The organism is Microcoleus sp. S36a_B3 (assembly GCF_036700745.1).
Lineage (GTDB): Bacteria > Cyanobacteriota > Cyanobacteriia > Cyanobacteriales > Microcoleaceae > Microcoleus.
The window spans coordinates 1-57,671 of record NZ_JAUBPN010000025.1; the positions used below are offsets into that span (position 1 = coordinate 1).

At 46.1% G+C, this 57,671-nt stretch carries 43 protein-coding genes (1 of these 43 running past the window's edge); 26 read left to right on the forward strand and 17 right to left on the reverse strand.

The genetic code is table 11. The features are described 5' to 3' along the window. Positions 1-389: 389 nt before the first annotated feature. The 8 genes from QUA01_RS21745 to grpE form a co-directional block, all read right to left on the reverse strand. Positions 390-587, reverse strand: a complete 198-nt coding sequence (locus tag QUA01_RS21745) for an NblA/ycf18 family protein (protein WP_006635253.1) — start codon at positions 585-587, stop codon at positions 390-392. Positions 588-1,507: 920 nt separating this feature from the next. Then, positions 1,508-2,233, reverse strand: a complete 726-nt coding sequence (locus QUA01_RS21750) for an ExbD/TolR family protein (RefSeq protein ID WP_333092714.1) — start codon at positions 2,231-2,233, stop codon at positions 1,508-1,510. Between the two features lie 15 nt (positions 2,234-2,248). Then, positions 2,249-3,034 (reverse strand): MotA/TolQ/ExbB proton channel family protein, encoded by a 786-nt coding sequence (locus tag QUA01_RS21755; RefSeq protein ID WP_333092713.1) that lies wholly within the window; start codon positions 3,032-3,034, stop codon positions 2,249-2,251. Positions 3,035-3,421: 387 nt separating this feature from the next. After that, positions 3,422-4,672, reverse strand: coding sequence for a ribosome small subunit-dependent GTPase A (gene rsgA / locus QUA01_RS21760; protein ID WP_333092712.1), 1,251 nt, complete (start codon positions 4,670-4,672; stop codon positions 3,422-3,424). After that, positions 4,669-4,959 carry a sulfurtransferase TusA family protein gene (locus QUA01_RS21765; protein ID WP_194009429.1) on the reverse strand — a complete coding sequence of 97 codons (291 nt, stop codon included), beginning with the start codon at positions 4,957-4,959 and terminating at the stop codon, positions 4,669-4,671. The genes rsgA and QUA01_RS21765 overlap by 4 nt, the downstream gene beginning before the upstream one ends. Positions 4,960-5,226: 267 nt before the next feature. Beyond that, positions 5,227-6,354: a molecular chaperone DnaJ gene (dnaJ, locus tag QUA01_RS21770; RefSeq protein ID WP_333092711.1), complete on the reverse strand. Its 1,128-nt coding sequence runs from the start codon at positions 6,352-6,354 to the stop codon at positions 5,227-5,229. A gap of 139 nt (positions 6,355-6,493) precedes the next feature. Continuing rightward, positions 6,494-8,623, reverse strand: a complete 2,130-nt coding sequence (gene dnaK / locus QUA01_RS21775) for a molecular chaperone DnaK (protein WP_333092710.1) — start codon at positions 8,621-8,623, stop codon at positions 6,494-6,496. Between the two features lie 511 nt (positions 8,624-9,134). Then, on the reverse strand, positions 9,135-9,926 hold the full coding sequence (gene grpE / locus QUA01_RS21780) for a nucleotide exchange factor GrpE (protein WP_333092709.1): 792 nt from the start codon (positions 9,924-9,926) through the stop codon (positions 9,135-9,137). A 1,930-nt stretch (positions 9,927-11,856) separates the two neighbouring features. Here grpE and QUA01_RS21785 point away from each other — a divergent pair. The 9 genes from QUA01_RS21785 (at position 11,857) to QUA01_RS21825 (ending at position 23,364) form a co-directional block, all read left to right on the forward strand. Then, on the forward strand, positions 11,857-13,866 hold the full coding sequence (locus QUA01_RS21785; protein WP_333092708.1) for a GspE/PulE family protein: 2,010 nt from the start codon (positions 11,857-11,859) through the stop codon (positions 13,864-13,866). A gap of 217 nt (positions 13,867-14,083) precedes the next feature. Further along, the gene (locus tag QUA01_RS21790) at positions 14,084-15,181 is read left to right on the forward strand and encodes a type IV pilus twitching motility protein PilT (RefSeq protein WP_333092707.1); all 1,098 of its coding nucleotides are present in this window, start codon (positions 14,084-14,086) and stop codon (positions 15,179-15,181) included. A gap of 147 nt (positions 15,182-15,328) precedes the next feature. Beyond that, positions 15,329-16,456: a type II secretion system F family protein gene (locus QUA01_RS21795; RefSeq protein WP_333092706.1), complete on the forward strand. Its 1,128-nt coding sequence runs from the start codon at positions 15,329-15,331 to the stop codon at positions 16,454-16,456. A 96-nt stretch (positions 16,457-16,552) separates the two neighbouring features. After that, entirely contained in the window at positions 16,553-17,167 is a 615-nt protein-coding gene (locus QUA01_RS21800; protein ID WP_333092705.1) for a hypothetical protein, read from the forward strand. Positions 17,168-17,281: 114 nt separating this feature from the next. Beyond that, a complete protein-coding gene (locus tag QUA01_RS21805) occupies positions 17,282-18,172 on the forward strand; it encodes an AraC family transcriptional regulator (RefSeq protein WP_333092704.1) in 891 nt (296 codons plus the stop codon). Between the two features lie 235 nt (positions 18,173-18,407). After that, entirely contained in the window at positions 18,408-19,358 is a 951-nt protein-coding gene (locus QUA01_RS21810) for an alpha/beta hydrolase (protein ID WP_333092703.1), read from the forward strand. Positions 19,359-19,400: 42 nt separating this feature from the next. Further along, a complete protein-coding gene (locus QUA01_RS21815; RefSeq protein WP_333092702.1) occupies positions 19,401-20,051 on the forward strand; it encodes an NAD(P)-dependent oxidoreductase in 651 nt (216 codons plus the stop codon). A 405-nt stretch (positions 20,052-20,456) separates the two neighbouring features. Next, positions 20,457-22,115 (forward strand): ABC transporter substrate-binding protein, encoded by a 1,659-nt coding sequence (locus QUA01_RS21820; protein ID WP_333092701.1) that lies wholly within the window; start codon positions 20,457-20,459, stop codon positions 22,113-22,115. A 238-nt stretch (positions 22,116-22,353) separates the two neighbouring features. Beyond that, positions 22,354-23,364, forward strand: a complete 1,011-nt coding sequence (locus QUA01_RS21825) for an ABC transporter permease (RefSeq protein ID WP_333092700.1) — start codon at positions 22,354-22,356, stop codon at positions 23,362-23,364. A gap of 106 nt (positions 23,365-23,470) precedes the next feature. On the opposite strand, the gene QUA01_RS21830 is transcribed toward QUA01_RS21825, so the two are convergent. Both QUA01_RS21830 and QUA01_RS21835 read right to left on the reverse strand, forming a co-directional pair. Next, complete coding sequence (locus QUA01_RS21830; RefSeq protein WP_333092699.1) at positions 23,471-23,899, reverse strand: hypothetical protein; 429 nt, start codon at positions 23,897-23,899, stop codon at positions 23,471-23,473. A 142-nt stretch (positions 23,900-24,041) separates the two neighbouring features. Beyond that, the gene (locus QUA01_RS21835) at positions 24,042-24,179 is read right to left on the reverse strand and encodes a hypothetical protein (RefSeq protein ID WP_333092698.1); all 138 of its coding nucleotides are present in this window, start codon (positions 24,177-24,179) and stop codon (positions 24,042-24,044) included. 158 nt (positions 24,180-24,337) lie between these two features. On the opposite strand from QUA01_RS21835, the gene QUA01_RS21840 reads away from it, so the two are divergent. The 4 genes from QUA01_RS21840 to QUA01_RS21855 all read left to right on the forward strand — a co-directional run bounded on the left by QUA01_RS21840 (position 24,338) and on the right by QUA01_RS21855 (position 31,341). Next, a complete protein-coding gene (locus QUA01_RS21840; protein WP_333092697.1) occupies positions 24,338-26,206 on the forward strand; it encodes an efflux RND transporter periplasmic adaptor subunit in 1,869 nt (622 codons plus the stop codon). Between the two features lie 332 nt (positions 26,207-26,538). Continuing rightward, the gene (locus QUA01_RS21845) at positions 26,539-27,756 is read left to right on the forward strand and encodes an ABC transporter permease (RefSeq protein ID WP_333092696.1); all 1,218 of its coding nucleotides are present in this window, start codon (positions 26,539-26,541) and stop codon (positions 27,754-27,756) included. Positions 27,757-28,058: 302 nt separating this feature from the next. Beyond that, positions 28,059-29,279: an ABC transporter permease gene (locus QUA01_RS21850; RefSeq protein WP_333092695.1), complete on the forward strand. Its 1,221-nt coding sequence runs from the start codon at positions 28,059-28,061 to the stop codon at positions 29,277-29,279. 334 nt (positions 29,280-29,613) lie between these two features. Next, on the forward strand, positions 29,614-31,341 hold the full coding sequence (locus QUA01_RS21855) for a chemotaxis protein CheB (RefSeq protein ID WP_333092694.1): 1,728 nt from the start codon (positions 29,614-29,616) through the stop codon (positions 31,339-31,341). Positions 31,342-31,509: 168 nt separating this feature from the next. On the opposite strand, the gene QUA01_RS21860 is transcribed toward QUA01_RS21855, so the two are convergent. After that, positions 31,510-34,623 (reverse strand): glycerol-3-phosphate acyltransferase, encoded by a 3,114-nt coding sequence (locus QUA01_RS21860; RefSeq protein ID WP_333092693.1) that lies wholly within the window; start codon positions 34,621-34,623, stop codon positions 31,510-31,512. 135 nt (positions 34,624-34,758) lie between these two features. Between QUA01_RS21860 and psb35 the strand changes: the two genes are divergently transcribed. Further along, the gene (psb35, locus tag QUA01_RS21865; protein ID WP_333092692.1) at positions 34,759-34,953 is read left to right on the forward strand and encodes a photosystem II assembly protein Psb35; all 195 of its coding nucleotides are present in this window, start codon (positions 34,759-34,761) and stop codon (positions 34,951-34,953) included. A 471-nt stretch (positions 34,954-35,424) separates the two neighbouring features. Here the strand turns inward: psb35 and QUA01_RS21870 are convergent, their stop codons facing one another. Continuing rightward, positions 35,425-36,165, reverse strand: coding sequence for an LmeA family phospholipid-binding protein (locus QUA01_RS21870; RefSeq protein WP_333092691.1), 741 nt, complete (start codon positions 36,163-36,165; stop codon positions 35,425-35,427). A gap of 347 nt (positions 36,166-36,512) precedes the next feature. Here QUA01_RS21870 and QUA01_RS21875 point away from each other — a divergent pair, with 347 nt between their 5' ends. The 5 genes from QUA01_RS21875 to QUA01_RS21895 all read left to right on the forward strand — a co-directional run bounded on the left by QUA01_RS21875 (position 36,513) and on the right by QUA01_RS21895 (position 40,931). Then, positions 36,513-37,925: an HD domain-containing phosphohydrolase gene (locus QUA01_RS21875; RefSeq protein WP_333092690.1), complete on the forward strand. Its 1,413-nt coding sequence runs from the start codon at positions 36,513-36,515 to the stop codon at positions 37,923-37,925. Between the two features lie 230 nt (positions 37,926-38,155). Next, the gene (locus QUA01_RS21880; protein WP_194070490.1) at positions 38,156-38,749 is read left to right on the forward strand and encodes a pentapeptide repeat-containing protein; all 594 of its coding nucleotides are present in this window, start codon (positions 38,156-38,158) and stop codon (positions 38,747-38,749) included. 127 nt (positions 38,750-38,876) lie between these two features. Further along, positions 38,877-39,632, forward strand: coding sequence for an LmeA family phospholipid-binding protein (locus tag QUA01_RS21885; RefSeq protein WP_194070489.1), 756 nt, complete (start codon positions 38,877-38,879; stop codon positions 39,630-39,632). Between the two features lie 471 nt (positions 39,633-40,103). Further along, complete coding sequence (locus QUA01_RS21890) at positions 40,104-40,394, forward strand: DUF1816 domain-containing protein (RefSeq protein WP_333092689.1); 291 nt, start codon at positions 40,104-40,106, stop codon at positions 40,392-40,394. A 264-nt stretch (positions 40,395-40,658) separates the two neighbouring features. Next, positions 40,659-40,931, forward strand: coding sequence for a DUF1816 domain-containing protein (locus QUA01_RS21895; RefSeq protein ID WP_333092688.1), 273 nt, complete (start codon positions 40,659-40,661; stop codon positions 40,929-40,931). 165 nt (positions 40,932-41,096) lie between these two features. Here the strand turns inward: QUA01_RS21895 and QUA01_RS21900 are convergent, their stop codons facing one another. The 3 genes from QUA01_RS21900 to QUA01_RS21910 all read right to left on the reverse strand — a co-directional run bounded on the left by QUA01_RS21900 (position 41,097) and on the right by QUA01_RS21910 (position 44,994). Next, positions 41,097-42,107 carry a DnaJ C-terminal domain-containing protein gene (locus QUA01_RS21900; protein ID WP_333092687.1) on the reverse strand — a complete coding sequence of 337 codons (1,011 nt, stop codon included), beginning with the start codon at positions 42,105-42,107 and terminating at the stop codon, positions 41,097-41,099. A gap of 140 nt (positions 42,108-42,247) precedes the next feature. Next, entirely contained in the window at positions 42,248-42,532 is a 285-nt protein-coding gene (locus QUA01_RS21905) for a hypothetical protein (protein WP_333092686.1), read from the reverse strand. Between the two features lie 1,172 nt (positions 42,533-43,704). After that, positions 43,705-44,994, reverse strand: a complete 1,290-nt coding sequence (locus tag QUA01_RS21910) for a glucose-1-phosphate adenylyltransferase (RefSeq protein ID WP_333092685.1) — start codon at positions 44,992-44,994, stop codon at positions 43,705-43,707. A 967-nt stretch (positions 44,995-45,961) separates the two neighbouring features. On the opposite strand from QUA01_RS21910, the gene QUA01_RS21915 reads away from it, so the two are divergent. The 6 genes from QUA01_RS21915 to QUA01_RS21940 all read left to right on the forward strand — a co-directional run bounded on the left by QUA01_RS21915 (position 45,962) and on the right by QUA01_RS21940 (position 56,417). Next, positions 45,962-47,428 (forward strand): glycoside hydrolase family 13 protein, encoded by a 1,467-nt coding sequence (locus tag QUA01_RS21915; protein WP_333092684.1) that lies wholly within the window; start codon positions 45,962-45,964, stop codon positions 47,426-47,428. 493 nt (positions 47,429-47,921) lie between these two features. After that, entirely contained in the window at positions 47,922-49,742 is a 1,821-nt protein-coding gene (locus QUA01_RS21920) for a DUF389 domain-containing protein (RefSeq protein WP_333092683.1), read from the forward strand. A 110-nt stretch (positions 49,743-49,852) separates the two neighbouring features. Continuing rightward, positions 49,853-51,406: a cation:proton antiporter gene (locus QUA01_RS21925; protein ID WP_333092682.1), complete on the forward strand. Its 1,554-nt coding sequence runs from the start codon at positions 49,853-49,855 to the stop codon at positions 51,404-51,406. Positions 51,407-51,877: 471 nt separating this feature from the next. Next, complete coding sequence (locus QUA01_RS21930) at positions 51,878-53,491, forward strand: mechanosensitive ion channel family protein (protein ID WP_333092681.1); 1,614 nt, start codon at positions 51,878-51,880, stop codon at positions 53,489-53,491. Between the two features lie 153 nt (positions 53,492-53,644). Beyond that, positions 53,645-54,757 (forward strand): mechanosensitive ion channel family protein, encoded by a 1,113-nt coding sequence (locus QUA01_RS21935; protein WP_333092680.1) that lies wholly within the window; start codon positions 53,645-53,647, stop codon positions 54,755-54,757. 7 nt (positions 54,758-54,764) lie between these two features. Further along, positions 54,765-56,417, forward strand: a complete 1,653-nt coding sequence (locus QUA01_RS21940; RefSeq protein ID WP_333092679.1) for a mechanosensitive ion channel family protein — start codon at positions 54,765-54,767, stop codon at positions 56,415-56,417. On the opposite strand, the gene QUA01_RS21945 is transcribed toward QUA01_RS21940, so the two are convergent. Then, positions 56,410-56,832, reverse strand: a complete 423-nt coding sequence (locus QUA01_RS21945; protein WP_194011001.1) for a DUF2358 domain-containing protein — start codon at positions 56,830-56,832, stop codon at positions 56,410-56,412. The genes QUA01_RS21940 and QUA01_RS21945 overlap by 8 nt on opposite strands. A gap of 162 nt (positions 56,833-56,994) precedes the next feature. Here QUA01_RS21945 and QUA01_RS21950 point away from each other — a divergent pair, with 162 nt between their 5' ends. Next, positions 56,995-57,459: a hypothetical protein gene (locus QUA01_RS21950; RefSeq protein WP_333133224.1), complete on the forward strand. Its 465-nt coding sequence runs from the start codon at positions 56,995-56,997 to the stop codon at positions 57,457-57,459. A 48-nt stretch (positions 57,460-57,507) separates the two neighbouring features. Here QUA01_RS21950 and QUA01_RS21955 read toward each other — a convergent pair whose 3' ends face one another. Continuing rightward, positions 57,508-57,671 carry the end of a histidinol-phosphate transaminase gene (locus tag QUA01_RS21955; protein ID WP_333092677.1) on the reverse strand. Its footprint extends 1,072 nt past the window's final position, so only the last 164 of its 1,236 coding nucleotides appear in the window; the start codon falls outside the window, past its right edge — the gene reads right to left on this strand; its stop codon occupies positions 57,508-57,510.

Below are 57,671 nucleotides of genomic sequence, written 5' to 3' on the forward strand. Positions count from 1 at the left end.
TTGCACTAAACTCTCGATCGCGCGATCGTATAACCGCGCCGTGTAACCTTTCTGCACTTATCCAGCAAGCCCTAATTGGTTAAATTTTTGAAGGGGTTAAAACATTAACGCTGGATTATTAACCATCAACTTTTCTAGTCCAAACGCAATCAATTATTTTTGCGCGATCGTGTAATGTCGATCGATAGATTGCTCGGATCGACTCCCCAAATTGATGGGAATCAAAAAATAAACAGTGAAATTTTCCCGATCGACCTTGAGTCTGTGCAGATACTTTCTGCATAGGCCCGGTTTCTACATTCTGCTCAAAGAGTGACGCCCCATCACCCCCAACTCCTTTCCATCTGAGGGAACAGAGTAAGAGACGGAGGTCGCCTACTGCGACTGTGCTACTCAACACCAGGGTTAGGTTCTAAACCCCAATGGTGTTTGAGAAAATGACGGTACATAGTTTCCCGCAACATCATTTGCTCGTAAAGCTTGACCAAAAACTCCTGAGCTTGTTCGCGACTCATGTCACTTACCTGTGTTTTGAAGGAACACAGGCTAAATTGTTGTTCCAAAGACAATTCTGCTGGCTGGCTCATGGTGAAAGACTCCTCTGTAAGTAAAGGTGACTTGAAAGTAAAAACCTGGATCGACCCAATTTGTAACTTTTTCAGCGATCGACCGTTGGTTTCAGGATGCCCTCCGGGCTCATCTCATTTTAGTATATATTACAAAAGGTAACAATTGTTTGACAAAATTACCCTCTATCCCAAGAAATAACTTAGCAATAGAGAACGCGAAATGCCTGCAAAAGTTCCTTCTGCAGGCATATATAGCCTTTCTGTGCTCTGGTATGAGGTACTATCCGGGATAGGGCATAGGGCATAGGGCATAGGGCATAGGGCATAGGGCATAGGGCTATCCTCACTTTTGTGAGAACCGCTATATAACTCTATCTACTTACAAAGAGAAAAAAGGCTCAGTACGAACCAAAATAATTGAAGCGCTTTATACCAAATCGGGCGAAGCTTCTGTCCGGGAGAGTTTGGGAGAGGGGGAGAGGGGGAGATTGGGAGAGGGGGAGATTGGGAGAGGGGGAGATTGGGAGAATTTCTATTTATAGCCTTTCTCAAAAAGGCGAGGAGTTGAGATTTTAGATTTTAGATACTTCGGCTTGCTTCGGCTACGCCAGCGGACAAGTCGCGAGCATACAAGTTTTAGACTTGAGATTGGGGAATTGGGAGATTGAGGAATTGAGGGATTGAGGGATTGAGGGATCAATACCTCATCGAGAGTGAGAACTGCTATATCTCTTTTTTCTTCTTCGTTCTTTTTGCCCGATCGCGAAGCCGTTATAGCCCTCTTCCTTCTTCTTTCTTCCTCTTCCTGATGACCAATGACTAATGACTAGCCTTCGACTTCGCGAGCAGCTAAAATGACCAATGACTAATGACCAATGACTAATGACCAATGACTAATGACTAATGACTAATGACCAATGACCAATAAGACTAAATGACTAATTCGAGGGCCCGACATTCTGCGGTGGAGTGGCGACTCCAGGCCTGGAATTGGGAGCAGTGGGTGCAGGCGAAACAGGAGGAATGCCCAGATTTGCGCCAGAGTCGCTAGGCTGCTGTGGAGCTGGCAGAGGGGATTGAAACTGATTGGGATTGAACTGCTGCTGCCCCGGAGCTGGCAGAGGGGATTGAAACTGATTGGGATTGAACTGCTGCTGCCCCGGAGCCACAGGAGACGGCAGCGGTTGACCGATATTGCCCGAAGGTGCCGCAGGAATGCCAGAATTGGGAAACGACGGATTTGGCTGCGGGGAAGCAGCCGAACTAGGAAGAGTTGCCAGGGCAACTCGATCGCCCCCTACCTCTCGCAATTTGTCTAAAACCTCTACGACTTTGGCATATCTAGCATTTTGAGGGGCGTACAAAACCGTCAATCCCGTAGGATTTGTGGTGTGGAAACTCTTTAAAACTCGATCGAGCTGTTGGTAATTAACAGGCAATTGGTCTATATAAGTTTGCCCCAAATCGTCAATGCTGACAATCAGCATCTCTCGCATCTGCGTTTGTCCCGTCTTCGCCTTCGGCAAATCGACATTAATCGCTTGCTGGCGAGTCAGTTGCAAAGCCGCCAGCAGAAAAAACGTCAGAATGCAAAATATCACATCAATTAAAGGCACCAGTTCAATCCGAGCCTCTTCAGCAGGAGTATCTAAGTTAATCTTCATTAGTTCTCCATCGTTCTAATTATTAGAAGTAGAATCAACATCCGGATCGGAACCTTTTAATTTAGGCTCCCGGTTCCGTTCTCCCGATTCTTGAGAATTGAGAGAACGCCTGTTCAAACCATCCGAACCAAAAGAAGAATTACTGTATTCCCCACCGGGCGATCGACCTTTAGCATTAGCCACCGGCCAGTATTGCCTGTAAAGCAATTCCAGTTCATTTCCGGCTCGGCGAAATATTTTTGCCTGGTTGAACAAAAAAGCTTGAAATATCCGATAAAACACCAAGGTAAAAATTGCTACTACCATCCCAGAAGCAGTAGTGATCAGCGCCTCGCCAATCCCCAAAGTGACACCACTCGTGGCCGCCGTACCGATGTCGCCCAGACGGATGGAACTGAGCGAGTTAATCAAGCCCAAAACTGTTCCGAGCAAGCCCAGCAAAGGAGCTATAGCGATCGTAGCTTCTAAAATTTTGTCGCCGCGGCGCATCGAAGCCAACTCTTCATCCGCCGCGGCTTCGAGTGCGAGTCGAAATAAGTCGGGTTCAGGATTGTACAGGCGCAGGGGTGCAGATAGAAAGCGCCCGATCGGCTGTCGGTTAGCTTGTCTGGCCATCTCGTTAGCCGCCCCCCAATCGCTGCGGGCCGCTTCAAGAATGCGGTTAACTATCTGCTTTTCTTTGCTCAGGAGGCTCGCCCAGAACCACAAACGTTCGATAATTGTACTCAAAGATAAAATCGATAACACCAACAGGGGCCACATGGCGGGGCCGCCTTTTTGAAAAAGTTCTTGAATAGTCACAATCTTGTTGCTCCTGCAGTACCCGCTAATTTTTGCTTCTGTTCTAATTTTTTTAACAAATTCTCGGCCATTTAATTTTAGCTATTAATGTACTCAGGGACTTACCCTCTCGCGATTAAAGAAACCGAGTCTTGCTAGCGAGGTGTTGGGCCACAAAGAATTATCTTATCTCGTGTCCGGTCGATTGACCCATCTCGCAATTGGTTCGTAGTGCGGACTTTAGTCAGCTCCAAGTTGCGGATTAAAGTCCGCACTACGGACGATGTTGGTTGATGTTGGTTATGGTAGTCGATCGCCCGCGATCTTGCTCTATCAAATCGGGTTGCTGGGTAAGTCTTGGTACTATTTGGGGCTTTTTTAGCAGGCGATGAGAGAGCCGCTACCTCCTCAGAATTCCTCTAAATCTTCTTGACACATCTCTTGCAGCGACTGGTGTTGCAGGCGGCGCGAAGAGCGGCGATATCTTTTAGTTAGCAGTTTCGGTTCGTACTGCTGCGTACCATCCGACTTGGTTTGCTGCTTCAAACTCGATTCGGCGCTGCTGGAGTTTTGCAAAGCTTGTTGGCGGACGATCGCCTCTTCCAGAAAACTCAAGTAATACTGGTAGCGTTCCCAAGATCCCCGCACCACACAGTTAGGCTCGTCTCGGTGCGAACAGTCGCTAAACTGACAGCTACCCACAGCCAGCCTCTGACGCGCTTCTGGGAAATATTCAGCTAACTCCGACGGATCGCATTCTAGAGCCGGCTGATTAAAGCCCGGAGTATCCGCCAACAGTCCGCCACCAGGGAGTTCAAATAGTTCGACGTGGCGAGTCGTGTGGCGTCCGCGGCCGAGTTTGCCAGAAACAGCGTTCACTCGCAGGTTAAGCGCCGGAATTAGTTGGTTGATCAAGCTGGACTTGCCCACTCCAGAAGGGCCGCAAATTATCGTTATTTTGTCTGAGGTGCGGCTCTCAAGCAAATTCGGCAACGGATTTTGTACGGAACTTAACGCATTTAACGGATCAATAGAATTTACCTGTAGGGAGTTATCCTCAAAAGGCAACCTACAACTATCTATATTGTCCGATAAAGGCTGAAAAACTATTTGTTTGACATAAATTGTATTTTGTAAATTAGCCACAGCTTCCTGGACTCCTAATCCGCTGCGAACACTAATAAACATGGGTTCGTAGCCCCAGCTGGAAAGCCGATCGCGCCACTGTTCCAACTCTTGGGGCGAAATTAAATCGCATTTGTTCAAACACAAATTCACCTCTAAACCTGTAGATTCTGCCTTGACTAAAAACCGAGTTAATGATGCGGGGTCTAAATTCGGTTCGGCGAGGGCAAAAACTAGGAGAATGCGATCGGCATTAGCTACAGGCGGGCGGTTGAGTTCTGTTTGGCGCGGGAAGACTTCAGAAATTGCACCCCGGCGGTCAGTCCAGTCGGGTTCGTCTACCACCACGCGATCGCCCACCATCACCTGTTGATTAATTTTTTTCAGTCGAGTGCGGCGAGTACACAGCAGAATTGGAGCATCCGCCAGGGCTATATTTTCGTGAATCCCAGCGGCTGGATCTAACCTGACTCGGTAAAAGTTAGCCTGAACAGCCACTACAGTACCGACGATCGAGGAGGAATTCAGAATCATCCTGCTTCCTGGTTTTCTGGGCGTTGCACCTTCATCGCAAAAAAGCCCGCATCTGGCTCATCCGCGACAAACTGCGTTTCTAGAATTTGGTAGCCTTCCATTTTCAGACTGTCGGGCACTTGTTCGATCGGCTCCCCAGCATCCAGCCACACCTCCAAAACAGCACCCGGAGCCATTTGCTCCAAGCGCAGTTTAGTGCGGACAAAGTTCAAAGGACACGGAGTCCCCCGCAGATCGATTTTGGCATCTGGGGATTTGGGATTTTCAATTTTCGAGGTTGAATTCATCATGTGTTTTCTATTTTCAAATTTCCCATCTCAAATCCTGAAACCCTTAGTTTTTCGTGAAGCAATTGTCTGCCATTATTCTTCTCGGAGAAAATGAGATTAATTGGACACAAATTTTTGAGAGAGAATTAAACCAATTGTCGGCGAATTATTCTTCTTGGGCAAATTGTGTCCAATTGGATACAATTTTTTGAGAGAGAATTTTAAAAATTGCCACGGAATCATCAAAAAAGAAAATTTGACACCCATTGGGTGTCAAATATTTGCTTATTTCTGAAACAAATTGCCTAGAAATCCTTCCAAGCCACCTTTACCAGTACGATCGCCCTTCAGCTTAGCAAGCTGCATCAACAACTCGCGCTCCTCAGCCGTCACCTTAGTCGGAATATCAATAGACACCGCAATCAAATGGTCGCCGCGACTGACAGGATTTCCCAACTTCGGCACCCCTTTTTTCTCCAGAGTCAGAACAGTACCAGGCTGAGTTCCCGTAGGAATCAACAATTCCGTCGGCCCATCTACAGTTTCCACTTCCAAGCGACAGCCTAAAATTGCTTGCAAGTAACTAATTTTCACTTCCGAATTAACATTAATGCCTTCCCGCTTAAATAGCGGGTCTTCATTCACCGCCAAGAACACGTAAAGATCCCCCGGCGGCCCGCCCAGTTTTCCCGCATCCCCTTCATTGGAGACACGCAAGCGAGTACCGTTGTCAACCCCAGGGGGAATAGTGATTTTCAGCTTTTTCATCACTTCTTTCTGGCCCCGACCGCCACAAGTTTCGCACTTGTCTTCAATCACTTGCCCGGTGCCGTTGCAACTGGGGCAAACTGAAACTTGAGTAAAGCTACCGAAAGGAGTGCGAGTAGCGCGGCGGACTTGCCCGCTACCGCTACAAGTCGAACAGGTTTGAGGTCTGGTTCCCGGTTTTGCACCAGTCCCGGTGCAAGTTTCGCAGGTTTCTAGGTGTTTGATGCGGAGTTCTTTGTCCCCACCAAACACTGCTTCGCGGAAATCCAGCCGCAAATCCAGTCGCAAATCGTCGCCGCGCACCGGGCCGCTGCGTCTGCGACCTTGTTGTTGGCCGCCCGCACCCGTGGAAAACCCCTGGAAGAAGCTTTCAAAGATGTCAGCAAAGCTGTCGCCGAAGTCTTGGAACCCAGGTGCGCCTGCACCGGTCACGCCTGCTTCGCCGAAACGGTCGAAACGGGCGCGGGTTTCCGGTTCCGAGAGTACCTCGTAAGCGCGGTTAATTTCTTTGAACCGCTCTTCGGCGCCAGATTCTTTGTTGACATCTGGATGGAACTTGCGAGCTAGGCGGCGGTAAGCACGCTTAATTTCTTCTTTGTCTGCGCTGCGAGAAACGCCTAATATTTCATAGTAATCACCGGCCATAAAGCTGCTTGCCTGGAGGTAAATAACAAAAAGTGTACGAAAAAAAAACGGGCAACCTTTCCTGAAATTACCAATTAAAAGTTAAAAATCAAGAATTAACAATGAGAATTTTTAACTTTTAATTTTTAGCTTTTCATCTCTAAAGGAAAGGATTCATCTCATCAACTTCAGGTTCTGGAACCTGTGTTGTTGGTTCTGACTTTGGTTCCGGCTGTCGTTCCGGTTGTCGCTTTGACTTTGGTTCCGGCTGTCGTTCCGGTTGTCGCTTTGACTTTGGTTCCGGCTGTCGTTCCGGTTGTCGTTCCGGTTTGGGTTCCGGTGGCGGTGGAGCTTCCGGCGGAGCTTGGAGCGCCACCAGCAGATCCGGGGTCAGCGAAATGCTGTCGTCGGTAGCTGCAACCTCTATTGGTTGTGAAATCGTCTCGCTTTCAACCTTTACTCCTGACGGGGCTGCGCTGCGAGCTTGCTCGTAGACTGCTGTCCCGAGCGAGTATAGCAGTTGCTTGAAAGCTTCGATTTGCTCGGCTAGTTGCTCGGTTGTGATGTCGGGGTTAGCCATCCCGGCCTTCAAAGTTGTTGCTGCTGTTTCGGCTGCGACTTTGAGGTCGTCGCCGAGCAATTGCGCGTTGGTTTTTAAAGTGACACCACAATTATAGACCAGCGTGTCAGCTTGATTTTTGAGTTCGGCGAGTTGAACGCGCTTGATGTCCTCCTCAGCGTAGAGTTCGGCTTCTTGGCGCATCCGCTCGACTTCGGTTTCGCTCAATCCTCCTGTATTGGAGATTTGGATGCTTTGTTCTTTTCCGGTTCCCTTGTCTTCTGCGGCCACTTTGAGAATGCCGTTGGCATCGATTTCAAAGGTAACTTCGATTTGAGGTACGCCACGGGGGGCTGCGGGAATGCCTTTGAGCAGGAATTTGCCTAGACTTTTATTGTCTTTAACCAATGCGCGTTCGCCTTGGAGTACGTGAATTTCTACCGAAGTTTGCCCGTCCGCCGCCGTGCTGTACATTTGCGATCGACTGGTGGGGATAGTTGTATTGCGCTCGATTACTTTGGTGAACACCCCGCCGAGGGTTTCGAGTCCCAGGGAGAGGGGTGTCACGTCTAGCAGCAGCAAATCTTTGACTTCGCCGCCCAACACTCCGGCTTGAATTGCCGCGCCTACAGCTACAGCTTCGTCGGGATTCACGGATCTATCAGGAGAAGCGCCACCAAAATACTTGCTAATTGCTTCTTGAACTGCCGGAATTCGGGTTGAGCCTCCGACTAAAATAATCCTGTCTATATCTTTGGGGGTCAGACTTGCGTCTTTGAGGGCTTGAGTCACCGGCTCGATCGTCGCTTGTACCAAATGACCCACCAGTTTTTCAAACTGAGATTTAGAAAGATCCATTTCTAAATGTTTCGGCCCTTTTTCATCAGAGGAGATGAAGGGTAAATTAATGGAGGTGGATTGCGAGAGAGAGAGTTCAATTTTCGCTTTTTCTGCAGCTTCTCTGAGGCGCTGTAAGGCCATTTTGTCTTTTGAGAGGTCGCTGCCTTCTTGAGTGCGGAAAGTTTCTACCAGCCACTGAACTATGCAGTCATCAAAGTCATCTCCGCCGAGATGGTTGTTACCTGCGGTGGCGTTGACTTCAAAAATTCCGTCTCCCAGTTGCAGGATCGAAACGTCGAAAGTACCGCCACCGAGGTCAAATACCAAGATTTTTTGTTCGATATTTTGCTTGTCGAGTCCGTAGGAAAGGGCGGCCGCCGTCGGTTCGTTGACGATCCGCAGGACTTCTAAACCCGCGATCGTACCGGCGTCTTTAGTAGCTTGCCGCTGAGCGTCTGTGAAGTAAGCTGGCACTGTAATCACGGCTTTGGTAACAGGTTGTCCCAAATAAGCTTCAGCATCTTGCTTCAGCTTTTGAAGTACCATTGCAGAGATTTCTTGGGGGGTGTGAACCTTGTTCCGAATTTGGACGTTAACGGTGTCGTCTTTGCCTTTGATGCAGGTATAGGGAGTGCGGGCTCTTTCTTCTTCCGTGTCGTCCCACCTGCGTCCGATAAATCGTTTGATGCTGTACACAGTATTTACAGCATTTGTTACAGCTTGCCGTTTGGCTAGTTGACCGACCAGGCGATCGCCCCCTTTACCAAATCCTACGATGCTCGGAGTTGTGCGGCCGCCCTCCGAATTGGCGATCACGACGGGTTTACCGCCCTCTAACACAGCTACGCAACTGTTAGTCGTGCCTAAGTCAATTCCAATAATTTTTACCATAGCGCCTCATAAAACTTTGTAGGATGTTTGCAAACGTCCAACTACAAGTTGGGGGATGAAAAACGACTCAGCTTGTTTTAACAAGCACCACCCGACCGGATTTGTAGGAAATAAACTTGATGTCCTAGGGCCAGATATAAAGACCGATCGATTTTATATTTTAGATTGAAGAATTGACTCCACAGATTCATGTGGGATCTCGCACAAAAGTCTAAAATTTGGGAATCGATGCTACACATACCTGTTCCCAGAAAAAATTCAAATATCGGCCTTGGTTCCAAATTTTTATGAGGTCAGTCATTCCCTATCACAAATCACCAATCGAAAATGGTATGAGTCGGGGGGAAGGTACCCGTTTTTGGACGGGTTCAAACATTTTTCCGAATTTGTTGAAAAAGCGCCAATCCGCTTTTAGTCCAGAGTTAAGAAGTTAGTGAGACTGCCACCTTCACGCCCCCGAATTCTCTTCGGGGGTTAGTGACTTCGAGGAATGCAGTAGGTTGTATCCCGATTAACTTTCCGAACTATCGGGATTTTCATCTGAGGCTACCACAGATATCCCAGGCGCTGCAACCTTTACTTTGGCGTGTCGCAAGACGCGATCGCCCAGAATGTAACCGCGTTCTAGTTCTTGGATAATTGTTCCTTCTTCGTGTTCGTCACTTGGCTCGCTCAGTAGAGCTTCGTGGAAGTTGGGGTCAAACTGTTCGCCTTCGGGGCGCATCGGAGAAACCCCGATTTGCTTGAGGCTATCTACCATATGCTTGTAAACGCTTTGGTAGCTTTTGTGAATGTTCATTTCACCGTCAGTTTGGGGCTTGATGTGCGATCGAGCGCGCTCGAAATTGTCGATTACCGGTAACATGGTTTTAATCGTGCCACATCTTGCCTGTAAATCTAACTCTTCTTTTTCCTTTTGGGTGCGCCTGCGGAAGTTTTCAAAATCTGCTGCTAGGCGGAGACTTTGATTTTTTAGCTCTTCTACTTGAGCGGATGCGGCTTGCACTTGAGTTTTCAAAGCCTCTTTTTCATCTCTCGCCTCGGCCAGTTCCCTCTTCCAAGACTCAGCCCCATCATTTACAGTCGGACTGTTGGTGGAACCGCCCGTGAGAGCATCCCCGGAGGCGTTTGGCTTCGAGTCAGCCTGAGCACTTTGATAAGCTCGAGCAAGTTCGAGTTCCCAATCGGCAGATTCGTTCGAGTTTGCTGGTGCTGGCGGAGTTTCGCTTGCCATTGGCGAACCCTCTGGGGTTTCCCCAGTTGAGCCAGGATCTAGATCTTGCTGTTTTTCCTCTTCAATCATAATAGCTGCGCGACAGAACCCTATCAATTCTAGCAGATACACTTAACCCGGTAAATCGAGAGAACTAGAATTTACTCTGTATGTGCCCTCTAATTTATAGGATATTTCGCGCCTTTGTCGAAACATCCGTCCAAGCTTTCAATAAAATCTTGAAAGTGTTGTTTATATCTCTACCGATCGCAGGAGCCAGTAACAAACCTTTTGTTAGAGCCTTGTTTGGGATTAATGCGATCGCATTTAAATCTTTTTTTAGAGTATCAGTGTCAGTCTAAATTTATACTATTCCTGGCAATTTCACCTCGCTAGCAGACCGAGTTTAGCCTGTCTCAGCGCCCTTCAAACTATTGATTGTGCAATGTGTCTCTCTGCTGCGATGAAAGTTGGCACAGCGCGAACTTGTATGTTTTAATAAGATTAGAAAATTTCTTAATAATAGCTTTTGCTATTACAGTTTATCGCTTTTTTGGGGAAAATATAGATTCAAAATTTGCTTAAAAATACAGTTAAATTAAGTCACTTAATCTAATTATTCTAGGCAAAATTTGAAGTAAGTTATTGGGTTGAAAAACAAAAAATATTTCTCCATTGGTAAAAAGCCTTCTTAAAAAAGTGCTATTCCCGCGATTGGATTATAATATCTGGTTTGCTGGTTATAATTCGAGTCTAATTATAAAATAAGAGTTGTAAAATATTAATGCTACGCCATCAATACTTGCAATTTGAGGTTGTCTAGAGAGTTTTGACAATATAATTAACCACTATTTTTATATAAAATAGTAGTTAATTCTCTTTAACGAATCAAATACATTGTTAGTCTTGATAAGATGATAAAAATTCAACAGGTTAGGATGAATTAATATAATAAAAGTTTTTTTTCAAAAGTTATGTTTTGCTATTGAGCGATTTCTGGGAATCCGTTACCTATCATAAAAATGCTGTAACTGCTGGTTCAAACTGTTTTGTGTTGCTGATATTTAAGCTTTTAAAATTTGAAATATTTGGAAATGAAAATCATAAAAATTATATCTTGATATCTAGATTAGCAATCTGTAAATACGAAGAATATCTAATTAGGTGATTGCCAGGATTTATGAATCATCAAGTTTGAGTGACAAAGGTGGGATATCAAGGTATAGCGTTTCTCTAAAAAGTGACGTACAGGTTAAGATTTTGGATACTTCGGTTTGCTTCGACTAGGCTGGCTCACAAATCACGAGCGTACCAGTTTTAGATTTGAGATACTTCGACTTGCTTCGGCTTCGCTGGCTCACAAATCGCTGGCTCACACATCGCGAGCGTACAAGTTTGAGATTTGAGATTTGAGATTGAGGGAGCGAAACCTCATCGAAAGTGAGAACTGCTATATAATTAAAGTAATATTTGGCGACCCAAAACTAGAGCTGCTCAAAGTAGGCGCGATCGGACTCCGATCGGGCGATCGCAGATAATTAATCAAAATATATCTCAAAAGATCGATCGACCCCTTAGTCAAAGCTATCATCATTAACAAGCACATAGCCGAGCTTGAACCTAGTACAGACGCACCGCGCCTGCGAGGGCCCGGTCATTTGACCAAACAATTTGCGAATATAAAACGATCGCACAAAAGCGACACACCCCAGGGCAAATCCCCAAGTGATGTGTCACGAGGCTATAACCAGAGTATCTCGCGGGTTCATCCGGTAACTAAACAAAGTCGGCACTCCACGAACAATATCTGATGGCAAGCATCGGCAACCCCCTCCAAACTCTCGTCAATTTGTAGACCAAAGTTAGAGCGGACTACGAGCTTACACTTGACATATACGGATTGAGCCATCAAATCACAATAGCTCATCCACAAGCAAAGCATACGAGGGTTAAAAGCCCGCGTTGGTTTTCCTCTCAGCACTCTTTGTGACTGAGTTTCCCACCTATTGAGTGTTTTTCTATGACTAACGCATCCCAGGGGCTTCGCTCCACATCGATAGTTGCTCTGAGCCCTTTTACTCCGGCTCTCAACAAGATGATTCAGTCGGGTTACGTCAACATCGACCAACTGAAGCAAGCTCAAATTGATAGCCGGAACTCGGGCAAACGGTTGACGGAGGTATTAGAAGCACTTACCGGGCAGCCATTGCCACCAGAATTGCTGCGGCTTTATAAAAAGCAGCAGATGTTTGAAAGGAAGATAGTCTACGGTGTTGAGGCATTTGACCCGGAGATGAGCGCCCTGTCTAACGAGCAACTCGGAGTTATGCTTGAGGGCTTGAAGATTTCGATCGATATTTGTCACCAAGGCCGATTTTTACCCGTAGCCAAAACGGAAACTGAGCCTCCGGCGGTTGTAGTGGCAATGGTCGATCCCGACAACCTCAACGCTCAAGAAGATTTGCGGCGGATTTTGAAGCCTCACGGCTTGAGTTTTCAGCGCTTGGTGATTACCCCAGACGACTATCAGGATATAACTTCCGCCTATCAAGACGACCAAGTTAAAGTAGCAGCCAAAATAGCAGAAGCCGAAAAGCAGAGAAAGCTCGAATTAGGGGAGGGAGATTTTGGCGAACTCTCGCTCGAAGAGGAGAGTGCGGATCAAGAAGACCTAGCTAACACCTTAGACGATGCTGAAGCAGCTCCGGTAATTAAAGCCGTGAATATCATTTTGGCTAAAGCTTTGTCGGAAAAGGTGTCTGACATCCACGTAGAACCTCAAGAAGAGTTCATGCGGATACGGATGCGGAAAGACGGGGTGCTGCAAGAGTATTTCCGGTTTCCCAAGCAGGTAGTCCAAGCGATTACGGCTCGTTTCAAGATTATTGCCAACCTAGACATTGCCGAACGCCGACAAGCTCAAGACGGCCGCATCCGCCGGGTGTTCGAGGGACGGACGGTGGATTTCCGGGTGAACAGCTTGCCTTCGCGGTACGGCGAAAAAATTGTGCTGCGGATTTTGGACAGTTCCAGCACTCAGTTGGGTTTGGGTTTGTTAATCTCCGACGAGGAAACTTTGGCTTTAGTCCGAGAGTCTGCTAGCCGTCCGTTCGGGCTAATTTTGGTGACGGGGCCGACGGGTTCGGGCAAGTCAACTACTCTGTACTCGATTCTGGCGGAACGGAACGATCCGGGGGTTAATATCAGTACGGCGGAAGACCCGATCGAATATGCTTTGCCCGGAATTACCCAATGTCAAGTAATTCGGGAAAAAGACTTGACTTTTTCCAACATTCTGCGGGCATTTTTGCGGCAAGACCCTGACGTGATGCTGGTCGGGGAAACGCGGGACAGGGAAACAGCAAAAACTGCTCTGGAAGCTGCTTTGACGGGACACTTGGTGCTGACGACGCTGCACACCAACGACGCAGCCGGGGCAGTCGCGCGCTTGGCCGAAATGGGCGTAGAACCGTTCATGGTTTCGGCCGCTCTGTTGGGCGTGTTGGCTCAGCGTCTGATGCGGCGCGTTTGCGACAAATGCTGCATTCCTTACCAGCCTACTGCCGCAGAACTCGGTAAGTACGGTCTGTCGGCTTCTCAAGAAATTGATCTGACTGTTTACAAAGCCAACACTGTACCCGTCGAAGAAAGGAAGGAACTGGCAGAACGCGAGCAACTTTGTCGCAAGTGTGGCGGCCTAGGTTACAAAGGACGGGTAGGGGTTTACGAGTACCTGAAAAATACTGAGCGGCTTCAAACTCTGATCACTCAAGGAGCTCCCACAGAGCAAATTAAGGAAGCAGCAGTAGAAGAAGGGATGAAAACGTTGTTGGCTTACAGCTTGCAGTTGGTGCGAGAAGGCGCGACTACCTTTGAAGAAGTCGAGCGGGTGACGTTTACTGACTCGGGTTTGGAGGCGGAAATGAAAGCTAAGCGCAAGCAGGGACTTACCTGCAAAACTTGTCGGGCAGAATTGAAGCCGGAGATGCTGGATTGTCCGTACTGCTTGACACCGCGCTTTTTGGATTGATTCAATAGTCAGTAGTCAATAGTCAGTAGTCATTAGTCATTAGTCAGTAGTCAGTAGTCATTAGTTAGTAGTCATTAGTTATTGGTAGTAACGGCCAACTGTCAACTGTCAACTGCCCACTGCCCACTGCCAACTGCCCACTGCCAACTGCTCACTGTCAACTGTTAACTGAGTTAAATTAGTCAATAACTATCAACTCGATCTAGGAGAGGTATCTATGGGTCTGATGATTGAAGACGTACTGGAGTCCCTGGTAGAACAAGGGGGTTCGGACATACACATCCAAGCGGGTGCGCCGATCTTCTTCCGAGTCAGCGGTAAACTAACTCCTCAAACGCAATACGGCGACATTCTGTCTGCTGAGGAAGTGCAAATCCTGATTTTCCAAATGCTCAACAATATGCAGCGCAAGCAGTTGGAAATGGAGTGGGAGCTCGACTGTGCTTACGGCGTGAGAGGATTGGCTCGGTTCCGGGTCAATGTCTACCGGGAGCGGGGTGCTTGGGCTGCTTGTATGCGGGCTCTGGCTTCCAAGATTCCTAACGCAGATGCTTTAGGCGTGCCCCAGATTTTGCGGGACATGACGGAAAGACCGAGGGGTATGTTGTTGGTGACGGGACAAACCGGTTCCGGGAAAACTACTACGATGGCTGCTTTGTTGGATCTGATCAACCGGACGCGGGCAGAGCATATTCTCACAGTTGAAGATCCGATCGAATACGTGTTTCCGAATATCAAGAGTTTGTTTCACCAGCGTCAAAAGGGCGAAGATACTAAGAGCTTTTCTAATGCGCTGAGAGCAGCCCTGCGGGAAGATCCTGATGTAATTCTGGTGGGGGAAATGCGGGACTTGGAAACGATCGGTCTGGCAATTTCGGCGGCAGAAACTGGTCACATGGTGATGGGAACGCTGCACACTAACTCTGCCGGTGCAACGGTCGATCGGATTTTGGACGTGTTTCCACCGATTCAACAGCCCCAGGTTCGCGCCCAGGTGTCTAACTCTTTAGTCGGAATTGCTAGCCAAAATTTGGTAGTGAAAATTGGGGGCGGCCGTTGCTGCGCTATGGAAATCATGGTGAATACTCCAGCTATGTCTAACTTGATCCGGGAGGGTAAAACTCCCATGATTTACTCCCAAATCCAAATGGGAGCGAAGTTGGGTATGAGGACGATGGAAATGGCCCTGGCTGAACTTTACAAAACCGGGAAAATCACTTGGGAATCGGCAATGGGCAAGGCTTCTAAGGCTGACGAACTCCAACGCTTGATTGGCCCGGCACCTGTTGGTGGCACCAAGGTAGGAGCTCATTAATTCCGTCAGCAGTCAGTTGTCATTAGTCATTAGTCAGTTTGCTGTTGGCGGTTGTTATTAATTATGGGTAACAACTAACAACTAACAACTAACAACTAACACCTGACAACTGACAACTAATTTTTAATAAATTTTCAGAGGTGAGCTGTGGCTACCAACGTTGTCCGAGAAAAACCGAAAGGTAGTTTTGATTTCAGTGCGATTCAGGAGCAAATCGAGTATAACCTTACCAGTCTTACTGTTAAGGATATGGCTATTTTTGCTCGTCAGTTTGCGGCTATGTTTAATGCCGGAGTGGCGATCGTGAGATGCCTTTCCGTGCTGCACGAGCAGTGTTCTAATGCGAAGTTGAAGCGGGCGCTCAGGAGCATGAATGCTGACGTGCAGGAGGGGATAAACTTGGCAGAGGCGATGGCGAAGTTTCCTGATGTTTTTGACCAACTGTTTATCAGTATGGTGGCGGCCGGAGAGGTCGGCGGTGTGCTGGATGAAACCCTAGACCGTCTGGCGCTGATGATGGAAAAAAATCACAAAACGGAGGCTGAAATTAATTCGGCGATGTCTTATCCGAAGACTGTGTTCTCCATCGCGATCGTGATTTTTTTCGCAATGACTATATTCTTGCTACCAACTTTCGCTAAAATCTTTAAGGATATTGGTGCAGATTTGCCGGGTTTTACGCTATTTATGTTGGCAATTAGTGCATTTTGTACGGCTTGGCCTCCGATCCAACAGATAACAGTTATTGGGGTGATTATAGCGCTAAAATTTGCCTTCGATATGTACTACAAAACTCCAATGGGCCACCTGCAAATCGATCGGATTGCGATGAAGTTACCTATTTTTGGAGATTTGATCGAAAAATCTGCTGTGGCTCGGTTTTGCGTGATATTTGGGTCGCTGACGCGATCGGGCGTGCCGATTCTCAATTCGCTGGAAATTGTGCGAGATGTGGCGGGAAACCAGGCGATATCTAATGCGATCGAATATGCGAGACAGGAAATTCAAAGCGGCGGCATGATCAGTATTGCTTTGCAAGAACAGCAAGTTTTCCCGTCTTTGGCTATTCAAATGATGGCAATTGGTGAGGAAACTGGGGAACTTGACAAGATGCTGATGAAAGTTGGCGCTTTCTACGAAACGGAAGTTGAAGAAGCAGTAAAAGGACTTACCAGTATGCTAGAACCTCTGATGATTGTTGTCGTCGGTGGTATCGTAGGTTCGATTTTGCTGTCGATGTATCTGCCGATGTTCGCAGTGTTTCAGAAGCTGTAAAAAATAGTCAGCAGTTAGTTGGCGGTTGTCAGTTGACTGTTAACTGTTAACTGTTAACTGTTAACTGTTGACTAATTACTTATTACTTAATTTAAAATGTCTGTTAAACAATCACATTACGAGGTCTTACTAGCAGAGTACAGCGAATCTTCTGCCGCGATCGCCCTGCTGAAAAAATATCGGGTTTACATGGAAATGATTCCGAGTATCCGCCGGGCCAACGAAAGTTTAATAAGCATTCCTTTGCCCATTGCGCGCTTGCGGGACGGGGTTTCCTATGCGGGAAGCGGGGGGACTAGCATATCGCCCGGACAGGCGGTTTGTTTGCCGTGCGACTTGGTGATTTTGATGTGCGATCCCGAGTGGAAAGTGAAAATTGGAGTGGAAATTTTGATTTTCATTCATCGTCCAAGCGAGGATTTTTCTGCTTTGTTGGGTCGCTGGCGGCAGTCTCAGGTTTGGCTGGATAAAGGTTACGAATGGGTGATGCCGCACCGCTACAGACATATTTTCAGTGATGAAGCTGAGGCGGTTCATCCGCTATTTGTGTTGTTTGAGGAAACGCCCGATCGCATTCAACGCGGTTTGATGGCAGCCGGTTTGCCGTTTGTGGTTGAAAGTTTTGATTTGGCGGTTGATGAAGCAGAGGATGAAGAGTTTCTGGGTAGGGGAGAATTGGGGAGTCTGGGTGAAGAGAGTTATGAGTTGTAGGCTTGTGGTGCGATCGCCTATAGCAATCCTATTTCTTGAAGTAAACTAAATTTTTTTTCAACGAACCGCAGAGGGCCCTCTTGGCGCAGAGAAAGAGAAAAGAGAGAAATATTGATGTTTGCAAATCCCGAATCGGATTGTTATATGCCGATATTTAAAGATGGTTTGCGTGCCGAACGCACAGTTTATGCTCCACCGGGAGAGCGAATTGCCGACCCTGGAATAGCAGACCACTGCCTCAGCCTCCACATTGCGAATCCAGGTAATTTAGAACGGCGTTTAGAACGGCGGCTAGACGGCGGGAAGTTGATTGAGCGGCTAACATTGCCTGGTTTATTCACTTTTGTACCTGCTTTTCGAGAACCTGAGTGGTTTTGGGATTCTGCTGTTGAAATATTAGATATCTATTTGCCGGCTGCGGTGTTAGAACGGATTGCGATTGAAAGTTGCGTTAGCGGATCTTGCGGAAGAAATCGCGCCCCTCAAACAATCGAATTAATTGATCGCTTCGCCATTAGCGACCCGCTTCTAGAACAGCTTGCTCTTACCCTCAGCGCGGAAGTGGAGCGCAGCGGAGATTATTGCGATCGCCTTTATGTGGAATCTGTGCAAACTTTGCTAGCAGTGCATCTGCTGCGACATCACTGTACAGTAAAAATTACCAATTCTCCTAAATTAGGAAAACTATCTCCATCCAAATTGCAGCAGATTCTGGATTACATTCAAGATAATCTCGATCGCGATATAGGTTTGGCAGAACTGGCGATCGTTGTGCAGATGAGTTCTCATCACTTTGGAAAACTCTTTAAACAAAGTACAGGACTCTCTCCCCATCAATATGTATTGCAGTGCCGCATTGAGCGAGCAAAAAAAATGCTCTCTAATCCAAAATTCACCCTTGTTGATATTAGTCAATCTGTCGGTTTTTGCGATCAAAGCCACTTTACTAATGTTTTTCGCAGCTATACCAGTCTGACTCCGCGACAGTATCGCCATCAGTTGTGAGGCGAAGCCAGTATCGCCAGATTTTGCAATTTATCGGGAGAATTTACAAGATTTGCCTGGTGCAATTGACTTATGCTGCTTTTTAGGCAGAAACCTACAGGTTAAAGCGATGTTTGCAGTTCAAGTAAACCGATCGAATGCTTCACGCAGAAAGTTAATAAAAGCGGGTGCAGCCGGAGTCAGTGGCTTCTTGCTGAGCCTGATACCTAGAGCGAGCCGCGCCCAATAGGAAAATATGCAAAATACAGACATAGAATCAGCTCGCGGTTCCTACAAAAAGGAGCGCGTTACCTTTAACAGCAACGGTGCTGAATTGGTGGGAAATCTATATATTCCCACCAATCTTTCCAAACCAGCCCCAGCCCTGCCGATTCTAGGCCCAGTAGCGTTTGTCAAAGAACAATCGCCTGTCCAATATGCTACCCGCATGGCTTCATCGGGTTTTGTAACGCTGGCATTTGACCCGTCTTTTCACGGGGAAAGCGGCGGTGAACCCCGCCGCTATGAAAGTCCGCAAGCCAAAGTTTCTGATGTGAAATCCGCAGTTAGTTATTTGCTCAGCCGCCCAGAAGTAGATAAAAATAGAGTGTATTTGCTGGGTATATGCCAAGGTGTAAATTGGACTATTCAGGCAGCAGTAGAGGACACTAGAATTAAGGCATTAGCCGTGGTGGCGGGTCATTATCTCACCAGAGAAACGATTGATGAATACAGCGGCGGCGAGGATAAAACTCGGGAACGAATTGAACGGGGTTGTCAAGCAAAAACTAAATATGAAACAACAGGCGAAGTTGATTATATTCCGATTGTGAGCTTGAGCGACCCTCATGCTTTGCTGCTGCCAAAACCGATTTATCAGTGGTACATTCGCTGGGCTGAGCGCGGCCCTGCTTGGGATTTTTTGGGCAAATGGGAAAACCGAGTGGCTGCGATGAGCGAAGCCGAATTGTGGACTTATCGGGTTGATGAAACTGTTGAAAAATTGAATTTGCCACTGTTAATGGTACACGCTGACAGAGCCGCGAGCGGTTCAGTTTTGCCTAAAAAGTTATTTGAGCTGATTGCAGCTACAGATAAGCATCTGGTTTGGTTGGGTGATCGAGTGCAGTTTCAATTTTATGAAGAGCCTGAAACGATCGATTTAGCAGTTAGCAATGTTTGTGAATGGTTTAATCGCCATATATGAGAGAAATTCAGCAGTTTAAGCTAGCAAAACAGGAGATTTTTAATGAAACTGGCATTATTTGGTGCAAATGGCATGGCTGGGAGTCGCATTGTTTCTGAAGCATTGATGCGGGGACATGATGTAACCGCGATCGTCCGGGATGCGTCGCGTTTTTCTATCTCGGGCGATCGCCTAACCGTGGTTGTGGGTAATGTTCTAGATGCTGCTAATGTTGCTGAAATTGTCAGAGGACACGATGCCGTTATCAGCGCCGCCGGGCCCGGTGCTGCTACTGCTAATAACCCGATTTTAGCTAAAGACATTGTAACAGTAGCTTATTCCTTGATTGACGGCTTATCTCGTGCCGACGTTAATCGCTTAATTGTAGTTGGCGGTGCAGGTAGTCTCGAAATAACTCCGGGGATTCAACTTGTCGATACTCCTGATTTTCCAGAACAGTATCGTGCAGCATCCCTTGCTCATCGGGAGGCATTTGCTGTTTACAAAACTGCTGATTTGGATTGGACTTTTATCAGTCCAGCCGCAGAATTTGAAGGCGGTAAACGGACTGGTAAATTTCGGTTGGGAAGCGATATGTTAGTTGTGGACGAACAGGGTAAAAGCCGGATTTCGGCTGAGGATTTTGCGATCGCCCTGCTGGATGAAGTTGAGCGGCCTCAGTTTATTCGCAAGCGCATGACTGTTGCCTATTGAGTGGCGGCGCGGCGGGTTTATAAATATCCGAACCCGCCGCACAGGATTTATGTTTATTGACGCGAACTTGATTTTAGCTGTTAGCGGACAAATTGGGGTCTGATTTCGGCAGCAGTGAATTAACCGTGAATGCCTTTTTTGTGCAGCATTGCATCGGTTTTGAGATAGCATGGCAGCAAACCTTTGCTGCGATGGTTGTTGCGTTGCCTAAAGTAAAGGTGCGAGTTGAGATTTTGACCTCGAACATGATATCATAAGCGTGTTCGATTTGGTTTGTTAATTAGATTGGATTTTATTAATAGAAAATTGACTAAATAAACCGCAGAGATCGCAGAGGGGAGAGAAAGAGCAGTTTAGAATTTTATTTATAGGAGTATAATTTGCTATTAAACGGAAGTTATTGAGATGAGATTGTTAAAATCCTGGCGTTTAGTTTTATTAGGTTTATTTTTTGGGATGGCTGTAATTCTATCAAATTGCAGCACTACTTCAGACACGGTTAGCAATAATTCTCCCACTGGGCCAACTCCCGCCGCCGTTCCACCGGGTGCTTTAGTTTACGGTGCGGGCGGGCCGCCGGTCAATCTGGAACCGGGAAATATTACGGATGGTAATTCGGTGATTGCGATCGACCAAATTTACAATCGCTTGACTGATTTTAAACCGGGAACTGTGGAACTCGAACCGAGTCTCGCTACGGAATGGTCGAGTTCCACGGATGGTAAAACTTGGACTTTTAAATTGCGATCGGGGGTAAAGTTTCACGACGGGACGGATTTTGATGCGGACGCTGTTAAGTTTAATGTCGATCGCTGGTGGGATGCCAAAAATCCTGACGGTTATCGAGAGGCGGGGAAAACTTATCAAATTTGGAAAGACTTTTTTGCAGGATTTAAGGGTGATAAAGATTCCCTGGTAAAAGATGTTACCGTTGTTAATAAATCTACGATTAAGTTTGTTTTAAATCGACCTTTTGCGGCTTTTCCCTCGGCGATTGGGTCGGGTTATTTTGGGATGGCGAGTCCGGCGGCGGTGAAAAAAGCGGGGGCTAAATATGGCACTCCGGGGTCGCTGGCGGTGGGTACGGGGCCTTTTGTGTTTAAAGAATGGATCTCGGGCGATCGCATCATCTTAGAGAAAAATCCTAATTATTGGAAACCAGGAACGCCAAAAGTTAATCAATTGGTAATTCGGTTTGTTGACGATCCGGCGGCGAGACTGGCTCAATTGAGGGCCGGTCAACTTGATTTTACTGTGGATTTAACACCGGATCAATTGAAAGAGGTACAGGCGGATGCTAATTTAGAAACTGTTTTGCGTCCTTCTTTTAATGTGGGTTATTTAGCGTTAAATCCGAGTTACGCGCCTTTGTCGAAACCGGAGGTGCGGCGGGCGATCGCGCAAACAATCAACAAGGAAGCCATAGTCAAAGCTTTCTGGGGAGAACTCGGAAAACACGACTCGCAATTTGTTCCGCCTGCGGTGAATTTGGCGCAGTCAGACAAAGTTAAAGATTACGAATTTAACCCGCAGCAAGCTAAAGCAATGCTGGCGAAAGCCGGTTATCCGAACGGTTTTGATTTGGATTTGTGGTATATGCCGGTCAGCCGTCCCTATTTTCCCACGCCGAAGCCGATTGCTGAAGCTTTGGCGGCGGATTTGAGCGCGATCGGGATTCGGGTAAAGTTGCTAACAAAAGATTGGTCTGCTTATTTAGCCGATCGGCTAAAACCTCCCGGATTTCAAGCTTTTATGATGGGCTGGACAGGAGATTACGGCGATCCAGACAATTTCTATTATCCTCACTTCGGGCCGGGTTCGACGGCGGATTTGGGAAATTGGAAAAATCCGAAAGTTCTGGAACTTTTGGATCGGGGAAGGGCGAGTGGGGATAAAGCAGTTAGGGCGAAAATTTATGCGGAAGTTAGCGAGATTTTGCATGGGGAAGCTGTGCGTTTGCCGATCGTACATTCCCAGCCGCTTTTAGGGAAACGCAAGAATATTCAAGGTTGGATTCCGAGTCCTTTGGGCTCCGAGTCTTTTGAGGATGTGAGCAAGTCTTGAGAATTCCTGCATAGATCAGACGGCGGTTGAAACCGCGCCTACACAAACACTCACGCGACGGGAGCGGGTTGAAGAAAAGAACCCAGATAAAAATGCCATAAAACAGGATATTATCAGCAGACGGCGGTTGAAACCGCGCCTACACAGACAAAACCCGCCGACGCGGGTTGAACAAAAGAACCCAGATAAAAATGCCACAAAACAGGATATTATCAGTCGCGAATTACTACTTATAAAAATGTTTAAATATATTGTTAAACGTTTGCTGGGAATATTACCGGTTCTGTTAGGAATCACTCTGCTAGTATTTGCTTTTTTGCACCTGATACCGGGAGACCCGGCGACGGTGCTTTTGGGAGAACGCGGAACTCCCGAACAGGTGGAAATATTGAAGGCGAGATTGGGTTTAAATCAGCCTTTGCCTTTGCAATATCTGGCTTTTTTAGGGAGTTTGCTCCGCTTTGATTTAGGAAATAGCATTATTAGCGGTATTCCAATAATTGATGAAATTAAAATTCGCTGGTCTGCTACTTTTGAACTGTCTGTGGTGGCGATGTTGCTGGCTCTTTTGCTGGGAATTCCGGCGGGGATTTTGGCTGCGGTTCGGAAAAATAGCTGGCTGGATAATCTGACGATGAGCGGTTCTTTGATTGGGGTATCTTTGCCAGTATATTGGTTGGGATTGATGTTGATTTATTTGTTTGCTGTTTATCTGAAATGGCTGCCCCCAAGCGGGCGGATGAGTGTGGATTTGGGGTTTGGTTTTAAGTCGATTACGGGTGTTTATGTTGTTGATTCTTTGCTGAGGTGGGATTTGGCGGCTTTGCGGGATGCGATCGCCCATCTCATCCTTCCAGCCTTGACTTTAGGAACTATCCCCCTAGCAATTATCGCTCGCATCACCCGTGCTGCTATGCTGGAAGTGATGCAGCAAGATTACATCCGCACGGCGAGGGCGAAGGGTTTGCCGGAATTTTGGGTAATTTTGAGACACGCTTTGAAAAATGCGTTTTTGCCGATCGTCACAACTATTGGTTTGCAGTTTGGGACGCTTTTAGGCGGCGCGATTCTGACAGAAACGATTTTCTCCTGGCCGGGAATTGGTTCTTGGATTTACAGCGGTATTCTGGCGCGGGATTACCCAATTGTTCAAGGTGGAGTAATTTTTGTATCTGTGACTTTTGTATTGATTAATCTGGCGGTTGATATTTCCTATGCTTTTTTTGATCCGAGAATTCAGTACCGTTAATTAGAGAAAATAACAATCCTGAAAGTATTTTTCAACCTCTCTCTTTGCCTTTCTTTCTCTGCGTCCTCTGCGCCTCTACGGTTCAAAAAAAAATCTTATTCATCAATCAGAAACGATTAATAGATCCAATAGAAAACGCTTGTTTAACATCCGGCCGCAGCAAGTAGTAAATGCTAGCTGCTGCAAAACCCAAAGTTAAAAAATTGACTGCTGCACCTGCGCTGCCAAACAGTTTGGCAATTTGCGCCAAAATGGCGATGACATGAATAATTAATGTTCCCGTCCAAGCCCAAGTTTTGAGTTGAAACAAACCCCATGCTAAGACTAGGGAAATAATTCCGATAATTATAGCGATCGCAGCAAAGATTGCAATGAAGCCGCCGATTACTGTGCCAACTTTTGCACCGCCGACGGCCGCACCGAGACCGCCAAAAATGCCGGCAAATAGCAAGATGAACAAGCCGTCAAGGATACTGAATATCCCGCTAATTAGCTGCAAAATTGCCAGAATTGTAACGCTTTGAGGACGATTCATTTTTTGTGTTTTCCATTTTTAAGGGATTTGCCAAATATTTTAACTTGTGGCGGGTACGGGGCAGATATATATTCAGGATTTAAGCTTTGCGATCGCGAAACCGGGTTTATGAGAAGAGTCTTCATATTGTGCCGTCACGAGCTTAACACTGCCCGATCGCCCTGGGATTGCTGTGGCGCAACCAAGCGCTCGATCGCACCTCGAAGAAAGCCTTCCCATAGACTGAGTTTGGCGCGAGGGAAGTTTGGGGCCACATCTTGAGACTGAAAAAGCTTAACATTTTTTAATAAGCTGCAATAATTAGCTATAATTGTTTACAGGTGCTGGTTGGGGAACTTTTTTTAAATCACCCGATCGGATGAGTCTGAAAGACGATGCCGAGCATCAGAAAAAATTTTACCTTAAAGGTAATCCTGAGATTAAATTAGGTGAGTCGGTATGATCGTTAGCCCCAAAAAGGAAACTGCTCAGGTCAAGGTGGAAGATACTCAGATTGCAGACACCAAGGCCGCAGAGACTAAAATTGCAGATAATAAAACCGCCCAAAAGCAGTCTCCGAAAAAACAGGCCCCGAAGATGCGGCGGTGGGCGATCGGTTTGGTGGCAGCCGGGTTGCTAGCTGTACCGACTACCTTATATATAGCAAAAATTCGATCGCAGCCGAAAGTAGATGCGATCGCCACAATGACAGTGCCGGTGGAAGCCCAAAACCTCACGGTGCGGATCACATCGAGCGGCACGGTGCAGCCCGTACAGCGCGTGAATCTCAGCCCCAAAGGCTCCGGGCGCATCGCAGAATTATTTGTCGAACAGGGCGATAAAGTCGAAGCAGGACAAATCGTGGCGCGGATGGAAAGCCGCGATGTAGAAGCTCAACTGGCTCAAGCTAAAGCCCGCGAAGCCAGCGTGCAAGCCAAACTAGCCAAAATCGAAGCCGGGAATCGATCGGAAGACATCGCCAGCGCCCGCGCGCGCTTAGATCAAGCCGAGGCGACTCTGGCTCAACTCCAAGCCGGCAGCCGCGTCGAAGAAGTAAACCAAGGGCGAGCTCGTTTAGCCCAAGCTCAAGCTAATTTGCAGCAACTGCGAGCAGGTAGCCGCATCGAAGAAGTAGGCCAAGGGCGAGCTCGTTTAGCCCAAGCTCAAGCTCGCTTAGCAGATGCTCAAACCGGCAGTGTTAAACAAGAAATTGCCCAAGCACAAACGCAAATTGAATCGAGTAAAGCCCAAGCCGAACTAACAGCTAAGCGGGTGGAACGTAACCGCCCGTTAGTGCAAGAAGGCGCTCTTGCTAAAGATAAACTGGATGAATTAATCAAAGAAGATCGCACTGCTCAAGCTAAATTAACAGAATCCCAAAAACGCCTGCAACAACTGCAAGAAAGTCGGCAGTCGCAAATTAAGCAACTGCAAGCTGCTGTCGATGTCGAGCAGCAAGCATTAAAACAGTTGCAAAACGGTACGCGATCGGAAGGAATTGCCAAAGGCGAAGCAGAAGTTGCCGAAGCAAAAAGCAAATTAACGCAACTAGAAAACGGCAACCGTCCAGAAGAAATCGCTAAAGCCGAAGCAGGAGTTGCTGAAGCAAAAAGCCAATTGGCCGCCCAAGAAAACGGTGCTCGCCCCGAAGAAATAGCTGCCGCTAAAGCTGATTTAGCCGAAGCTCAGGCTCAAGTCCGTTTTCAAGAAGTGCAGTTAGAAGATACGAAAGTTCGCGCTCCTTTTGCGGGAATTATTACCCAAAGATACGCCATTCAAGGAGCTTTTGTAACTCCGGCAACTTCGGCATCGGAAGCTACTTCGGCTACTTCGACATCGATTGTCGCTTTGGCTAGAGATGTGGAGGTTTTGGCGAAAGTCCCGGAAGCAGATATTAGTCAAATTAAACCTGGTCAAATAGTTGAAATAGTGGCTGATGCTTATCCCGATAAAGTGTTTAAAGGCCGCGTTAAGTTAATTGCGCCGGAAGCTGTTAAGGAACGGGATGTGACGCTGTTTCAAGTGCGAGTTGCGATCGACTCTGGCAAGGATTTCTTGCAGTCGGGTATGAATGTAGATTTGAGATTTGTCGGTCAAAAGCTGAGCAATGCTTTAGTTGTGCCGACGGTGGCTATTGTGACTAATAAAGGTCAAACTGGTGTGCTAGTTCCCGATGAGAAGCAGCAGCCGAAGTTTATGCCTGTGACGGTTGGATCGACTATTGGTAACAAGATTCAGATTTTGGAGGGTGCCAAGGCGGGGGATCGGGTGTTTACTGAACTTCCTGCTGGTAAAAAGTTGGAGGATATTATCAAGAATCAGAAGTAGTCATTAGTCATTAGTCATTAGTCATTAGTTTGTAGGGTGTGCACTGCGCACCGGTTGACTTTGTAGCCCACCGAAGCGTTTTCATTTTGAACCTAAGCTCATTCCAGGCAATTTTCCTTGCTTTAATTATGACTAATCCGAACGTGAAATAGCGGTTTAATGCTTCTTATGTGCTTCAGATTTAACACATTGACTTTCTTTGATATTGTGCACCCAAGATGATTAGGTCGTCAGTCCTGATTTCCTGAAATTTAGTCAGCCGGTGCTTATTGCTTATCCGATCAACTTAACCGGTGCGCAGTGCGCACCCTACAAACTACTAAAATCGAATTATGGATATTGTTGAAAGTGTCAAAATGGCTGTCACAACTTTGACGGCAAACAAACTCCGCAGCAGCTTGACGATGTTAGGAATTATTATTGGTAATGCCTCTGTAATTTCGATGATTGGTATCGGCGAAGGAGCTCAGACGTTTATTGCGGGACAAGTTAACTCTCTGGGTTCAAACTTGCTATTTATCATTCCCGGAAGTCCTGAAGCCCAAAGTCGTCCGGTGATTCCGCCTCAGACTTTGGTGTTGGAAGATGCAGAGGCGATCGCATCTCAAGTTCCTTCTGTCCAAGAAGTTTCACCAACTCTAAATGATAGTCAACTCGTTACTTACCGCAATAAAAACGTCTCATCTTCCATTGTCGGAACCAACCCAGAATTTCTGACAGTCAGAAGCTTTGATGTTGCCAAAGGTAGATTTTTAAGCAAATTAGATTTAGAAAGACAAGAAAATGTAGTTGCTTTAGGTTCAGAAGCTGCCGAACAATTGTTTGGCAATACACAGCCGATCGGTCAATATATACGCATCAAAAATTCGACTTTTCAAGTGATTGGTGTCATGCAGTCAAAGGGTTCGAGTTTTGGCGACAATCAAGATATGAATGTTTATTTGCCGCTGACAACGATGGCAAACCGCATTGTCGGCCGCTCGTCTCCCTACGGGACAAAGGTAACATTTATTTCGGTTTCAATCAAGGATGAGAGTTTGATGCGGGCGGCACAGTTTCAAATAGAAAATCTGCTCAGATTGCGCCACAATATTACTAAAGAGGATGATTTTACTGTCCGAAATCAGAAAGATTTAATGAAGACTTTGGGCAGCATTACTGGTGCTTTGACTCTGATGTTGGCTTTTGTGGCGGCAATTTCGCTGTTTGTGGGCGGCATCGGGATTATGAATATTATGCTGGTTTCTGTGACGGAACGCACGAAGGAAATTGGACTGAGAAAGGCGATCGGTGCTTCGGGGCAGGATATCTTGATTCAGTTTATGATTGAGGCTGTGATTTTGTCGGCGGCTGGTGGTGCGATCGGCACTGGATTCGGTATCGGCGGTGTGCTTTTGGTGTCTGCTTTTACTCCTTTGCAAGCTAGCGTGTCTCCAGTGGCGATCGCCCTTGCGGTTGGCGTTTCTGGCAGCATTGGCTTATTTTTCGGCATCGTACCAGCAAAACAAGCTGCTAAATTAGACCCGATTGTGGCATTGAGAAGTGCTTAATTAGTCAGTAGTCAGTAGTCAGTAGTCAGTAGTCAGTAGTCAGTAGTCAGTAGTCAGTAGTCAGTAGTCATCAGTCATTAGTCAGTAGTCATTAGTCATTAGTCATTAGTCATTAGTCATTAGTCATTAGTCATTAGTCATTAGTCATCAGTCATTGGTTATTTGTGGGTTTCAATTACAATGCCCGATGCCCGATGCCCGATGCCCGATGCCCGATGCCCGATGCCCAATAACAAATAACAAATAACAAATAACAAATAACAAATAACAAATAACAAATAACAAACAACAAATAACAAAGTATGAATTTTATTGAAAGCGTCAAAATGGCCGGTCAAACACTGGTAGCAAACAAAACTCGCAGCAGTTTAACGATGATTGGAATGATTGTCGGAAATGCTTCGGTAATTGCGATGATTGGAATTGGAGAGGGAGCACAAAAATTTGTAGCAGGACAAGTTCAATCCCTGGGTACAAATGTATTGATCGTGAGGCCGGGAGTGCCCAATGCTAGGCGAAGTTCGATCGCCAGCGCGCCTCAAACATTGATAGTAGAAGATGCTAAGGCGATCGCCTCTCAAGTCCCTTCGGTGCAAGGTGTTTCAGCAGAACTCAACAGTTCTGAACTCGTTCGCTACGGTAACAAAAATGTTTCGTCTCTCATTTTTGGCACAATTCCAGAATTTCTCACTGTCAGAAATTTTGAAATGGCTAAAGGGCGATTTTTGACCGAACTCGATGTCAGACAAAACAATCAAGTTGTAGTGCTCGGTTCAGAATTGGCCGAGAAACTGTTTGACAATGCTAACCCCCTCGGCGAACAAGTGCGAGTCAAAAATGTCAGCATGAAAGTAATTGGAGTATTTGCGCCCAAAGGTACATCTTTTGGTACGAATTATGATAACTCGGCTGTTGTGCCGATCGCCACAATGGCCAACCGCATTGTCGGGCGGAAATCTCCCTACGGTTTAGCTGTCACCTCGCTGTTTATTTCTATTCAAGATGAGTCGAAAATGGACGCGGCTCAATTTCAGGTAGAAAACTTGCTGAGACTGCGGCACAAGATTTCCACAGAAGATGACTTTACTGTCAGAAATCAGAAAGATTTAATGGCGACAATGGACTCGATTTCCGGGGCCCTGACACTGATGTTAACTGCTGTTGCTAGCATTTCTCTGTTGGTAGGCGGCATTGGAATTATGAACATTATGCTGGTGTCTGTGAGCGAGCGGACTCAAGAAATCGGGCTCAGAAAGGCGATCGGGGCTTCCCAACAAGATATCCTGTTTCAATTTATTGTCGAAGCTGTATTTTTATCCGCGGCCGGAGGGATAGTAGGTACTTGCGTAGGTGTCGGCGGTATCTTGCTTGTAGGTAATTTCACGCCCCTGCAAGCTGGCATTTCACCTGTGGCGATCGCCCTTGCTGTCAGCGTATCCGGCACTGTAGGTCTGTTCTTCGGCGTTGTCCCGGCGCGTCAGGCATCCAAACTCGACCCGATCGCAGCATTGAGAAGTGCTTAACAAATAATCGCGCATATATATCTACTTAAGTAAATACCGAAATAATTACTACTATTTTACACTTTTATTCTCACCATGTAGATAACTTAAAACATTATTAAGATCGGCAGTAAGATGGTAAATAATTAGAACAAATTAGGTATGTTTGCGTACAAAAAATTCCAAAAATTTATAAAAATCAGTTAAACATTAAAGATTTCATAAAGTTGAAGTCAGGGTATTTACGTAGTAAGGGCAAATTATAATAATATAAATCAGAAGCACACAGACGCTAGCATTAATCCGTACTGTGAGTATTTGCTATTATTTAACCAACAATATCCCATAAATACCAATGGTTTCTCTTACCGGTACGGCGAAATTCGACTTCCTCGAAGGAACTTCAGAACCAGACAGAATTAACGGCTTGGATGGCAACGACATAATTTACGCCAACAGCGGAGACGACTTTCTCGAAGGAGGTTCAGGTAAAGACAAAATCTGCGGTGACTCCGGCAACGATACGATTTTAGGCGGTGCAGACGACGACATCCTCTGGGGAGGCAAAGGCAGCGACCTAATTGTGGGCGACTCCGGCAACGATACCATTTACGCGGGCGCAGGCAGCGATACCGTGACCGGCGGCTCCGGCGATGACATCTTTGTTATTGCTAAAGATAGCGGCGGCCCAACTTTAGCCACGGCCGACTACATCACCGACTTCGGCAGCGGCAGCGACAAAATTCAATTGCTAGACGGCCTGGCATTTGAAGACTTAAACATCCAGCAAGGCACAGACGCTAACAGCAACAGTACCGTAATTCAAGACAAACTCACGGGCGAATATTTAGCAGTATTGCCAGGAGTCAACAGCAGCACGATCGACCGATCCAACTTCACAGCTCAACTATCGGGAAACCCCGTCAGAGATTGGAACGCAATCCTCCTAGAATCAGTGCGGACAAACGATACCAATCCTCCGGCAGCCGCCCGCAACATGGCAATCATGCACGCAGCCATTTACGACTCGGTAAACTCGATTAGCAAAAAATACAGCCCTTACCGCGTCAGCATAGATGCACCAGCAGGCACATCAGAAGAAGCTGCTACAGTAGCAGCAGCCCACCGCGCCTTAGTCAACCTTTACCCAGGACAAGCAGGTAAATTCGACGCAGCATTGCAATTATCTTTAGCAAAAATTCCTGACGGCAAAGCCAAAACAGACGGCATCGCCCTCGGACAAGAAGTTGCCGACCAAATTATCAGTTGGCGCAGTACAGACGGCGCGGACAAAACAGTCACGTACCAGGGCAAAACAGACCCCGGCAGTTGGATACCGACTCCCGCAGGTTTCGCAGCACCGCTAGCGCCCCAGTGGCCGGATGTGACTCCCTTTGCGATGACTAGCGGTTCCCAGTTCCGCCCGCCCGGTCCCCCCGCCCTCGACAGCGCCAAGTATGCAGAGGAGCTCAATTTCGTTAAAGAATTTGGCAAAGTTGACAGTCTGACGCGGACACCAGACCAAACAGCCCTCGCCGAATTCTGGGCTGACATCGGTGGGACGTTTACTCCCCCCGGCCACTGGAACCAAATCGCCCAAGAAGCATCGGCTATCGCAGGCACATCTTTGGAAGATAGCGCCCGCTTGTTCGCCTTGCTAAATATTGCTGTGGCAGATGCAGGTATTAGCTGCTGGGATGCCAAGTATACTTATAACTTCTGGCGACCCCTCACAGCTATTGTGCAAGCTGACAGAGACAACAATCCCAACACCACAGCCGACCCAGACTGGAAGCCACAGTGGGAAAATCCGCCCTTCCCGGAGTATGCGTCAGGCCACAGTACCTTTAGCGGTGCAGCCGATGCGGTTCTGAGCTCTGTATTGGGATCGGATTTTGGGTTTGGTGATCGGGGAAACAACTCTGGTTACGCTTTGCGAAGCTTTGAAAACTTCGACCAAGCAGCCGATGAATCGGGGATGAGCCGCGTTTACGGAGGGATTCATTTCATGAGTGCTAACAAGGACGGTTTAAGCGCGGGTAGAAGTTTGGGGAACTATGTTGTGCAGAATTTCTTAGTTTAGGAAAGAGGCAATTTGAGAGCGGTTTGTAGTGCGGATATCTTGCAGGATTGTGAATAAACGGCTTTTTTATCTGTCGGGGCGCATTTACTAGATTATGGGTTTTAGGCAATTATTTTTGGCAAAACCTGCCCGTACCGCAGGCATGAGTTTTTAGATTTTTTGTTTCGTTTATTCGAGCAATTCCACAGTGCCGAGATATCCGTCTACCCGCACTTTTTGACCGTCTCGCAGGCGAGTTGTAGCTTCTGCAATATTCATAACTGCCGGAATTTTGTACTCGCGAGCGATAATTGCTCCGTGAGACAATTGGCCGCCAACTTCAGATATAATTGCTGTTGCTCCTAATAGCAGCGGTGCCCAACCTGCATCGGTGTAGGGGACTACAACGATCGCACTTTCTCCTAAATCTGTGGTGGCGGTGCGGCAAATCTTGATAAAACCTTCGACGCAGCCGATACTTGCGGGGATTCCCTGCATAATGCCAGTTGCAGATGTTGCTGAGTCGATCGACCTTTGCCGAGAATTTGGCAGCAAATTGCCGTAGACTACAGCAGGAATCGGGCGATCGCGATCGGTTAACAGGCGATCGCGCCTTTGGCTAATGGTATCCTGAAAACCAACACTCGCGCCGCTGCGAATCCACTGCTGAATCTCCCCAAATTCCAGATAAAAAATATCCCCAGCTTCCGCAAATACTTCCATTACCAATCCGCAAGCCTCAATCTCCAAAAAAGTCCAGCGCAAATCAGCCAACAACCGGGCGTAAACTTGGCTAATTTCATTTTTGACTGTAGTTCTTTCCTGACATTTATCCAATCGCCATTTTTGCCAAAAACTCAAACCCAACTTTCGACTTTCATCTAAATTAGTTACAGCAGATTTTTGAGCCATAGTTACAATTAACTTTTGGTAAATTTCCGGTTGTTCGCGCCAAGTAGCAACAGCGATATCCGTCCCCACTTCGCTCAAATATCCGTAAGTATCAATCCACTCTGCAAACTCCGCTTGCAGCGCCGAACTTTCAGCAAACATCTGCGTTAGTTGTGCCGTTGAAATAGTCTCGTTTGACTGCGAAATCGCAGCTTGTCGCAACTTTTTTGCCAACTGCTGCAAAGCCCGCACCGAAGCAATTTCCGGTGCATTACCATTGTCCAACCATTCATCGGGAACGCGAAAAATTGCCTTGCGAATAGCCAGCCCGATCGGCCCTAAGATATTGTAATAAGTAATCGGTTTCAGCCACTCCTGAATTTGCTCTGCTCTCGCCAATAACTCCGACAAATATTCATAATTAGCACTTGCCAATTTCTCTCCCTCTTCCCTCTTCCCTCTTCCCTCTTCCCTCTTCCCTCTTCCTTCTTCCGACGGACTTACATCCGTTACATCCGTTACATCCGTTACATCCGTTACATCCGTTACATCCGTTACATCCGTTACATAATCCGTTGCCGAACTTCCTTCTTCCCTCTTCCCTCTTCCTTCTTCCTTCTTCCCTCTTCCTTCTTCCTTCAAAAGACTTTGCAGCGCGGGGATAAAAACAGAAGTGCGATCGCCCTCAAAATCTGCATTTAGCGCCCTCTCCCGCTGCACCAAACGCCACAAACCGGGCAAAGAAGGCAAAATCTTCCCCAAAGGCGGTTTACCCATCTTCTGCCCTCTGAGCAAAAATTCCAAACCCTGCTCCGGCAATCCCATCATCCGAAAAATTTCGCCCAACAAAGTCGCATTAAAATAGGCGTGAGAACCCAGCAAAGTTGCTGTTTCATTAAAATTTAGATGGGCAGCTCTTTCCCCTAAAACCACCTGAAAAATCTCTCCCCAAACCCCACAAGTCAGCGGCCGATTAATCGACCAAGTTAGCGGGCGAATTGCACCGGGAATCACTTCTGCCGCAATAGTCCGCGTCCAAATTGGCTGCAAATTAGTAATCGGGCGGCTTTGCAAAATCCAAACTTTTTCCCCGTCCCAACTCCACTCAATATCCTGCGGGATGCCGTGAAAAAAAGCTTCGATGGCTTGCGCTTGTTTCACTAATTCTGATACAATAGATTCATCAATAATTGAACTAAATTCTAGGGTTCTTAACTTTTCTTCTAAAGTTTCAGGTTGGCTAAAATCAACTTCCAAATGAACCGGAGTAACTTGCCCGCCAACAACAGATGCAGCACCTGCAGGCAAAGCTTCAATAATGATTTGGGAACCGCCATCTAAAGGATTGCGGCTGAACATAACTCCGGCAATTTTGCTTTCAATATAAGGCTGAATCAATACAGCCATTTGTGTATCTGGCAGTTGTCGCTGGCGGCGGTAAGCCACAGCTTCGGAAGTCCAATAAGACTGGCGGCAGCAATTAATGCCGTCGAGCAATTCTGCTTCAGTCAAAACAGGCCCGATGGTTTGATATTGTCCGGCGGCGGAACTAAAATCGCCATCTTCTCCCGCAGCAGAAGAGCGCACAATCATTCGATTTTGGATTTTGGATTTTAGATTTTGGATTAAAGGATCGGAAATTGACAATTCATCACTATTTCCTCGATGCCCGATGCCCGATGCCCGATGCCCGATGCCCGCTTCTTGTGATAATATCCAACCATTAGGTACATTAAAACCAGCGCGTTTTAGCTGAGACAACTTAGCAGCTTTATCGCCGCAGATTGCAGCATCCAGCGAGTCATCTAGAGAAAACAATTGTTCCGATTTAGATAAAGCCATATCATCACCCTGACGGATATTAATCGCTGCTAACAACAAAGCTAATCCGGCTGCTGCTAAAAATTCGGGCAAAGATTGTCGCCACACCCAAACCCAAATTGGCGTGCACAGACAGCCGCAGCGGGAAGCAAAGAGTCTCGCCCGATCGCCCTTACCCCACCACTGCCCTGCCAAACCCCACACCAGCAGCCCCCAGATGCCCGACGACACAGCCACCGGCGGCGAAAATACCAAAAGACCCCAAACGGCATTAGTGACACCTCCACCTCCGGCGATCGCGTACCGGGCAGCGACTAGAGGAATCAACAGGGCGATCGCAATTTCCGGCGCATCCGGGAAGCAAAATCTGCCCGCCAAAACCGGCAAAATACCACGCCCAACTTCCGCCAACACCGCAGCAATCCCCGCCAACTTCCCGCCGTGAATGAAAGCAGCCGAAACACCAACATTCCCCGTGCCCAACCGCCTCAAATCACCGCCGCCCAACAGTCGTACCGCCCAGCTAGTAAGCGGCAAAGCACCGAGGGCAAAACTGGCAGCTAACACCAATGCCATTGTCAACAGCGCCATAAACCAGCCCTCAAATTCCCATGTCTAAGTATTATGGCTGCAATGCACTCACTTTTTCAGCCTTCAGATATATTGCGCGATCGCCCAAAGCACATAAAATGATAAAGAAGTAAAGTAAATAAGGATTTTAACCTAATGGTAGAAAGCAACCTAATTATTCCCATCTCAGTTCTTGGTGTTGGATTTGTGGCTGCGGTTAGTATCGGCTCCATTGCGTGGTACAACTCCAAGCGTCCCCCCGGCTGGGAATCCAAAGAACGGCCTGATTTTGTTCCGAAAGTTGATAAAGATGATTTAATTGCGGATGCTTCTGGGACAAAAGGTAAGTAAAATCTAATTTTTTGAGAATAGGAAAAGATTTCCAAGGACTTGTGCATAAATGAAAAAACTTTGTGATTGCCAGCCGCAGCGCCGCAGTTTCAAGGGTTGAACTTTCCATTTTTTGCACGAGTTCTACCCTCAAGTAGCAGGCTGCGTCAGTTTCAATAATGGCTCGATTTGAACAAGTTTTATCTTTTTTGCGATCGACCAAAAAACGGATACCGCGCCATGTAATCGTGTAGCGAAAATATCTAATTTTTATACTTTTGTTCAAGCTCCCAAATTTAGCTGTAAAGTAAATCTTAAAAATTCCCATTTAAAACTGGTTGTGAATCAACTCGAAAAATATACAATCGACGCACCGCAACCGAAAATAACATTGAGTTGCACTCAACGCAGACAAGATTAAATTATCTGCGTTTATCCGCTTTAAAACTGCGGTTAACAGGTCGAATATTTATGCAACTCAAGTCTAAGCTGCTAACTAGGAAATTGTTCCACTTTCGCTTCAGCTTGCAAAGTCAGCACGCCAGCTTCCACATTTAACTGCTGAATTCGCAGCGACATTCCCTCAAGTTCAAAGTTTCGCAAATTTAAAATTTCACCAGCTTTGTCCGCCAAAGCTGCGGTTAACTCCGGCGAAAATTCCTTGTTTTCGGGATACTCAATATCCTCAAGAGAAATTGCCCAGCCGCCCGCCGCTATCTGAGGTTTGGCGGTAAAATAAATCTTTTGAGTAGACTCAGTTTCCCGCACCGATACCTCAGCATTTAAAGCAATTTTTCCGGTTGACAGCAACTGACCATCCACAGTTTTAACGTCTACAGTCAGCGATTTTCCGTCAACAGTAACTTCTAAATTTTTTAGTTTGCGGCTGATGTATTCGGAATTAAAAGCGCGGTTGATATCGCTTTCTGTTAAAACTGCGCGCGCCGTACCGAAAGCGGGCCCGTTTAGTTCAATCTTACCAAACATAGCGCTCAGGGGATTGACAGCAATATCCTGGACGTTAATTTCCAATTCTTGGACGCGCAAATCTTGCTGCATTACCAATCCTTTACCCTCAACGGCGACTTGTTCGACTTCTCCCTGGGCTAGCTGGCCGGGATCGGTGTTGACTGTGACAGACAAACTTTCCGATTCGTCTAATTTGCTAGCAATAGCAATCTCTGCCACTTTGTCGATCGCCTGTTCCCCTAAATTCCGATTTTGTTGAAGCACGCTAGAAATTCCTAATATTGATTAAAAAATAGTAGTTAATACTTAAGTCAGTTAGCGTCTTCCTGTCGGCAGGTTTTTGGGTGCAAAAAAACTCCGCCACAGACAGATGGTTTTCCCAAAATTGCCGAAACTAATTCATCGCTATTAAAATAAGTTTTTTTGTAGGTTCAGAAAAAGTGGCAGGCGCGCGACAGACATACATTGAAAGCGAACTATGCAGCGTCAAATAGCGGTTTTTATGCGTAGGGGAGTGGCAAACGATCAAAAATAGGAATTTTTGGCCAAAAGTATTTTCGAGAAGCTCGATCGCCCGCTACAATAAATAAGAGCCGGCACCGCCTTTTGCAATGAATCCAGAATCAACTCTCGCCAGACTACAAGCTACACTTCCCGACGGAAAACTGCCTTCTAGCTACGGGGTTTACTTCAAAAACACCCTAGTAGCCCTGTGTCACGCCCTAGAAGACCACATCTTGCAAACCAGCAGCGGGGACGAAGTCGAACTCAAACCCCTAGTTTTGGTGACGTTTCAGCAGGGAAAATGGTATTTGCAGGAAGCCGATCGCTACCTGGATATTGCTAACGCCTCTCGGCGCGTTGTCATCGGTGCAGTAGCCGACAGCGGTTTCGCTACCCACAAAACCGGGCAATTAGAAAATGTATCTTTAATAAATCTCGATGAAAACGACCCCATCATCGAAGAATGGAATTTAATCATCCTCGCTCCAACATACAAAGCAATGGTGCTTTGCCGCGAACTTTCCAGCGAAGAATATTTGCCAGAGGGCAAGCCAGAAGTTGATACAGAGCGAAAATTCTACGGTTTGTGGTCCTTTGATCAGTCCTTAGTGTCAGCCTCCGCAGAAATTTTTATAGAACAGACGCGACATTACAACTCCCCCCTGGCCGACAGTTTGCAGGAAATTTACCGATCGATTCTTGCCACAAAAGGCCCGCCCTTGGCAGATATTAGCGGCGTAGTATCGCGGATCGTCACTTACCTGCAAAGTTCTCAGCAACAAATGGTAGCAATTAACCGCCAAACCCGCGATTTGTGGGAATTGGAAGGTCAAGCTTTGCGCGTCAGCCGCAATTTGAACGCTAACAAACTGCAAGCTTTTCTGCGGATGGCGCAGCGGGTGGACGAACGCGATACTTCAAATCCCACAGCTTCTTTGCAGGTGGCGGCTTTGTCGGAAACTTTGGGTCAACTGCTGGATTTGCCAGCTTTGCAGTTGCGGAGGCTGCGGCTGGCCGGATTGCTGTTTAGAATTGGCTTAGTTTCGGCACCAAATGAGGTGTTCGATCGCACTCCCGATGCTTTTGACCAATCAACTTTCTCATTTTGGCGCGATCGCAGTTTCATCGGTTCCCAACTGCTGCAAGCAATGCCGGAACTAGCACCTGTAGCAGAAATTGTCAAGCACAAACTCGAATATTGGGACGGCAGCGGCAGGCCAGAGGGTTTGCGAGGCGAAGAGATACCCATTGCTGCGCGGATTTTGGGGTTGGTCGCTTATTTTCAAGAATTGACTCAACCACGGGGCGATCGTCCGGCTTTGAGTTTGAGCGAAGCTTTGGAAGAGTGCCGGCAACTGTGCGGCCTTCGCTTCGATCCGGCTTTGGTGGAAACTCTCAGCAACGTCGTCAGGTTAGCCGAAATGGGTTTGATGCAGTTGCCGAATCGCCCCAGTCAACTGCCGAATGTATGGTTGGAAGATTTGGGCGATCGAACCACCGCAGCCGCTCCGGCGTTATAAAATGAGTGCGGCAATTAGTTTTTAGTTAGTAGTTATTGGTTATTTGTTATTGGTTATTGGTTATTGGTTATTGGTTATTGGTTATTTGTTATTGGTAACAACAGACAACTGCCAACTGCCAACTGCCAACTGCTTTCCTGACAACTGCCAACTGCTTTCCTGACAACTGCCAACTGCTTTCCTGACAACTAACAACTGACAACTGACTACTGACTACTGACCAAAAACTAATGACTAACGACCTCGAAGCTATACGCAAAGGCAAAGTTTATATGTTGGCCGGCAGAGATTTAGCCGGCACAGACTTAGGAGGGGCCGCTCTCGCCGGTGCCGACTTGTCTCAGGCCAACTTAGCAGGAGCTAATCTCGCCGGTGCTAATTTGCAGCGGGCGGTATTGCGAGCAAACCTCCGCGGCGCTGACTTGAGCGGCGCAGATTTGCGGGGCGCAGATTTTCGGAATGCCGATTTGCGCGGAGCTTCCTTTGCTAATGCTTTAGTGCGCGAGGCAAGTTTTGGGGGTGCTTTTTTGACAGGCGCTGCGATCGGCAATTTGGATTTGAGCGGTGTCGATTTGCGTGGTGCCGATTTGCGCGGCGCAGCTTTGGTTCGGGCAATTTTGCAATCTGCCGATTTGAGCCATGCTAATTTGTCCGGTGCTGATTTGTCCGGCGCTGATTTGGAAGAAGCCATCTTGAATGGAGCCGTACTCCGCGGGGCTAACCTGACGGGGGCTAATTTGCTCTGTGCTGCGATCGAACAAACCATATGGGATGGAGCTTTGCTCGATCGCGCCTGTCTCCAAGGCACCCCGCTGAGTCCTTAAATTTCAAATATATTCCTTTCTAGGCAGATCAAAAACAAGATCAACTTATAAAGTGAATAAGCACAAGCTATTTTAACATTTCTTAATGGGAGGTTATAATAGCGACATTAGATCAGCAAACGCATAAATGGTAGCAGCTTTGTTTAGCGGTACATCCTTTCAAGGTCAAAGTGGCGATCGCCTTGTCAGCAAAGTAGCAGGAGCTGCGATCGCGGCCTTATTCAAAAGTTCGGAAAAGGCCGAAGCCAACATCCGAGTCGAACCAGTAGCCAAACTATTGCAGGGAAGCATCGATGGTTTCGACTTCATTGGCAAAGGTATGTTGATGTACAACGGCCTTCGCATAGAAGTGATGGAACTCTACCTGCAAGCACTCTCCATTGATTTTGGGGCGATTTTTGCAGGAAGCGTGAAATTGCGGCAGCCTACCCAGGCAAATATGCGAATAGTCTTAAGTCGATCGGATTTAACCACCTCATTCAACACACCTTTTGTAGTTGAAAAACTCCAGAAGCTGAAATATCAAGAGCAATCTCTGCACTTTCAAAACACAGAAGTCAGCTTCGGAACAGACAAATCAATTAGGCTGCAGTCCGAAATTGCGATCGGCAATTCCAGCGAACCAGTCAACATAGATATTACAGCTCAATTGCAAGTAGAAGACCGACGCAAAATCCAATTTGTCAGCGTTACATACGGAGGCGACCAGCAAGCAGTAGACTTGGGTCAAGCTATAATTGCCCACGTAAATAACTTGCTAGATTTAGACAAATTTGCCTTAGAAGGCACTCAATTACGAGTAGACCGCTGCCGAGTTCAAAACGACGAGCTAGTTTTTTACGGTTGGGCTGGCATCGAACAGTTCCCCAAAGGCAAGCGTTAAACCTCAGCCTCTTGATGGGGGCCGACAAATCAGATTTGTTGGAATAATTTTATAGCTTAACAAAACAACCCGCCGCGGCGGGTTTTGCTATTTTAGCCACAGTTTTTCAAGCTGTGGCGGTGCTAGCGTAAAGTCACTCTACATTTAGGCATATTTCCCGAACCCATCTGTCGCCCATCTAAATTGCCAGCTACTCAATACTTAAACTCTCGTGACAATTTATAGCGCGCGATCGAGCTTAAAATTAAATACAAAATAGCTTATTCCCTAGGATTTTATATCTCACCTCAAAATCAGCACTTAGATCGAGGCGATCGCACAAATTTCCTTGGTAAATTTATAACAATAATTGCGCGCAGGACAACAGAAACCCCGTTTCTTGAGAGATACTCTGCAACCTCTAACGTATCCTAAAAACCCGGTTCATAAGCATAAGCCCAATAGAAAATAAATAACCCCAAAAGAGGAAAAATGCTCGGATTTTATTTATTTTGTATCTACATCGTAGTCTTGTCCGTGCTTGCTGCGCCCAACTCCCGCAGACCCGAAAAATGGTGGGTAGAAATCGTCACAGATTTGCCTCGCTGTACCTATTATTTTGGCCCCTTCGACACCGACAAAGAAGCCTCCAGTCATACTCCGGGCTATCTCGAAGATTTGGAAAGCGAAGGAGCCAAAAGAATAAGCATCCGCATCAAACGGTGTCAGCCTTCAGCTCTCACCATTGACGAAGATGAATTTTCAGAGAGTATCGCAGCTTAAAAATTTTGAATGTTGAGTTAACTGAAACCTCAACAATAATATAAACATCATCTTCTCCTAGTCCGCTGGGAGTAGAATTTGTACGTGTTGCAACGACTTACATCGCCGAAACCTCAAACTATTCTCCACCAAAATGCAGATATTAACCAGCATTTACCCTCAACAATTAGCATAGCTAAATCAGCATATAGGACGATCCGATCACTCTATTTGTCCTGGTAGCTTAAGAACATTACAAACTACTTGACTTCAGGGATAGCTACTATGTTCGGACTTTATTTATTAGGTATGTACGTTGCTGCTTTCTGGATACTAACTCAACCGATGGGCGGTAGAAGTCGCCAGTGGTGGGTGGAAGTTGACACAGATTTGCCCAAGCGCACCTATTATTTTGGCCCCTACGAAAGCAAAGATGAAGCTTCTCACAACACCAACGGCTACATCAAAGATTTGGAGAAAAAAGGAGCTAAAAACATTAGCATTAAAATCCAAGAAGGTAGCCAACCCAGTCAGCTAACAGCTAGCGATGAGTCTTGAGAAAGTGGAACGATCGAGTACGAATAGATCGAGCTTGCATCCGATGCAGAGCGGGTTCACCAATATCGATAACTTCAGATCCGCGATATTTGCAAACCCGCCTCAACCCCACAGATGACTCGCTTTCCTTCTTGGCGTTGTCTGGTACGCGCAATGCAGGTTGTTTCAAAGTAGCGCTTGGCTTAAATTGCTTCGGGGATTAAAAGTGCGATTGGCCTGGATTTTTTCATAGCATTCGCGCTCTAGGGCGCTGAGTTCCTTGGGCGGGACGATCGCAATTTTGACCAACAAATCAGTGCGTTCATCCTTCTTCGGTTTCGGCCATCCTTTACCTCGCAACCGCAAAGACTGACCAGAACGCATCCCGGCTGGAAATTTTACCACTATCGTACCTTCAGGCGCAGGCACTTCAATCGAAGCTCCCAACACCGCTTCATCGGGAGTTATCGGCACTTCGCAAATTAAATTCTCTCCCTCAAACTGGAAAAAAGCGTGAGGCAAAACTTCTAATTTGAGGTACAAATCTCCCTGCTGCTTCGTGTACGGGTCAACTTGACCTTTGCCTTTCACCCTAATTTTGCTGCCGGTTTTCACACCCGCAGGAATCGAAACTTCGCCCGTGGCGACTCGCTTAGAAGTGCCGCGAAACGCTTCCCCCAAAGTTAGGGAAATCGTCACCTCGGTATCGAGAGAGCTTCCTGCGCTGCGGTTTTCGTACCCCGCAAAATCTTCAAATCCCCCAAAACCGCCCGGCCCGCCGGTGCCGCCTCGGTAGGTGCTGTAATTCCACTGACCGTTGCGACCAGCACCAGCACTGCCACCAGCGCGGCCGAGCAAGGCATTGATAAATTCGTCAAAACTGCCGTACTGGCTGAAGTCAACGCCGCCAAAGTCTACATTTGTACTGTTTCCGCCTGGCCATCCGCCGCCAGTTGTAGCCGCTTGTTTCCAGTATTGACCGTATTGGTCGTATTTTTTGCGTTTTTCTGGGTCTGAGAGCACTTCGTAAGCTTCGTTTACTTCTTTAAAACGAGCTTCGGCTTCTTTGTTCCCGGGGTTCATGTCCGGGTGATATTTTCGCGCTAGTTTGCGAAAAGTTTTTTTCATTTCGTCTGAAGTGGCGGTTTTGTTGAGTCCCAAAATAGCGTAATAGTCTTTAAAATCTGTTGCAGCCATTAAGCAATCCTCTCTTTATTAGTTGTTAGTTGTTAGTTGTTAGTTGTTAGAAAAAATAAATCCCTAATTAGCAAGATGGCAAGTTAGTTTGATGCTTAGGGTAAAAACTGCCTGCTGCATCTGATTTAAATTATAGGTTATCAAAGGTTGGGACTCGATCGAGTTCGGTTGTTGCTTACGGGACATCGCAATTTCCGCACCAGGCTGATATTTAAGGTTTTTAGCCGTTGTGCGCCTCTGTTGATTTTGGTGTAGCTCGTGCGCCCGATCGTCCCGCCACCCTTTAGGCGAGCCTGGGATAGCTGCTGCGGGCTAGTTGGTGCGAGTTCTGTATGAGGGTATATCGGCGCGGGCGATCGCTCTTTTTGCTGTTTTTTGCGGTGCGCGGTGCGATCGCACTTTTGTGTCTCTAGCTTTTCCAGCAATCCCAATCCTAATAGGTTCTTATCGGGAAGTTTCGGAGAATTTGCAGCGTAAATTGTGACTGTACTTTACCTTAAAGCGGGCCGTAATTCAATAACCTTGCGATACATTTTTTTCTGACCGTAACGATGCTATACTATAGCAGTTTGAGCGAAATATGAATGTTGAGCGATCGAGTCCTCAATCCCCAATAAAAAATTACTCAATCCCTCAATCGCTTAATCTAAAATCCATAGATTCCCCAATCCCCCAATCCCTCAATCCCCAATTCCTCAATCTAAAATCTAAAACTTGTGAGCCAGCGAAGCCGAAGTATCTAAAATTTAAAATCCCTCAATTCCTCAATTCCCCAATCGAAAATCGAAAATCAAAAATTATTCAATCTAAAATCTAAAACTTGTACGCTCGCGACTTGTCCGCTGGCGTAGCCGAAGCAAGCCGAAGTATCTAAAATCGACTGACTTATCACCTTTTTGAGAAACGCTATATCTTATTTTGACACTTTCTTCATTGACTTAAATCACAAAAATATAAGATAATCTCTTCCTCATTTGTTAACTAGAGTACACACTTTCAAAAAAATTAAGATAGGATAGTATATATCAATAAGCTTTTGACGCTACCAGGGTATTTACATGATTAATTATTTGCTAAGTTGGCCTTGTGGCTGCTGCGACGATTGGAAAGATCGTTCGGAGATTTGTGTGTTGCTCAGAAACGGGCAGCGCGTTTGTCAGTCGTGCTACGATCGCAAATATAAGAATCAGAAGCCATCCGCCAGACGCAGGCGATCGAATATATCAGTCTCACAACGCCCTGTATAACAGTTCGAGTTCTCATAGGAAATATCGATTCCTCAATCTCTTAATCCCTCCATCCCAATCTAAAATCGACTGATTTTTCACTTTTTTGAGAAAGGCTGTAACATAGACAGTACCATATTAAAACCCGGTGCTTTAAATCAAGCCAAGTATTGCGACAAACTGGTATCAGCAGTTGCAATTAATAATGAGTTTAAAAAAAATCCCTTGAGTCATCAGTTATCAGTTATCAGTCATCGGTCATTGGTAATCGGTCACTAATTTAGTTATTTATCATCAGTCACCTGACTTTCAGGTGGCTGATTTTAAATCAAAAAATTGATCGCTGACCACTAATGACTAATGACTAATAACTAAATGATAGTTCCATCAGGAATCGTGGCGTTTTTCAGGACTACGACAATGCCGCTGCGGATGTAAAAACCTTGGTTTTCGCGGTTCGATTCTTCCACTCGGTCTTTATTAATTATTTGAACATTGCGGCCGATGCGGGTATTTTTATCCACAATCGCGCGGCGAATTGTAGTATCCGCACCGATACCGAGGGCGACACCGCCATTGTCCAAACTCGAATGCCGTTCGGCGTCCGGTTCGTAGAAGTCAGCACCCATAACCAGGGTATCTTGAATCGTACATCCAGCTTCAATGCGCGATCGAACTCCCAGCACAGAATGGTCGATCCGGCAATTTTTGAGAATGCAGCCTTCAGCAATAATCGATTCAGTGATGTGAGTATCTAAAAGCTTAGTCGGCGGCAAGAAACGCGGGCGAGTGTAAATCGGCGCATTTTCATCGTAGAAACTGAAAGGAGGCTTAGGCTGTTTAGTCAGAGCCAAGTTAGCATCATAAAAAGCCTCAATCGTTCCGATATCTTCCCAGTAATCGTCAAACAAATAAGCTTGAACGTTATGGTCTTTTGAAGAATTCGGAATAATCTCTTTACCAAAATCAGTTTGGTTTGGAGATTCTTTCAGAAGTTTAATCAAAACTTCTTTTTTAAAGAGATAAATCCCCATCGAAGCAATGTAAGGACTTTCCTGAGCCTGCTGCGCTGTCAGTCCCAGTTTAGTAGTATCCACCTGCATTTGTTTGAGCGGATCGCCTTTTGGTTTTTCGCTGAAAGAAACAACGCGGCCGCTTTCGTCGATTTTCATCAAACCAAAATCCGACGCCCGCTTCTCGTCCATCGGTAAAACCGAGAGGGTGATATCGGCGTTGGTTTCGCGGTGTCTCTCCACAAACTTCTGGTAGTCCATGCGGTAGAGGTGGTCGCCTGAGAGAATCAAGAATTCGTCAACGTCCCACTGTTCTAGCAGCGAGAGATATTGGCGAACTGCGTCTGCTGTCCCTTGGAACCAGTTGGCATTTTCCTGGGTTTGCTGGGCGGCGAGCACCTCGACAAATCCCTCGCTGAAGCCAGAAAACTGGTAGGTACGAGAGATGTGGCGGTTGAGGGATGCCGAGTTGAATTGGGTGAGAACGTAGATTTTGAGTATTTCGGAATTGATGCAATTGCTGACAGGAATATCGATGAGGCGATATTTGCCGGCCAGGGGAACTGCGGGTTTGGCTCGCAGTTTGGTTAGGGGGTAAAGGCGGGTGCCTACACCGCCACCGAGGATGATGGCTAAAACTTTTTTCAAGGAACTTTCTCCCTAGGGTCGATTAACTCTCCAAGTTCAGTGTCTAATGGTGAGGGCTTCTTGACAAGGGGGGGGAGTAAGGAAGTTTTGAGTTTTGAGTTCAGTCGCTGGTGCTGAAACGGGGATTTTTAATCAAAATATTTTGTTCCTACGCTCGATAAGACAGTTCAGGACGCAGGCTAGGCAAAAATACCAGGTTTCTAGATCGAGCCTCTCTTAGATTAGCAACGATTTTCCAAGAAACCGATTTTTTTACGTAGGTTCTATAGGAGTGAAAAAAACGAGGTTTATGAGAGTTGGAGTGTTGACGGGACTATAGTTGTAGCCTTTTTCAAAAAGGTGAGAAGTTGAGATTTTAGATACTTCGGCTTGCTTCGGCTACGCCAGCGGACAAGTCGCGAGCTTATAAGTTTTAGATTGGGGGATTGAGAGATTGAGGGCTTGAGGGAGCGATACCTCATCTGTTGCTCGAATTGCTATATGAGTGTTGAGTTGTGAGTTAAAATACTCATCCATCAATCATGGATATTTAAAACAATTTTGAGATTTGAGTTAAAATACCCATCGATAAATAAGGGAAGTTTAACGACAGAATAAGGTTCGGGGTTTTGGCTGTTAATTACAATTTTTCTGTTGTTAATTCTCGCTTTGTGGTAATTTATCCATCCAGGCTCGATCGCCCTTTGGTATAGTTCCCGCCTTTGACTGATGACGTTGCACCCACAGCCAGCGACACACCACTGATGACTGATGACCAATGACTGATGACCAATGACACACCTGAGTCGGGACGATCGATATCTCAGATAAAATCAGTGATAAATCTCCGATTGACGGCAAATTTTTGTGATATTTTACGATCGGTCGATCGACAAAACTCGATCGAGTGTATATTCTCTACCAAAAGCTAGATCCCCTAGAAACCTCTGCTACTGTAGCCTAAGCCATAGCAAGCTAGGAAAATTGTATGCAAATTCAAACCCCCGATTGGGTTAAACACGCCGTATTCTACCAAATATTCCCCGATCGCTTTGCCAAAAGCAAACAGCCTCGCAAACGCCTGCTGCAAAACTTCATGTGGGAAGAATGGCACGAAATCCCCACCCTCCAAGGCTACAAAGGTGGCGACTTGTGGGGCGTTATGGAACAGCTAGATTACTTGCAAGATTTAGGCATTAATGCCATTTACTTTACCCCCATTTTTCAGTCGGCCAGTAACCACCGCTACCACACCCACGACTACTACCAAGTAGATCCGATGTTAGGCGGCAATCCAGCATTTAAAGAGCTTCTAGACGCAGCCCACGATCGCAATATCAAAATTGTCCTAGACGGCGTATTCAACCACGCCAGCCGCGGCTTTTTCTTCTTCCACGACATCCTGGAAAACGGCCCCCATTCTCCTTGGCTAGATTGGTTTCAAGTTGAAGGCTGGCCGCTATCCCCCTACGACGGCAATTTCCCAGCTAATTATCTCGGTTGGGACGGCAATCGAGCGCTGCCCGTGTTCAATCACGACAATCCAGAAGTGCGAGAGTATATTATGGAAATCGCCGAATATTGGATTAAATTCGGCATTGACGGCTGGCGGCTGGACGTTCCTTTTGAAATTAAAACAGAGGGATTTTGGCAGGAATTTCGAGACAGAGTGAAAGCTGTTAATCCCGAAGCTTACATTGTCGGCGAAGTCTGGGAAGATGCGAGAGAATGGCTCGATGGCAGTCAATTTGACGGCGTGATGAATTATCTGTTTGCGGCACCGACTATTGCTTTTGCTGCAGGCGATCGGGTAGATATGAACCAATTAGAAGGTCGTTCTTATTACCCCTATCCGGCGCTGTTTGCCAAGCAGTACGGCGAGAAAATTCAGAAAGTTTTGGAATTATATCCGTGGCAAATACAGCTAACTCAACTAAATTTGTTGGCCAGTCACGATACTGCGAGGTTGCTATCAATTGCTGGGGACGATCGCTCTAGTGTCGAAATTGCGACTTTGCTGCTGTTAACTTATGCCGGAGCTCCCAGCATTTATTACGGTGATGAAGTTGGTTTACCGGGCGCTCTAGATCCAGATTCTCGCCGCAGTTTTCCCTTAAAAGCTCACTGGGAACTTGATGTTTTAGATTACCACAAACAGTTGATAGCTTTGCGCCACAAATACGTCGCCCTCCGCACAGGGACTTACAAAATTCTGTTTGCTGAAGGCACGGTTTACGTCTTTGCGCGAATTTTGGAGGAGGAGGAAATAATTGTGGCGGTGAATGTGGCAACTCAAGAGGTAAAGGTAAATTTTGAGACTCCCAGTTTGAAATTTTCTCACGATAAATTGCTGTTTGGCAAGGGTGAGTTTGTTTGGGAAGGTGAGGGAGAAACTCGGAAGTTAGCGTTGAATATGCCCGCGCGATCGGGTTTAATTATCGGTACTGCTAATTAGTCCTTTAGACATTTGAAACCAAAGAAGCCGGGTTTTTGACCTAATTTTTGATTGAAAACTAAATATTGAAGTCAAAAACTCGATTTCTGAAATTGGTGCAAGATTTATGATAAATGATATTGTTGGGCGAAGTGAAATGTAGGATTCGTGCTTCCTGACATAAGTAATTGGACAGAATTAATTACACACTGATTTTTTGCTGATTCTTTACTAGACAAGGCTTGTAGCCCAGAGTTTTGTGTAATTAATTATGTCTTACTACTTATTGCACAACAAGCAAAAACCGGGAATAAGATTAAAAATCTAGGATTAAAACTTAGTTTTTTGGTTTTATTCCCGGTTTTGATCGGCTTATAGAAAATAGTGCAATATCTCAGTTTCTCTCAACCCAAGCTACACAAACTGCCTCTTATTGATGCTGCCACCACAAAGACAGGCATCAATGCACTACACTAGGTTGGTAAAAAATATTTATTGTTTCTCAGGATATGTAATGCAGCGCCTAAAGATATTAGCGCAGTTCCTTCGGTTGAGACGCTGGTTTGCTCACAATTTAGGGGTTAGCGCGGTTCGCAAAGAACAAGTCTATTTGGACCTTGCTCAGTCCGTGACTCTGACAGATGCCAGTTATTGGATTCAAGTTTTATTTTCTGCTGGGATAGCTACCCTGGGATTGGTGTTGAATAGTCCGGCCGTCATCATTGGCGCGATGCTGATTTCACCTTTAATGGGGAGTATTTTGGCAAACGGGCTGGCTTTGGCTGCTGGGGATGCGATTTTGGCGCTGCGGGCCCTTGTTAATTTAATTTTGAGCTGCACGCTGGCTATTTCCTTTGCGGTGGTGTTGGTATTGATTTTGCCGTTTAAGGAAATGACCAGCGAAATTTTGGCCAGAACTCAGCCAAATTTGCTGGATTTAGTGATAGCGCTGTTTTCTGGGGCTGTGGGGGCGGTGGCTATTTGCAAGGAGGCTAAGGGGGTTGTTACCTCTATTCCGGGGGTTTCTATCGCGGTGGCGTTGATGCCGCCGCTGTGTGTGGTGGGTTACGGGATTGGGATGGCGGTGAGTCTGAGTCCCGGAAGCGGGTTGGCGGTGGCGCGGGGGGGAGGGCTGCTGTTTTTTACAAACTTAGTCGCTATTACGTTTATGGCGATGCTGGTGTTTTTGGTTCTGCATATTGATAGTTTTCCCGTGCGCGAGCGAGTGCGTTTGTGGCGGGAAAGCAATGGAGAAAGTATTTGGATGCAGTCTTTGGTCGAGCGAATTCCGGCATCGGAACGATTGAAGCGCATCGGTAGTTTGCCAAGTCGCCTGCTGTTGATTTTGATGACTATTTTATTGACTTCGATTCCTCTGTATCAATCTTACAATCAACTTAGTGACGAAATATCTCGCAAGCAGCAAGAAAATCAACTGCGTAATAGCACTACAGAAATCTGGCAAAAAAACTTTGGTAACTTTCCTGATGGTAAAGTGCGATCGTACATCAGTCAACTTTCGTTTCGACAACAAAAGCGTAAATTAGTCGCTCAACTTCAGGTAGTTACTAGCAAGGTTTACACAGAAGCGGAACGAGAGCAATACAAGCAATTACTCTCAGCGAAACTTGGGAGGCCGTTGGAGTCAATTGCTCTGAATTTGATTCAAATTCCCATAGCTTCTAACGAGCTGTTACCAACAAAGGTTTCTGAAACAACAATCAAGCCGGAGCCTCCCCCCACGGTTGCGGAATTGCAATCGAGTTTTTTGACGGCTGTGGAGTCTGCCCTCGACTCCCTGATTTTGCCCCTACCGGCTCAATTGATGAGTTATCAGGCGATTACTAGCCCGCTGACGCCGTTAAGGATTCAGATTGCTTACTTTAGTGCGCGGGATCTCGATCGCGACGGACAAGCGCTGCTGGTGGATGATATCCGCAGTCAATTAAATTACCCTACAGCCCAGGTCAATTTCAATCGGATTGCGCCGGTTGCTGGAACGGTTACTTTTGCGTTAAATCAAGCTCAAATTGCGGCAAATCAAGTTCAATTGCTCGATCGACTGGGTAAGACGGTACAGCAAAATCCTAAATTGCAGATTGAAATGAGTTCCGGTCAAGCGCCCTCGGAAGCTGGGGCGCCGGCGATCGGGCGATCGGTGGCGGTTCGCAATTATTTGCAAACAAAATGGCAAATTAAGCCCGATCGCTATATTACTAAAACTGCAACTGCAACTCAACCAATTGTCCAGTTAAAAACAGTTCTCAAAAAACCGCCCCAAAATTCCTCACCTTCTGTTCAGCAAGATGCAGTTGAAGGAGGAGTGACACGCTGACTGTTTTTAACACTGGTGTCAAAAAGACGGTTCGTAGTGCGGAATGCGAGTCCGCACTACGAACCAATCTGTCTATACAATCCGATAATTACCAATAGGAAATTTTTAAAATGATAGAAAGCATACAAGAAGTGGCGATTGAAGATAATCTCAAGCAATTTTTAGTAGTGCTTTCAGTTTCTTTGAGTGTGGCAACTCTGCCACAAATTGTTAGTTGGTTGCGCCGAATTCCCTATACGCTGCTGCTAGTGATTGTGGGAGCAGGACTGGCTTTGGTCGATGTACGGTTGGTGAATCTTTCGCCTGAATTGATTCTGTTGATTTTTCTGCCGCCGCTGCTGTTTGAAGCTGCTTGGAATTTGAAGTGGTCGAGTTTAAAACAGGATTTAATTCCTATTTGTCTTTATGCTGTTTTCGGTGTGCTGATTTCCATTGCGGGTGTGGCAATTGGTTTGAATCAATTTGCCGGTCTTTCTTTGGGAACTGCGCTGATGATTGGGGCTACCCTTTCAGCTACCGATCCGGTTTCGGTGACGGCTTTGTTTCGGGAGTTGGGGGTTGAGAAGCGTCTCAGCACTTTGATGGAAGGCGAAAGTTTGTTTAATGACGGAATGGCAGTTGTGGCGTTTGGATTTCTGGCTGCTTTTGCTCAGGGAACTGCTAATTTATCGCCGGGGCCGATTGTACTGGAGTTGATAACGGTGGTGGGGATTGGGCTGGGGGTTGGCGGGCTGATCGGGTTTGCGATTTCTTATCTGACGCAGCGGTTTGATTTGCCTCTGGTGGAGCAGTCTCTGACGTTGGTTTCGGCCTACGGTACTTATTTGATTGCGGAGGATTTGGGGGGTTCGGGGGTGATTGGGGTGGTCACGACTGGGCTAATTTTGGGCAATTTTGGTTCTCGCATCGGGATGAATCCTCGCACTCGGATTATTGTGAGTGAGTTTTGGGAATTTTTAGCTTTTTTTGTAAATTCGATTGTGTTTTTGCTGATTGGCGATCAGATTCGGTTTGGGAGTTTGGGCGAAAATTTGGATGCGATCGCGGTGACGATTGTGGCGGTGATTGTAACGCGGGCGATCGCCATTTACGGACTGGGTAGTCTCAGCAACCGTTTTGCCGCATCCGCCATTCCGCTGCAGGAGCAAACGGTGCTGTGGTGGGGAGGGCTGCGGGGTGCGGTGTCGGTGGCTTTGGCTTTGAGCGTACCTGAAGGTTTACCGGGCCGGGAGGTGGTGATTGCGACGGTTTTTGGGACGGTGTTGTTTACTTTATTGGTGCAGGGACTGACTATTCAGCCTGTTCTGAAAAAACTGGATCTGCTGGGGGATGGGCCGATGCGCGGGGAGTATTTGGAGGCGATCGCCCGTCGGGCGGCTTTGGGTAGGGTGTTGCAACGGTTGGCGGAGATGGAGGACCAGCCGGGTGTCGATCGGGAGTTTTATGAGTATCAAGAATCCCTGGTTAAGGGGGAGTTAATGAGGATTGAGGCAGAGGTCGATCGGCTTCAAGATGAATATCCCGATCTCAGCACGTTTATTGCTGAGCAAATTCGAGGTGAGTTGCTGGCGATCGAGGCTGACACCTATGCTGAGTTTGTGCGATCGGGTCGCTTAAATCAAGAACTGTCTCTCTTTTTGGGAGTTGAGAACATAGGGGAGTAATTATAGAGTGCGACGGTTTTTTCTATATCTTGGAGACTTCCCAAATGCCGCCGCAGAATAGATTCAAACTAATACTTAAACATTTCGAGCAATTTCGTAATGAGGACTTCAGTCCTTTCCATCAAGTTCGATCGTTCGGACTTCAGTCCTTTCGAGCATTGTCTAACAGTGTTAAGGGAACTGAACGGGTAACTCAATCAGTTTAAGCCGTTATAATGCAAAAGTAATCTGAGTATCAAGTACCAAAGTGCGCTGGCAAAGTATTCCTCAAGCACTGCCGCACCGTTAATCCTTCTGATGGTTGCACTTATTGGGCTTTGTCATCAATATCCAGTTTGCAATTCCCTGAAACCTCTCCAACGATTCTTGTAGAACGGGCATCCTGCTTGTTCAAAAACTTGCTTTGCGATGGAGGTTTATTAGAGGCATAGCGATCGCGAAATATGAGGAGTGCATTGAAATTGGTAAAATATGTTAAATCGCCGGAAATCTTCATTTGTTCGTTACCAAATACTGGGAATCATCACAGCCTTAGCGCTGAGCTTAGTTTTGCAGGCTTTACCCGTTCAAGCAGCGAGGACGGCGACATCTGTTGTGGTAGATGGTCGTCCAATTTTTAGCGTCAGCGATGCTGACTCATTGACGGGCACCGAACGAGCCGATTTGCTCAATTTGCGACTCAAACAAATTGAGCAATCTCAAGAAACCGTTCGAGTCACAACTGAAATTCGCGATCGGTATCCCACCATTCTGGTTAATGGCAAATACCTGCTGACAGTCACTCAATCCGATGTGCAAGAAAATCGCACGCCCGCCGAACAAGCTAATCTTTGGGCCCAACAACTCAGTCAAGCTTTGCAGCAAGCTCAAAATGAAAGAAGCGCCGGATTCATGAAAAATATGCTGATGCTGGCAGCGGCGACTGTCGGGCTGGCGATCGCCCTCAACAAAGCATTAGGATGGCTGTGGCGATCGGCCAGACAAGCTGCAATCCAGCGATTTGTCGAACCATCAAACGAAGAAGTTGGAGTTAATGATTCGCCCAAAGCTCTGAACTTATTATTTAACTTAACTTTGTTTTTTGCAAGGGTTGCGCTTTGGATTGTCACCGCCCTTTACATTACCAATCTGTTTCCGGTAACTCGGGTTTGGAGTTACACCCTAACCAGCAGTTTAGTCAGCACTTTCACATCTAAAGCCCTGTCTGTAGGACGCAACAATTACTCAGTCACCGATCTGCTAATTCTAGCTGCTCTGATCCTGGGATGGGTTGTCCTTAGCGGTGTTATTTCTAAAATATTTAAACTGCGAATTTTGGAAGTCACCCGTATCAGTCGAGGCAGTCAAGAAGCCGTTGCTGTGATTGCCAAATATTTGCTGGTTGTTATAGGAACCATTGTTCTGATGCAAATATGGGGAATTGACCTGAGTTCTCTAACAATTATCTTTAGTGCATTAGGAGTTGGTATCGGTTTTGGATTTCAGGATATCGCTAAAAACTTTGGTAGCGGTCTGATTTTGCTCTTTGAACGTCCGATTCGGGTAGGTGACTTTGTGAATGTCGGTAAAATTGAAGGCACTGTGATCCGTATTGGCGCTCGCAGTACAGTGCTTCGTAACCTAGATCAAGTTTCGATTATTTTACCCAATTCCCGTTTCTTAGAGGATGATGTAACTAACTGGAACTATGAGAATTCTGTGTCGCGAATCAGAATTCCCGTTGGTGTTGCCTACGGCTGTGATATCAGTCAAGTTAAGGAGGCACTGCTAAAAGCTGGTAGGGGACATTCTGATGTCTTGAAGACTCCAGAACCGATTGTTTTTTTCTTGGGTTTTGGTGAGAGTTCCTTGAATTTTGAGCTGCGGGTTTGGATTGTTGAACCCATCGCACAGTATCGCGTCAAGAGTGATTTATTTTTCCGTATTGAAGAACTGTTTCGAGAGCATGAAATCGAAATTCCGTTTCCTCAACGAGATTTGCACGTCCGCTCCGGGAGCATTCCTTTGGCTTTGTCACCGGAACTAGAGGCAACATTACGCCAAACTTTACTCAAATCGGAAAATAACTCAGTTGCCCCTAAATAACTTAAACTAAATTCTTCCTGCTTGCTTCTTTTTTCTTCCTAATGACTCATGACTAATGACTAGGTTCGCGAGTTTTCAAGCTCGCACTAATGACGACTGTCAATTATCAACTGTCAACTGTCAACTATTTATTATAATACAGTTGATTTGACCATGAAAACAACAATTAATGTACTATTTATGTTCACACAACTGCCTTTAAATTATGGCGATCGCTTTTTGCAAGTTATCCTAATTTTTCTAGCTGGAGGAATTGGGGGATTAGCTGGACTGGTAGTGTTCCCAACCTTGAGATTGATATTAGCTTTATTTGCCGCAAGCTTATTGAAAAAAACTTATATTGGTGTATTGCTTGCTTCTAAAAACCTAATTTTAATTTTATTAACTCTGTCGGCGATGGAAGTCATGTTAGTTTTAATCCCTCACACTAAATGGCTAAAATTGATGGAGTTTTGTTTGAGTGCGGGCATCACTTGCTCTGCCGGTTGGCTAGTGTCAAGTTTATTTCGAGAAGTTTTTAATAGCACAATTTTAGGTGCAACCTTTGACTCCAACCCGAAAGTAAGAGGCGAGTCTATCTTTTTAATTCGCTATCTGGGAGACTTTGCGATCGCTGTAATAATCATTTTAGTCTTTTGCATTAGCCATAATATCAATGTTGGAGGCATACTTGCTAGCTTGGGGATTGGAGGTGTTGCTATTGCCTTTGCTGCTCAGAAGACGTTAGAACAATTTTTAGGAGGAATTGTATTAACTCTCGATCGCCCTTTTCAAGTTGGAGACTATATTGGTTTATCCGACGGCCCTATGGGAAAACAAGGCACTTTTGGACGAGTCGAAAGTATTGGTTTAAGGTCAACAAAAATTCGTACCTCTGGTAAAGGTACCCTCACAGTTATTCCTAATAATTCGCTGACAGAAGTTACCATAGAGAACTATACAAGCGCCAAGAAAGTCATGTCGATTATGATGCTAGAGTTTCCCGAACAGGTATCTGCTCAGGATGAAGCACTAATCCGTCAAACTGTGATGGAAAGCACGATGGACATTTTTGGTTTAGACTGGCGCAGCACGGAGGTTTCCTTCAGTAACAACCAAGCTCAAATTTCTTTTTTCATTTTGGGTTCTAATGAATTATCTATGGACTTGAGGCGGCAATTGCTGGATCTAGCTACCCAACAAATCACCAAACAACTCCCAAAACATAATATTTCTTTCACCATTAACCAACCAACGATTTATGTGGATGCTCCAATTCCTATTTAAACGACCAATGAAGCTGATCTTCTTATTTGTCATGGCTGGGTTTTTGGCGACTTTTCCGATTAGTTTTGCTCTAAGTGTTGACGGCCCTCGTTCTCCTGTAGTAGTTGATGGCATTCCGCTGTTTTATTTACAACCTGTAGATCGATCTTCAGCATTAGATCGTACCGAATTTGCCAATAAATTACTGGCTGATGCGATTTCTAATGATAAAGTCATAAATTTTGATGTGCGTAACTATCCTAATACAAGCGCTACTTCAATTTCTTTAAATAAGAATTACTTGTTGACAGTTACCGCTAACGATGTTTTACCAAACTTTTCTTTATCTCAACAAGCTAAACAATGGGAATCTATTCTAGAAAGGGCGGTCGCCAAGGCTAAAAAAGAACGAACTTCACAATACATTGTGGAGAGAAGTTTGTGGGTTTTAATTGGCATAGGAATTATTATACTATTGCGGTTTTTATTGGTAATTGTCGCTAAAATAGCTAAGTGGAAAACTGGTGGTTTTACCAAGGTTTTTTTTAGTTTTGCCTGGTTAGCGATTGTCCTAGTGTGTGCGGAATGGTTCCCGGTATTGCGAAGTATTCGTTATCAGATTTTTTCCCCATTTTCTCAGCCCCAGTGGCTGATATTTTTGGGAGCATTAGGAAGCTCTTTTGTATTTAGCCACTACGCTCCAGCCTTATTAAGATTTGCCATCAAAAAGCTAGATCTGCATTCAACAGAAAATGTTTACCTGGCACTTATTCAACCAAGCGAAATTCTCGTACAATTTTCAGTCCTCTCTATTTGTATCAGTTGGTCTCTGAGCTTGCTAGAAACATTAGCACCAGTTGTGTATGAGCTGCTAAAACCGATTGCTAATTTATTTGTAGTTGGCTGTCTGTATTGGTTATCTACAAAAGTTACTAGCCGCTACCTGCGTACCTATGGATTCAAGTTTGGGGGAAAATTTAATCCCAGTACCGATGATGCAATTTTAGTATTTGAGACTGTGTTGAATGTCTTTATCTTTATTGTAGCACTGGTGACATTTGCCCGCAGCGTAAACTTTGACTTGATTGGCTTGGTTGCTAGTTTGGGGTTGGTTGGTTTAGCCGTCGCCTTTGCAGCCCAAAAAATTCTCGAACAACTGATTGCTACTCTAGTATTGTATTTAGATCGTCCTTTTGTTACTGGTGACTATATCCGTCTACCCGCTGGAGAGTTGGGGAAAGTAGAAAGTATTGGCTTGCGATCGACAAAAATTCGTTCTCTCGGTACGGGTACAATTATTGTGATGCCCAATTCTATATTAGTCAGTGTAGAAATTGAAAACGTTACTCTTGCCAAAAAAATTATGGTGTTACTGTATATGGACTTTGCAAGTGCTTTAGGAGAACGAGAATATGCTCTAGTGCAGCAAGCTATCATGGAAAAAATTGTTTTCCTATCAGGAATCGATCCTAACAGCACAAATATTGCTCTCGCCGATGGTTCGGGAAAAAGATTAAGGGTTAGTTTGGCAATTTTAGGCTCTCAGGATAATGCGGTTGAGGTGCGTAAACGCCTACTAGAGTTAGCAAGCGTTCAAATTGCTAAATCTCTTGCAGTCCACGGTATTGTGTTTACGATGGAAAATCCTACGGTTTACGTGCAGTCCCCTGCTACTATTTGAGTAAAACTGTTCCCTTGCCCAAAAACTGCTTTAAAATTTCTCCGGGTTTTCTGTCCCAAGTGTCGATATGTTGGTAAATCAAGCCGTCCTCATCCATTTTGTAGGTAGAGTAGCCGTTAAAGAAAATTTGAGCTTTCCAGGGTACGCGCAGCGTCCCGCGCACAGTCCAATTTGCCACAATAGTATCAGGGGCTGTCTGACTTACGTCGTGGAGGTCGAAGTAAATCTCGTTAAAAAATAGCTGCCCGTGAAATCGCAAAGTCCAAAAGATAATGCGGTAGTTGATTTTTCCTTTAAATTTGTTGACGGGATCTTGAAAATAGATGGCTTTTGTGTATATGTCGTAGGAGATGTCTTTCTCAAACAGCGTCGGGAGATCCGCTTTCAGGGTGTCTACTACTTGTTTTACCTGCATTTGATATTCGATCGCGCTCAAGCTACCACCTTGTGACAGTATTAATTTATAAGTTTAAATGAATAATCTCGATCGCTGGACGATCGCAGATTTGAGATTTCATCCAGCTCTGATTTTAACTCTAACGCTATTGTCCGCATCTGCCTTTGTGCAGACCCGGACTTGCGACATCGAAACCTTGGCACAGATTTGACTGAGTACACGAACCCCTCTGAAATTCTCGCAGAAATCAACAACGGCCAACTGTTGATGGTAGATTGCCGTCGCCGGAACGGTCTAATTTTGATTAAACGCTTTCACGCAGAGTTTGCCGGGCCGGGGGCTGCGGTTGGCGGTGCTTTTGATGTTGACTCTGTGCGGGCGATTCCGGTGGGGGATTTTTGTTTGGTTTGTCCTCAATCCCCCGAAGAAAAACAGAAAGCTTTTGAAATTCGGCGGCATTGGGTGCGGTTAACGGAACAGTTAACGGCCAAGCCTGTAGCTTTGGAACGGGCACAAATGATTTTAACTCAGTTTGAACAATATTTTGATGGGGAAACAGTGGCACAAATTCCCGATGAAGCTTTGGCACTTTTAGTAGGCGTATTTCCCCAAACTATTCGGGCAGCGCGACAGATTGACAATTAAAAATGGATAGTAATTTGCTTCAATTCATACCATTTTTAAGGGCTTTTGTCAAGTTAAAATCGCTGCGATTCGATCGACTGTGCGCTGATTTTCCTCGGGACTTCCTACCGTAATTCGCAAACCTCCGCCGGTGTGCCGAATCAAAGTACCTCTAGCTTTTAGCTGCTGCATGATTTGTTGCTGTTCCTGTTCTGCCGATTTACCCTCACCGG

Excerpts from the sequence above, each read along its gene's own strand:
- QUA01_RS21930 (WP_333092681.1), top strand. The coding sequence starts at position 51,878 with ATGTTAAATCGCCGGAAATCTTCATTTGTTCGTTACCAAATACTGGGA.
- rsgA (WP_333092712.1), bottom strand. The coding sequence starts at position 4,672 with ATGATTCTGAATTCCTCCTCGATCGTCGGTACTGTAGTGGCTGTTCAG.
- QUA01_RS21900 (WP_333092687.1), bottom strand. The coding sequence starts at position 42,107 with ATGGCTGCAACAGATTTTAAAGACTATTACGCTATTTTGGGACTCAAC.
- QUA01_RS21920 (WP_333092683.1), top strand. The coding sequence starts at position 47,922 with ATGCAGCGCCTAAAGATATTAGCGCAGTTCCTTCGGTTGAGACGCTGG.
- QUA01_RS21825 (WP_333092700.1), top strand. The coding sequence starts at position 22,354 with ATGTTTAAATATATTGTTAAACGTTTGCTGGGAATATTACCGGTTCTG.
- QUA01_RS21785 (WP_333092708.1), top strand. The coding sequence starts at position 11,857 with ATGACTAACGCATCCCAGGGGCTTCGCTCCACATCGATAGTTGCTCTG.
- QUA01_RS21935 (WP_333092680.1), top strand. The coding sequence starts at position 53,645 with ATGAAAACAACAATTAATGTACTATTTATGTTCACACAACTGCCTTTA.
- QUA01_RS21915 (WP_333092684.1), top strand. The coding sequence starts at position 45,962 with ATGCAAATTCAAACCCCCGATTGGGTTAAACACGCCGTATTCTACCAA.
- QUA01_RS21830 (WP_333092699.1), bottom strand. The coding sequence starts at position 23,899 with ATGAATCGTCCTCAAAGCGTTACAATTCTGGCAATTTTGCAGCTAATT.
- QUA01_RS21805 (WP_333092704.1), top strand. The coding sequence starts at position 17,282 with ATGTTTGCAAATCCCGAATCGGATTGTTATATGCCGATATTTAAAGAT.
- QUA01_RS21880 (WP_194070490.1), top strand. The coding sequence starts at position 38,156 with ATGACTAACGACCTCGAAGCTATACGCAAAGGCAAAGTTTATATGTTG.
- QUA01_RS21745 (WP_006635253.1), bottom strand. The coding sequence starts at position 587 with ATGAGCCAGCCAGCAGAATTGTCTTTGGAACAACAATTTAGCCTGTGT.
- QUA01_RS21840 (WP_333092697.1), top strand. The coding sequence starts at position 24,338 with ATGATCGTTAGCCCCAAAAAGGAAACTGCTCAGGTCAAGGTGGAAGAT.
- QUA01_RS21800 (WP_333092705.1), top strand. The coding sequence starts at position 16,553 with ATGTCTGTTAAACAATCACATTACGAGGTCTTACTAGCAGAGTACAGC.
- QUA01_RS21750 (WP_333092714.1), bottom strand. The coding sequence starts at position 2,233 with ATGAAGATTAACTTAGATACTCCTGCTGAAGAGGCTCGGATTGAACTG.
- QUA01_RS21945 (WP_194011001.1), bottom strand. The coding sequence starts at position 56,832 with ATGCAGGTAAAACAAGTAGTAGACACCCTGAAAGCGGATCTCCCGACG.
- QUA01_RS21875 (WP_333092690.1), top strand. The coding sequence starts at position 36,513 with ATGAATCCAGAATCAACTCTCGCCAGACTACAAGCTACACTTCCCGAC.
- dnaJ (WP_333092711.1), bottom strand. The coding sequence starts at position 6,354 with ATGGCCGGTGATTACTATGAAATATTAGGCGTTTCTCGCAGCGCAGAC.
- QUA01_RS21765 (WP_194009429.1), bottom strand. The coding sequence starts at position 4,959 with ATGAATTCAACCTCGAAAATTGAAAATCCCAAATCCCCAGATGCCAAA.
- dnaK (WP_333092710.1), bottom strand. The coding sequence starts at position 8,623 with ATGGTAAAAATTATTGGAATTGACTTAGGCACGACTAACAGTTGCGTA.
- psb35 (WP_333092692.1), top strand. The coding sequence starts at position 34,759 with ATGGTAGAAAGCAACCTAATTATTCCCATCTCAGTTCTTGGTGTTGGA.
- QUA01_RS21850 (WP_333092695.1), top strand. The coding sequence starts at position 28,059 with ATGAATTTTATTGAAAGCGTCAAAATGGCCGGTCAAACACTGGTAGCA.
- QUA01_RS21810 (WP_333092703.1), top strand. The coding sequence starts at position 18,408 with ATGCAAAATACAGACATAGAATCAGCTCGCGGTTCCTACAAAAAGGAG.
- QUA01_RS21860 (WP_333092693.1), bottom strand. The coding sequence starts at position 34,623 with ATGGCGCTGTTGACAATGGCATTGGTGTTAGCTGCCAGTTTTGCCCTC.
- QUA01_RS21940 (WP_333092679.1), top strand. The coding sequence starts at position 54,765 with ATGAAGCTGATCTTCTTATTTGTCATGGCTGGGTTTTTGGCGACTTTT.
- QUA01_RS21790 (WP_333092707.1), top strand. The coding sequence starts at position 14,084 with ATGGGTCTGATGATTGAAGACGTACTGGAGTCCCTGGTAGAACAAGGG.
- QUA01_RS21845 (WP_333092696.1), top strand. The coding sequence starts at position 26,539 with ATGGATATTGTTGAAAGTGTCAAAATGGCTGTCACAACTTTGACGGCA.
- grpE (WP_333092709.1), bottom strand. The coding sequence starts at position 9,926 with ATGATTGAAGAGGAAAAACAGCAAGATCTAGATCCTGGCTCAACTGGG.
- QUA01_RS21820 (WP_333092701.1), top strand. The coding sequence starts at position 20,457 with ATGAGATTGTTAAAATCCTGGCGTTTAGTTTTATTAGGTTTATTTTTT.
- QUA01_RS21925 (WP_333092682.1), top strand. The coding sequence starts at position 49,853 with ATGATAGAAAGCATACAAGAAGTGGCGATTGAAGATAATCTCAAGCAA.
- QUA01_RS21890 (WP_333092689.1), top strand. The coding sequence starts at position 40,104 with ATGCTCGGATTTTATTTATTTTGTATCTACATCGTAGTCTTGTCCGTG.
- QUA01_RS21885 (WP_194070489.1), top strand. The coding sequence starts at position 38,877 with ATGGTAGCAGCTTTGTTTAGCGGTACATCCTTTCAAGGTCAAAGTGGC.
- QUA01_RS21855 (WP_333092694.1), top strand. The coding sequence starts at position 29,614 with ATGGTTTCTCTTACCGGTACGGCGAAATTCGACTTCCTCGAAGGAACT.
- QUA01_RS21895 (WP_333092688.1), top strand. The coding sequence starts at position 40,659 with ATGTTCGGACTTTATTTATTAGGTATGTACGTTGCTGCTTTCTGGATA.
- QUA01_RS21815 (WP_333092702.1), top strand. The coding sequence starts at position 19,401 with ATGAAACTGGCATTATTTGGTGCAAATGGCATGGCTGGGAGTCGCATT.
- QUA01_RS21835 (WP_333092698.1), bottom strand. The coding sequence starts at position 24,179 with ATGTTAAGCTTTTTCAGTCTCAAGATGTGGCCCCAAACTTCCCTCGCG.